The organism is Corynebacterium sp. NML 120412 (assembly GCF_002285155.1).
GTDB lineage: Bacteria > Actinomycetota > Actinomycetes > Mycobacteriales > Mycobacteriaceae > Corynebacterium > Corynebacterium gottingense.
Genome location: NZ_NSGL01000001.1, coordinates 898,132 through 954,415, shown reverse-complemented (window position 1 = coordinate 954,415; position 56,284 = coordinate 898,132). Strand labels below are relative to the sequence as shown.

Sequence of the window (56,284 nt, the reverse complement as noted above, 5' to 3'; positions counted from 1 at the left end):
TCTGTACTATCGCCATCCACTCCGGAGAGGCCGCGGGCGTTCGTCCACTTCATCTGGAACGCGATTCGACAGAGCGCATTCAATACGATGGTCTTTTTCTCCCTGCGAAGGATGGGGGCAGTTTAGGGTGCCAGGGTGTTGACCAGATCGAGGAATTCCTCAGCGTAGGCAATTTGCTTGCGTAGCTTTTCGTAGCGGGTGCGCGTCTCCTCACGAATGTCGGCAAGGGTGGCCTTGGCATTACTCCGTGCCTGCTGTGCGGTATCACTGTCCTGCCCGCCATCTGAACTATGAAGAATCTCCGCAGCTTCCAGGAATTCCCGCATCTGATCCAGAGTAAACCCCAGCGGTTTCATCCGTCGCACCAGCAAAACACGACGTACATCAGCCTCACTATAAAGCCTGAACCCACCAGGGCTACGCCCCGATGGGGTAATCAGGCCGACGTTGTCATAATAACGCAAGGTGGGAATCGACAACCCCGTCTGGTCAACGACCTCGCCGATCTTGAAATTACTGTTTTGCATTGCCTGTTCTCCTTCACGGTGATGTTGCCCACGGGTTCCTGTGCCTGGGTTGGCGGTTGAGTAAAACTCCCGCTACCATGACCACCATCACCAAACCTAAAGTTACTAGAGGGTTGGATTCCTTTCGGGCGTTCGCCCAGTTACCTATCCCCTCAAAGATTGGACATCTATGACTGAAACTAGCACGGCGGCCCCCCGCCCCCTCCTGAGTCCAGACGGCGCTGATGCCCCTACCGGGATCATCGCATCCTTCCGTTACGCATTTTCTTCCCCCGCCCGTATCCGTATAGAGATTCTGGCCGGACTGGCGGTATCCCTGGCGCTGATCCCTGAGGCCATTGCCTTTTCCATCCTTGCCGGTGTTGACCCAGCCATGGGTCTGTTTTCCTCGGTAGTCATGGCCATTGCGATCGCCTTTACCGGTGGCCGCCCGGCAATGACCACCGGCGCCACCGGGGCTATTGCCCTAGTCATTGCTCCTGTGGCGCGTGGTTACGGGATGGATTATTTCATCGCCACCGTCCTGTTGGGCGGTGTCCTACAAATCGTGCTCGGCGCCCTCGGTGTGGCGAAACTTCAGCGTTTTATCCCCCGATCGGTGATGCTGGGTTTCGTCAATGCACTGGGCATTATGATTTTCACCGCCCAACTCGAACACCTCATTGATGTGCCTTGGATAGTCTACCCACTCGTCGGCTTGGGTGTGGTGATCATGATTTTCTTCCCCAAGCTCACCAGTGTGATCCCCGCCCCGCTGGTCACGATTATCGTGCTCACCGGTTTGGTCATTGCCGCCGGTTTGACTGTCCCGACGGTCTCGGACATGGGCAAGATGCCGGAGACCTTACCGTCCCTGTTTATTCCGAACGTGCCGTGGACGTTGGAGACCCTGCAGATCATCGCGCCTTATGCCCTGGCCATGGCCGTGGTCGGTCTCATGGAATCGTTGATGACCGCCAAGCTCGTCGATGACATCACCGACACTCATTCCGATAAAACTCGTGAATCCTGGGGACAGGGGGTGGCTAATATTGCCTCCGGTTTCTTCGGCGGCATGGGTGGCTGCGCGATGATCGGTCAAACCATGATCAACGTCCGCGAATCCGGGGCACGTACCCGCCTATCCACCCTGTTAGCCGGTGTGTTCCTGCTGGTCCTGGTCCTGGCACTGGGCGACATCGTTGGCATGATCCCGATGGCTGCGCTGGTGGCAATCATGATCATGGTCTCGGTCGGCACCATCGACTGGCACTCGGTGCATCCACGCACCCTTAAACTCATGCCGGTCTCTGAGACCATTGTTATGGCCGTGACGATTATTGCCACCCTAGCCACCAGCAACCTGGCCATTGGTGTGGTGTTGGGTGTGGTCACCGCGATGATCATGTTCGCCCGTCGGATGGCACATATCGCTTCCATTGAAAAGGTCTCCGAGATCGACGGCGACGGCGATGGAGAGATTGATACTCGTACCTACCGGGTGCATGGCCAGTTGTTTTGGGCATCAAGCAATGACCTGGTTTATCGCTTTGATTACACCGATTCTGCCCGTCATATCACTATTGATCTCACTGAGGCGGAGATCTGGGATGCCTCCACGGTCGCGACCTTTGACGCGATTACGCAGAAGTTCCAGGACAGAGGCAAAACCGTGTCCATTATCGGGCTCGACGGTCCCAGTCAGGACCGGCTGAACCGCCTGTCTGGCCGGCTTGGCACCGGCCACTAACATCCCCCGACTCGAGCACATCGACTTGGCGCCCCAACTTATAACCGGGGCGCCAGTTTATTGGTGCTGTTGCAAAGTTGGGGCATAGGAAGAGCATAAAAGAAGCGTAGCGGTTAACCGCTACGCTGGGCGGAATCAAGCGGTGGATGCGCCACGCTTGAATAGTTCGTTAAGTATTTCACGTGGGGTTGCGCCGCCGAGGATTTGTCGGGGTGTTTCGTTGAGCTCATTTTGCACCCACGCGACATGTTCGGGTGTGACGGTGGCAAAGTCGGTGCCCTTTTTGTAGAACCTGCGCCTGATCTCGCCGTTGGTGTTCTCGTTGGTTGGTCTCTGCCACGGTGAGTGCGGTTCACAGAAAAACACCTGGCAGCCGTCTTTAATCTGGACTTGTGCTGTGACAGCCATTTCTGCGCCTTGGTCCCATGTGATGGTCTTTAGCTGCTCGGTGTTGAGGTCTTTGACCATGTCCTGCAGGGTTGCGACCACGGTGTGTGAACTGTGCTCATCGGGAAGGTGTCCAAGCAGGGTGTAACGGCTGGTGCGCTCTACTAGGGTAATCAGCGCGCTTTTGCCACCTTTACCAATAACAAGGTCGCCCTCCCAGTGCCCGGGAATAGCCCTGTCATCAGCTTCCGGGCTGCGGTGGGTGATCTCAGCACCTTTGATCCAAGGGCGACCGGTTAACACGCCAGCGTTTCGGGCACGACGCTTGCGTGTTGAGCCGCCGCGGATAAGTACGTCTTTAGTCTTCATGACTTCTTCAAGCTCGGCTCGCAGGCTGCCTTTGCCTTGAATGTATAAGGCACTGTAGAGAGTGTCCGATTGTTTGTGTGCGGGGGCTTGGTTTACAAGTAGTCCGCGAATCGGTCGGGGTAAGCCACGGCTAGTTGGTTGATGGCTTGTTTCCACCCGGTGGCTTTCGCTCCTTCAATATAGCCGTTGCGCTCAATGTCGCGCTTCGCTTTCTTCGCCCGCTGAGCAGCACGTTTGTCCTCGATGTTGCAGATCATCAGCCAAAGCGTCTTCAGCGCCGCGGTATCGTTCGGGAACTGACCCCGGTTTCGAGTAGCTTTACGCAGTTCAGCATTCAGCGACTCGATCGAATTGGTGGTGTAGAGCACCCGCCTGGCCGCAGGCGGGAACTGCAGAAACGGCACGAACCGCTCCCAGGCGTCGCGCCAGACTTTGACCGACTGGGGGTATCTCCGGCCCAGTTCACTGGCCTCGAACGCATCCAGGTTGGCGCGTGCGGTCTCCTCGTTGTTGGCGGTGTAGACCTCACGTAGCGCGCGGGAGACAAGTTTGCGGTCCTGATAAGACACCCACCGGTTCGCAGCCCGAATCAGGTGCACAATGCAGGTCTGCACCATGGAATTCGGCCAGGTCGCCTCCACAGCTTCCGGCAGGCCTTTGAGCCCGTCGCAGCACACGATGAACACGTCCTGGACCCCGCGGTTGGCCAGATCTGCGCACACCGATGCCCAGAATGCGGCGCCTTCATTCTCAGCGATCCACAATCCCAGGATGTGCTTGATGCCGTCCATGTCGACACCAACTGCCATGTAGCAAGCCTTGTTGACCACGCGGTGGCCGTCACGAATCTTCACGCGTAGCGCGTCGAGGAAGATCACCGGGTAAAACTCGTCGAGCTGCCGGTTTTGCCAGATCATGACCTCTTCCAAGACCGCATCGGTAATGGTACTGATCGTATCCGGGCTCATATCCACCCCAAGCGTGGTCGCAAGATGGTGCTGAATATCGCGCACTGTCATCCCACCGGCGTAGAGCGAGACGATCATGTCGTCAAGCTCGGTCAACCGGCGTGCGCCTTTGGGCACCATGCGGGGAGTAAACGTGCCGGCACGATCCCTGGGCACGGTTACTTCCACCGCGCCGTAGCCAGAATTGACGGTCTTGGTGTACGACCCGTTGCGGTGGTTATTCTCCTGCGCGGTTTCGACCTGGGCTTTGGTCTTGCGGTCGGAATGGCCGTAGCCCAAGTGCGCATCCATCTCCGCCTGTAGACCAGCGTTGATCGATGCCTGGAGCAGGCCTTTGACCAACTCGCTTGCATCCTCAGTGGAGGTCGACAGCTCGCTGATCAAGCTGGAGAGTTCAGGGTTTTCCATCAGCTTCTCGCTGATCTCGTTGACCCTCGCCGGGTCATGGTTGTTCTTCGGTGACACCGTAGTCATTATCGGTGAAACTCCTTCTAGATGAGAGCCTCACACACAAACTTTCTGACACCCTCGCACTGTAGATCGCTTCGTGGGAAATACGCATGCTTTCATCATCGCTGAAAGCATGCTCAAGCCATGCACTAATGCGCCCAGGTGACCACCTGCGGGCAAGGCAATCGACTACTACACCCCGAAGCGTTGGGCTTTCATCGAGCTTGCGTAGTTTTGGCCGCACCATCCGACCAGCAGTAGAAACAGCAGCGTTGTGGGCGTTATACCGCAGCTGCTCTGTGCCGTCCTCATCGACGATCTTCCAACCATTACGGGTGATTTCACGAGCGACGACACTGTGGTGCCTATTTATTTTCTGCGCGATGGCTCGTGCCGAATCACCGACACGACATCCCGCTTCAATAGCAACACGGTCTTCAACAGTAAGCCTGCGACCACGCCCTACTAAGGCGTGTTTGTCGAATACGCCGCTAGGAAATCCATCAACGGCTTGAGTTTTCATCGGTGCTGGCATAACAGAATCTTTACCCAGCTTCTTGCCTGTATCTGGCAAAGACACCACCGCCTCATCAGGCGTTCGACGATGTCGCTGCCGGCGTAACTTCGCATACCGCTGCTTCCTTATCCACCCATACACGGTAGAAGGATGCACACCGATAGCATCAGCCACTGTCTGACAGCTCTCACCAGCAAGCACTCGCTCCACGGCCTGGGCACGTTCATCAGGTGACAAGTGGGCGCGTCTAGGCCGCACTTCGATTACACCAGCTTTCTTTAACCTGCTGTGAAGCAAGCCAGTCGATATTCCAACAGTCTGTGCTGCTTGACTGATCGACATACCTGCACGCACCAACCCAACAGCCTCACGGACAAACGGATCACGCAAACGACTCGCACGCCTGCCTGGAGGTTCGACACCTCTTACCCTCAACCAACCGTAAACCGATTCGGGGCCTACACCCACATCACGCGCGACCAGGCTAACTGCCTCGCCTGCCACCACGCGCTCAACAGCAGCATCCTTAACATCCTTCGGAGTCCAACGCGTCACAACTACCTCCCGGTCGAAGTGGCGCATTCACCCCTTGACAGCACGCCCGTTGCCACAACATCCAGGAGTCCAATTGTTTCATGCCGATTTAGAGCACTACTTAGCCATTGTTGAGCGGGTTTATGTTGCGGTGCAGCGGAGTGGAAGGCATAAGCGAGAATGTTGACATCAGGAATGATCATCGAGTACCGCCCACACAGCTTCTTTGTTGCTGAGATCAACTAGAGCCGGTCCGCCGCAATCGAAGGAGGGCAGGTTAACGGGGGTGTCTTCGGTACTGATGCGGGCTTCCTTCTTGAGGGCAGCGCGGACCGCCTCTTCGACGTATGAGCTCAAAGTGACATTGTTGGCTTTGGCTTGGACCTTCGTTTCTTCAAGGAGTTTCGGCGGGAGGTTTATCGTCGTGCGCATACCTTTAGGGTAGAAAGCATCAAGTCATCATTCAAGAGGTGCAATGATGTATCTGCCTTCAGGAAGCCGTGAAAGGTTGACTGGTGTCTTAATTCAGTGCGAGCGTCAGGATCAGTACTCCGATGGAGAATGCGAGCATGCCTAAGCAGTTGATCCAGAATGCGCTACCGAGGAAGTGGGCGCGGACATGGGCTGCTGCGGCCGCGCAGAAATAGGCGATGACTCCAATCATGGCTGTGATTCCTACGCCGGGGAACCAGAGGCCGGCAATGAGTCCTACGGCGGCGAGGCACTTGATGACAATGAGCGCCCACCACCAGTCCTTGGGGAGTTTGACGCCGCTGAGGCAGGCTTCGATGAAGGGGACTGGTTTGAGGGAGAGGGCGGCGTCGCCAAGCAGAATGGCTGCTAGTAGAAGGGAGGGCCAGGCTGGGGAAGATTCTAGGATCATTGGGTTACTCCGAATGCGGTGTTGAGGCGTTCGATCGATGAGGCGGCTTGGGATGTGAGGTGCTCGGTGTCGTAGATTCCGGCGGCCCAGCCGATGAGTAAGCCGAGGTAGACGTTGTACAGCAGGTCGGCGTACTCGGCCGCATCGGCGCTGCTGAGCCTGGTGCCGAGTCGCAGGGTGATTTCATCGGTCAGGAGCGTTTTGAGTGCGGTGAGCGCTTCGCCTTGATTGCCTTGTTGGATGAGTGCTGCGCCAAAGGCGCGGGAGAGCTCTTCGTGGCCGGTAAACATCTGGAGGAAAGGTCTCAGGACATCGAGAAGGCTATCGGATTGTCCCCGGATGTCATCGTGGAGTTCTGAAATGTGTTGGCCAATGGTGCGGATGAGCAGCGTTTGTTTGTCGCCGACTCCCATGACGGTTCCCACGCTAACGCCAGCTTCGGATGCGATAGTCCGGATGCTGGTGGTGGCGTAGCCCTGAGTGAGGAAGAGTTCGTAGGCGGTGGCTAGGACCTTGCTGACGGTGCCAGCTTTGGCGGCCGAGCGCGATGAGTGAACGTGTTCAGTGAACATGTTCAAAAGGGTAGCTCTTGATGGTTTCGAGGTCAATGACGCCGAAGTGTTGACAGTTGGCGCTAGGCCAGCGTGGGGAAGACGCGGTCGCGCAGCAGGTGTGCAAGCTCGCGGTCGGGGGCTGCTGGGTTGACCCAGGCGGTGTCGCCGATTTCGGCGGCGGCATGGGGTTCGTCGGCGGTGACGGTGCGGGTGTAGGTGAAGATGGTGCCGACGACGACCTCGCCCGGTTCGTTGGCGGCGGGAGCGTCGAAGGTGCCGAGTTTGTTGAGGCTCTCGGCGTCGAGGGTGAGGCCTACTTCTTCGGCAACTTCGCGCAGGGCGGCGTCGACAAGCGCCTCGCCCGCCTCGGGCTTGCCGCCGGGCAGTTGGTACTTGGTGGAGGACTTCTTGCGCACGGTAAGCACGTGGCCTTGTGGGTTGCGGATGACGACGGCTGCTACTTCAATCATGGCTGCTGATTGTAGGCGGCCTAGAGCAGCGGCAGGAGCACGAGGGCGAGATTGAGTGCGATGACCAGCGCGGCAAGCGTCCAGCCCACGGCCATAGACCAGGGTTTCGCGGCGAACTCACCCATGACGTCCCGGGAGCCGGCATAGCGGAAAAGCGGGATGATGGCGAAGGGGATGCCCAGGGAAAGAAGTGCCTGGCTGACCACCAGTGCCATAGTGGGGTCGACCCCGCAGCCGATGATGACCAGCGCCGGGATGAGCGTGACCAGGCGGCGGACTAGTAGGGGGACCTTGATGTGAAGCAGGCCGTCCATGATTTCGGAGCCGGCGTAGGCGCCCACTGACGTCGAGGCGAGGCCGCTGGCCAGCAGGCCGATGGCGAAGAGAACGCCGGCCAGCGGGCCGAGGTGGCTGGCAATCGCCGTGTGGGCCCCGGAGATGGTCTCTGTGCCGTCCACGCCGTAGAGGGCCGAGCCCGCCAGGACCAGCAGGCCCACGTTGACGAGCCCGGCGATGGACAGCGCCACGGCGATGTCCGCGCGGGTGCCGGCCAGCACGTGGGGGATTTCCAGGTCGGGGTAGCGCTGCTTGGTCAGGGAGGAGTGTAGGTAAATGGCGTGCGGCATGACGGTGGCGCCCAACATGGAGGCGGCCAGCAGGATGCTGTCCTTGCCCTCTAGGCGGGGGATGAGGCCGCCGGCCACGTCGGCGGGGTCGGGCGGGGCGATGGCGAGGCCGGCAAGGAAGCCGATGCAGATGACCAGGAGCAGGCCGATGACAAGCCCCTCGAACCACTGGTTCTTCTTCTGGAAGATGAGGAGAATGATGGAGACCGCGCCGATGATGAGCGCGCCCGCGAACAGGGGGAGGTTGAAGAGGAGTTGCAGGGCAATGGCGCCGCCGATGACTTCGGCGAGGTCGGTGGCCGCGGCGATGAGCTCGGCCTGGGCCCACATGCCTAGGCGCGCGCGGCGGGAGAGACGCTCGCCCATGATTTCCGGCAGGGAGCGGTGGGTGACTAGGCCCAGTTTGGCGGAGTGGTACTGGATGAACATGGCCATGAGGTTGGCCACGACGAGTACCCACACCAGGAGGTAGCCGTAGTGGGAGCCGGCGCTGATGTTGGCGGCTACGTTGCCGGGGTCGACGTAAGCCACTGCAGCAACGAAGGCGGGGCCGGTGAGGCTGATTAAGGTCTTACGCATAGGCATCTCCATACCAAAAGTTCAACTACTTGAAGTCTAGTTTTCATCTGTCATGTCTAGGGACTTTTTGGACAAGGAGTCCAGCGACTTTTTGGACAGGATGTCTAATGGCTTTTTGGACGTCTGCGGCGGTGGAATAGCCGGATGGCTATTCGTCCAGGTAGTCACGAGCGAACACGCGGGCAATCGGATGTCGAAATCCGATCTCAAGGCGCGACCAATTTATGCCCGAACCGAGGGCTCGATTAATGCGCACCTCAATATCGTCATGGCAACACTCGCAGTAAGTCGAATGATGGAATCAGCAACCGGACGAAGCATTAAACGACTCGTGCGAACTTTCAAAAAGTATCGCAGTTTTGAACTCAGAGTCGAAGACACAACAATCCACGCGGCCACGCCACTACCAGCCGAAGTGCAAAACCTCGTCCACGCCATCACCGAACCCTGACTTCCGCACTAAAATGATCCAACTCAGGAGAAGCGCACGCGGATTAACCTACGCCGGCCAGCAGAATTTCTACGAACTCCTTGCGCTTTTCTACATGGAAGTTGTGGCCCGAGTCAGCCTCGACTTTAACGGCACCGGCGGGAAGAGAATCCATGGCCCTGGCGGCGTCCTCATCACTGGCCGCAGCTTGAAGGACTTCCCCGTCGTATCGCGCTTGACAATGAATATAGGTAACTGGCGCTTGAATCGCCGCAAGTGTTGCTTCTTGATCAAACCCTTCGTTCCAGAGACCCGTAAAGAAGGCATCACCAAACGCTGGGTCATAATCCATGATGTACACCTGTGCCTCATTCATCTCGGGAGGCATGGTCCACAGAGCTATCGGGGCGCCCGGATGCCGAGAGTGATATGCGAGTCCATCACCGATGAACCCCTGAGCAGAGTCCCCAAAGTATTGCCACATTTTTTGGCTGCGCCACTGATAAGCCTGCCAGTCGGTCTCTCCTGAAGACAAGAACTCATGAGTGCTGACAGCTAGGTCCTGATAATTCCACGTATTGCGCGCCTCAGGCAGCTCTGTGGCAAATAGCGGCGGATCTTCTAACACCAGGAAGCTAACCAGTTCTGGATGACGCGCAGCAATCAACGCGGCCAATTGACCCCCAGACGAATGCCCACTTAATACGACGGGTTGGCCAATTGTCTCTATATAACGAGATAGGACGTCTGCGACCTCCACCGCTCGATAAGATTCAAGGCGATCAGACTTGCCATGCCCTGGAACGTCGATGGCATAGACTTGGCGGTCCTTGCTGAGGTCACGTAAAGCGTAACCGTACTGGCGCCATCCGCTCGCTTGACCATGGATAAGGACAATAGGGGAACCGTCCCTTGGCTCGCTTACCCCTACATTGAGCTTCACATGATCCACGCTCATCCGGTGCTCTTGATAGCCAGCCTTTTCCAGGGATCTCACAAGACGCGAGTGATACGTGGTTGTATACCATGCCCAACCGCCAGCACCGGCTGCCGCAAGTGCAACGATTGCCGTCACGATAAGTCCCGCCACCTTCAGGACCCTTTTCCCGACCAGGGCCATGAGCTATCACCTTACCAATACATTTGTATTACAACACCAATACATGGGGTATGCCACGGCTAGTTGGTTGATGGCTTGTTTCCACCCTCTTGGCTTTCGCCCCTTCAATATAGCCGTTGCACTCAGTTGCCTGTTTCGCCTTCTTCGCACGCTGGGCGGCGCGCTTGTCCTCGATGTTGCAGATCATCAACCATAGGGCCGGCCCCCGCTACCACTTTTTAGCCCTTCACCAGCAGTGATGCCGGTGAGGGGGCTTTGTGCTGCGCGGTGAGACATATCCAACACCCCGTGCGCTGGGGAAAGCCTCACAACCGGTCTACGCTGGGGAGTAGGGAAAGACCAGTGCTTTTCCGCCGCACGAGCTACTTCGAGTCGAAAAGAGCACGACCATGAGCATCGAGACCTTCGCAGACATCGCAATGATTGTCATCTTCATCATCGCCACGGTCGTGTACCTCAAGTATGGCGGTAATGAGTACAGCTACGACGCGAACGGCAAGCTGGTCCGCGAACCCGCCCCGGAACCCGCTCCGCAGCCAAAAGCGGCCTAGCCCGCCGCTGCGTGGAATAAAAGTCGTTGAAACGGCCCACGGTTGGGAGTCGTGGGGCTAACCTGCTGCTATGGAAGGCACACCACTTATAGAATCCCGCGGGATCGACATCGTCCCTGAATCTGAACGCACCGCGAAACCCTCCGACCTCTTCTGGCCGTGGTTCGCAGCCAACATCTCCGTCTTCGGTATCTCGTACGGCTCGTTCATCCTTTGGTTCGGCATCTCGTTCTGGCAGGCGGCTCTCGTCACCGCAGTCGGGGTGACGTTCTCGTTTTTCCTCTGCGGTCTTATCGCAGTTGCGGGCAAGCGAGGCTCCGCGCCAACTATGGTCCTCTCGCGTGCCGCGTTCGGCGTGCACGGGCAGAAAGTGCCCGGCATTATCTCCTGGCTCACCTCCATCGGGTGGGAGACGTTCCTTTCAATCATGGCGGTGCTTGCTACGAACACCGTGCTGCGGCAGCTCGGTGCGGACCCGGGCACGGCTGTCACCGTCATCGCCACCGTCATCGTCGCGGCGCTCATCGTGGCGGCGTCTGTCCTCGGTTACCACACCATCATTCGGATGCAGTCCGTGCTCACTTGGCTCACCGGCGCGGTCACCATCATCTACGCGGTGCTCGCCATCCCGCACATCGACCTGGACGCCGTCCGCGCTATTCCGTCCGGGCCCGCAAGCGCCGTGGTCGGTGCGCTCGTGATGGCGATGACCGGCTTTGGCCTGGGCTGGATCAACATCGCCGCAGACTGGTCGCGCTACCAGCGCCGCGACACCTCCGATGGCGCGATCATCTTCTGGAACACGTTCGGCGGCTCGGTTGCCACGGTGGTGCTCATCGTCTTCGGCCTCCTGCTCGCGGGCTCGGATGCATCGCTTGCCGACGCCATCGCGCAGGACCCCATCGGCGCACTCGCCGTCATCCTCCCGACCTGGGTGCTGGTCCCGTTCCTGATCACGGCGGTGCTGGCTCTCGTATCCGGCGCGGTGCTCGGCATCTACTCGTCGGGCCTGACGCTGCTCACGCTGGGCATCAGCATTCCGCGCCCGGCGGCCGCGGCGGTCGACGGCGTGATCCTGACCGTCGGCACGATCTGGGTCGTCTTCTTCGCCCAGGACTTCCTCGGCCCGTTCCAGTCGTTCCTCATTACCCTGGGCGTGCCGCTGGCGAGCTGGGCGGGCATCCTCATCTCGGACATTTATAGCCGGAAGCAGGACTACGACGAGGCCGCGCTCTACGATCCAGCGGGGCGCTACGGCGGGGTGGATGTGGCGTCGATAAGCATTCTGGCGATCGCATCGATCCTGGGGTGGGGGGCTGGTGGCCAACGCATTCGCGGAGGAGGCGGCGTGGAATAACTGGCAGGGATACCTGCTGCCCCTGGTGGGGGAGCAGTGGGCCGATGCGAACCTAGGCGTGCTTGTGTCGTTGGTGTTCTCGCTGGTCGCGGCGTGGGTGGTGCGCCGCGGGCGAGTGCGCGCGCAGGAGCGCTAGTCCGCGCGCAGGTAGACCTGGGAGCCTTCCTCGCGGAACTTCTCCGCCATCTGCTCCTCGCCGACCGCGAGCGTCGGGATGCCGAGGTTCTGGATGGTCTGCTGTGTGTCAGCGTCCAAGACGGCGTCGATCTTGTCGCCGAATTCGTCGCGGATGTCCTGAGAGATGCGCATGGAGCAGAACTTCGGGCCGCACATGGAGCAGAAGTGCGCGGTCTTCGCAGGCTCGGCAGGCAGGGTCTCGTCGTGGTAGGCCTGCGCGGTGTCCGGGTCCAGGGAGAGCGCGAACTGGTCCTCCCAGCGGAACTCGAAGCGGGCCTTGCTCATCGCGTCGTCCCAGTCGCTCGCGCCCGGGTGGCCCTTTGCCACGTCAGCGGCGTGCGCGGCGACCTTGTAGGTGATCACGCCGGTCTTCACGTCGTCCTTGTTGGGCAGGCCGAGGTGCTCCTTCGGGGTGACGTAGCAGAGCATCGCGGTGCCGCCGGCGGCGATGTTTGCCGCGCCGATGGCGGAGGTGATGTGGTCGTAACCGGGCGCGATGTCGGTGACCAGGGGGCCAAGCGTGTAGAAGGGGGCGCCGCCGCACCACTCTTCTTCCTTCTCGTTGTTGAGCTGGATCTTGTTCAGGGGCACGTGGCCCGGGCCCTCGATCATGACCTGGACATCAAAGTCCCAGGCGCGCTTGCACAGCTCGCCGATGGTCTTGAGCTCGGCGAACTGGGCGGCGTCGTTGGCGTCGGCGATGGAACCGGGGCGCAGGCCGTCGCCAAGCGAGAAGGCGACGTCGTACTGGGCGAAGATCTCGCAGAGCTCGTCGAAGTTCTCGTAGAGGAAGCTCTCCTTGTGGTGCGCCAGGCACCAGCCGGCCATGATCGAGCCGCCGCGCGAGACGATGCCGGTCACACGCTTCGAAGTCAGCGGCACGAAGGGGAGACGCACGCCGGCGTGGATGGTCATGTAATCCACGCCCTGCTCGCACTGCTCGATGACCGTGTCGCGGAAGATCTCCCAGGTCAGGTCCTCAGCCACGCCATTGACCTTCTCCAGTGCCTGGTAGATCGGGACGGTGCCGATCGGGACGGGGGAGTTGCGCAGGATCCACTCGCGGGTGGTGTGGATGTCGTTGCCCGTGGACAGGTCCATCACGGTGTCGGCACCCCAGCGGGTGGCCCAGCGCAGCTTGTCCACCTCCTCGCGGATGGACGAGGTGACCGCGGAGTTGCCAATGTTGGCGTTGATCTTGGTCAAAAACGCGTTGCCGATGATCATCGGCTCGCTCTCCGGGTGGTTCACGTTGTTCGGGATGATCGCCTTGCCCGCGGCGACCTGCTCGCGCACCTTCTCCACGTCGCAGTGCTCGCGCAGCGCCACGAACTCCATCTCCGGGGTGATCTCCCCGCGGCGGGCGTACGCCATCTGGGTCACGCGCTTGCCTTCCGTGGCGCGCAGCGGCGCGCGGCGGGCTCCGCGCCACTCCTCGGAGGCGGCGCCGCGCTTGGCGGCACGGGTGCCGTCGTCAAGCAAATTGCGCTGGCGTCCCTCGTACTCCGCAACGTCGCCGCGGGCGGCGATCCACTCGCTGCGCAGCGCGGGCAGGCCCTCTTCCGGCTCCGCCCATGGGCCGCGGGTGCGGTAGAGCTTCACGGGCTCGTTCGGGCCGGTGGGGGAGTCATCCAACTGGACCGCGGTCTCGGGGACCTCGAGTCCGTTCTTACGCAGCGGTGCGTAGCTGTGCTTGCGGTGGATTTCTTGAGCGTAGGCGTCAGTCATGACACTCCTTCAACTTCCTTCGCCGGTGCTAACCGGACAGGTTCGGACGGTGCCCGCGCGGCATGTAGCGCGATCTCAGCCCCTACCTTGGGGCGCCCGTGTGGGATTGCGTCATCGAGTGTAGCGGCTTACAGGACTGCTCCGCCATTGAGGTAGTTCACGTACCGAACCGCGTCATCCTTCGAGTAGAGGTAGCGGAAATCCGGATCGCTTGGGTCCTCATCAGCGTTGCGGGGTGCGAGGCCTACGTTTTCGGGTGGAAGCGGTGCATCGCACCACCCGCCACTGGGGTTGTAGAAGCCAACAACGTATCCACGGCAGTGCGTGCCGTGCGGGTAGGAATCCATGGTTTGTGTGACCCACATGATTGACCTTCCTTCCACTGTGTTCACACCTCAGAATACCCGTCTTACCTGCTGTTTGTCAGCGAATCTCCAAAAATGGGACCCGTTCGGGTGGTGTAGCCAAACGGCTCGACGTGCACGATCGTCTCCGCGGCGCTGAGCGTATTTGCAATACCGGACTCAATCTCGTCGGCGTGGGCGTGCGCGTACGACACCGTCCACTCGCCCGGCACCTGCATGACCAAGCTGATCAAGCGCTCGCGACCAAACGCAGCGGTGCGCACTGAGGTAAACGCAACCCCGTTTTGCTCGGCAAATGCATCCAGAAATGCGTTGAGTTTTGCAAGCTCCTCCGCGGGCAAGGCCTCAGACAGCAGGCTCAGGATGGCGCTGCGCAGGAGCTTGTAGCCGGTGAAGAGGATGTTTGCGCCAACCAGCAGCGCGACGATCGGGTCCAGGACCTGCCAGCCGGTCAGCGCAACGAGTGCCATGCCGACAATCACGCCCACGGTGGTCCACACGTCCGTGAGCAGGTGTTTCCCGTCCGCCTCCAGGGTTGCTGAGCGGTACCGCTTCCCGCCGCGCACGAGCGCGTACCCGGCGGCGGCGTTGAGCACGGCGGCGATGACGGAGAACAGTAATCCCACGCCGAGCTGCTCCACCGGCTGCGGAGTGATCAGCCGTTCCACGCCGGTGTAGATGATGGCCACGGCCGCGACGAGGATGAGCGAGCCCTCCACCTGGGCGGAAAAATATTCAGCCTTGGAGTGTCCGAAGTTGTGGTTCGCGTCCGCCGGCTTCGCGGACAGCTTGAGCGCCCAGAGGCCGACGACGGCGGCCACGAAGTTGATCACGGTCTCGATCGCGTCCGACATGAAGCCGACGGAGCCGGTGACCCAGGCAGCGACCATCTTGAGCACGATGGTGAGCAGAGATACCGCGATGGAAAGCCACATGAAGCGTTCCAGGATCTTTTGCTCTTTTTGGAGTGAAGGGGGCAATTCAGGCATGCGAGTGTCCTCCCACAATTGGGGCGCTTCGGCGCCGTGCGTGCAACGGTCCGAAGGTCTCGCTCACTCCAAACCGGAGCCGGTTGCCCGGGCGCGTGCGCCAGTATGTCGAACAACCGATTGCGGGCTACTCCCCTTCAACGGAGAGAGAGTGTAGCAGGGCGTCGATAAGCAAGTGCCCTACAATGGTCACCGATTTGAGTTCCCAACGATTGGAAAACACCATGGCACGCAAGCGCGGCCTTCAAACTGATCCGGTGATCTTCGGGGCATCGCTCGGCTTCGTCGTCGTCTTCGTGGCCGCCACGATCGCCTTCGGTGATCGCGCGCGACAGCTCTACGCAGACGTCTCCGGGTTCCTCATGGATAACTTTTCCTGGATGTACATCGGCGGTATTTCCGCGGTGTTCATCTTCCTCATCGTGATCTTCGTCTCCCGCTTCGGCAACATGCGGCTTGGCGACGATGAGGACGAGCCCGAATACAGCTACCCAGTCTGGTTCGCCATGCTCTTCGCCGCCGGCATGGGCGCAACGCTCATGTTCTGGGGCGCCGCGGAGCCGCTGAACCACGCGTACAACCCGCCGCGCGGCGATATGGAACCAATGAGCCGCGAGGCGATCGTGCAGGCCTTCGAGTTCACGTACTACCACTTTGGCATCCACATGTGGGTGATCTTCACCCTGCCCGGCCTGGCCATCGGGTACTTCGTGTACAAGCGCAAGATGCCGGCGCGCATGTCGTCGATGTTCGCTCCGCTGCTCGGCGGTCGGGTGTACGAGACGCCGGGCAAGCTTCTCGACGCCCTGGGGATCATCGGTACCATCTTCGGCCTCGGCGTCTCTGTGGGCCTTGGTGTCCTGCAGATCTCCGCGGGCCTGAACATTCTGTGGGGCGTGCCGCTCATTACGCCGGTGCAGCTGGGCATCATCCTGTTCATCACCATCGCGGCGTGCCTGTCCGTGGCCACCGGCCTGGACAAGGGCGTGAAGATCCTGTCCAACGTGAACATCGGCGCGACGATCTTCCTCATGCTCTTCGTGCTCGTCTCCGGCCCGACGCTGGCGCTGATGGGGCAGATCACGGAGTCTTTTGGCATCTACGGCAACTCGCTGCCCGAGCTGATGTTCTGGGTGGACTCCTACAACGACAACCCGGGCTGGCACGCTACCTGGACGGCGTTCTACTGGGCCTGGACGATCTGCTGGTCCCCGTTCGTAGGTATGTTCTTCGCCCGCATCTCGCGCGGCCGCACCGTCCGCGAGTTCATCGGCGGCACCATCCTGCTGCCCACCGTCTTTGACCTGATCTGGTTCTCCATCTTCGGCCGCGCCGCGATGGAGATGGAGGCCGAGAACCCGGGCGTGCTGACCAAGCCCGTGGTGGAGGACGGCGACACCCCGCGCGCCCTGTTCTCGCTGCTGGCGGAGTACCCGCTGTACGCGGTGACCGGCGCGGTCGCCCTGTTTGTCATCGTGATGTACTTTGTCACCTCCATGGACTCCGCCGCGCTGGTGGTGGACATGTTTGCCACCGGTGAGGAGAACAAGTCCCCGGTGTTCTACCGGGTCGGCTGGGTTATCGCCGTCGGCCTGGTGACCGGCGCGCTGCTGTTTATCAATGACTCCGGCATCCAAGCCCTCCAGGAGGTGGTGATCATCATCGCCTTCCCGTTCTTCATTACGTACTTCATCATGATGTGGTCGCTGGTCAAGGCGATGACGGACGACTCCGCAGCCGCCCGCCGCTACCGCTCCCGCCAGTGGGAGAAGACCGACACCGCGGAGAAGCTGGAGGAGGGCGAGAACAAGCCCGCGCCGGGCTACGACTCCGAGGGCAACCCCGTCGACCGGCCCGAGTTCGAGTACGACGCGGAGGAGGGGACCTGGCGCCTCGAAGAGTCGCTCATCCTCGGCGAGGACGTGCAGGTCTCCGGCGACGGCGAGCCGAAGACCGGGTCCAAGGTGAACTGGGTCGAGCAGGAAGACCCGAAGTAGGCGCGATCGGCGCCGAAGGCTGAGAAAACTGCGCAATGCGTAGTTTTCTCAGCCTTTTTCGTGTCGTGAGTGGAGAACTGGAGTTTGGGTTCCGCAGCGCATTCGAACATATGCTGAGGAAACTGCGCATTGCGTAGTTTCTGTGAGTCTGCCGAGCTGAGGGCAGCTTCTCGACGCCCATGACCCCTGTTGTTATAGCACCATAACAGCAGGTAAACGGCGTGTTCGGGTGGGGTGCTACCGTGTTGCATACAACCAAAACCTCGACCATCCCACCTCCCGAAAGGGGCCTGTGCCATGACGATCACGACCACCGATGCCACACCAAAGCCACCTACCGCAGACGAAAGTGTGGACGATACTGCGCAAGATTTCGAACATTCTCCGGGCGGCGACAAAGCGATCGCGGAGCTCGCTTCCCGCATCGAGGACACGTTTGGCAGGATCACCACCTGTAAAGCGCAACTGCTGCACCAGATTGGCATTTTTGATTCGCTGCGGCTGGCCCGTAGGTGCGGGGCGAGGACGACCGCGGGGTGGCTGGTGCGGCGGCTGGGGATCTCGCAGACCACAGCGCACGAGTACGTGCGCGTCGCTCGTGAGCTGACCACGTACCACCTGCTCGCGGAGGCATTCCAGGAAGGTGCAGTGAACTATTCCAAGGTGCGCCTGCTCCTCCCGTACCTGAAGAAGAACGACGAGTCGACGCTCGTGGAGATGGCACGGAAGTACGGCTACCGCGAGCTGGAGGCGGAGCTTGCGCTGCTGGACAGGGACGAAGGCGAAGATGCCCCGACACGGTCCTCGTACGTGCGGATTGCGGAGCGCAAGAACGGACGCTTCGGGCTGTGGGCCGACCTCAGCCCGATGGAAGGCGCGCAGGTAGCGGCCGCGCTGAAGATCGGGGAACTGGCCTACCACGACGTTGACCTGCAGGATGCGGTCAACCGGGACGCGGTTGAGGAGGAGCTGGAGGACCTGCCCACCTCGTCCGGGATCGGGATGCCCACGGGCAAGGTGATGCTCGCTGCGTTCATGGGGATGGTGAATATCGTGCGCTCGCGCCCGAAGAACCCGCTACGTGCCCCGGGTGCGCACGTCAACATCGTGACCACGGTTGACGGCGGGGCCTATTTGCCGGTTGGGGGCGCGGCGGCGTCGGCAAGCGTGGCGCACGCGGTGGCGAACGCCATGGTGCGCGTGAACACGGTGGACAAGGACGGCCTGATTCTCAACACGTCGAGGGCGTCGCGGCTGGCCACGGACGGGCAGCTCAACGCGCTGATGACTATGTGGGGCGGGCGCTGCGCGATGCCCGGATGCGACCATACGCGGTTCATTCAGGTCCACCACGTACACGACTGGGCGGACGGAGGCGCCACGGACCTGCACAATCTGCTGCCGTTGTGCTCGTCGTGCCACGCGATGGTCTCGGAGCGGTGGATTCGCATCCTGGAGGACGGCCCCGACTTGCACTTCGTGTTTCGGGACGGGAGCAGGTTCGTGGCGGAAAGCTATCAGGCACCGCTGCGCAGCGACGCGTCCTTGACGCTGCGCGAGTTCAACGAGGGGAGCGCTTAGCGTGCTAGGCGCATCCTGCGGTGGGGGATGCCGGTGTCGAGGAACTCGTCGCCCTCCGCGACGAGTCCGTAGCGGGAATAGTAGCCAACCAGGCCGGCTTGGGCCTCGATGATCAGGTCGCCCGGCCAGCGGGTGGTGTACTCAATCCCGGTGCGCACGATCTCGGGGCCGAGGCCGGTGCCGCGGTGCGCCGGGGCGACGACGAACCTGCCGAAGCGCGAGCCGGTCTCGGTGGGGAACACCCGGGCGCAGCCGGCGAGCTCGCCGGCTGCAGTCAGCGCGAGGAGGTGCGTGGTCGACGGGTCCGCGTCCTGCGCGTCGATCTCGTTGTACGGGCAATTCTGCTCGGCGACGAACACGTCGACGCGGAGCTTGTACAGCGCGTGGACCTCGCGCGGGGTCATCTCATCCAGCGATTTCAGCACGATCACGGTGCGGTGCAATCCTTCCTGCCTTGCCGTAGGAAACGTGGCGGTGTGCCCACTCGAACGGACCTTGTTTACCGGCTGCCTCGAGCACCGTGGCGAGCACGACGGTGGCCAGCCACACGCAAGCACTCAGGCCGAGCTTACCGCTGATAGTCCAATCCTGGCCGATGCCCAGGCTAAACGGGTACACTAACACGATAAAGAAGATGGTCTGTGCCAGGTAGCCGGACATCGAGCGCTTGCCCAACGCGACGAGCGGGTAAGTCCAGGTGGGTGCCGCGTTGTTCAGGCGCGACGTGAGCAGCGTCAGCGCGGCGAGGATGCCAGGTCCGGTGAGGCAGCCAATTGCGCTGTTGAGCAGGTGCAGGCTCGATTCCATCTCCGGGTTGAGCACGCCGATGGCGGTAAGCCCCCAGGGCAGTCCGACGCCGAGGGTGATCACGCCGGCCAGGATCGTCCACGTCCACAGCGTGCGTGCGTGCTGCTTGGTGTTGACCAGCACGCCTTCCTTCGCCCACACATAGCCGATGGTGGCCAAGGGGACAAGCTCAAGCAGGATAAACGGGGTGGACAGCAGCATTTCTGCCGCGTTGGCGAGGTTGTTGGTGAAGTAGGTGCCAAAACTCCCAAATTCTTCATTGAGCACATTGTTCCCACCCATCTCCTTAGCCACCTCAGGGATTAACGCCGCTGATACGCCAACGAATGAAGTGAAAAGGATGTAGAGACCGAGGCAGGAGTACGAGATGATGCGCAGCACCTTCGTCGAGAGCGTGAACATCACCGAAAGCAGCAGCCCGACGAAGCCGTACATGGTCATGATGTCGCCAAAGAACAGCAGGCACAAGTGGGCCAGGCCAAAAAGCGCGAGCGCGCCGTAACGTCGGGCCAGGACCTTTCGCGCCTCACCGACCGGGTACTGCTTCCGGTACAGGCTGGAGACGACAAGCCCGAAGCCGAAGCCAAGCAGCGTGGCAAACATGGGCAGGCCGCGGGAGTGGACGAAGAGGGCGGCGAAGAGGGCCAACGCGGCGTCGATAAGCGAGCCCTCTTGCACCCCGCCGACACTCCACCCGGGGCCTGACTCCGGCTGCGAGTGCTGATTGATCATCCAAAATAGCGAGCCGTTGGCGAGCGCGATGCCAAGCAGTGCTGTGCCGCGGGCAAGGTCGGGGACGAGTAGTCGTTGCATGGGCCTCACTTTTACCAGCTGCTTACCGCATCAGCCAGGGCGAGACCGAGACGAGGATGGCGCGGGTGGCCTGGTCGAGCGTGGGCTGCAGGTCGGGCGCAAAGTAGGGGGAGTGGTTGGACGGGGCGGAGTTGATGTCCGAGCTGCTGCCCACAAACCAGTAGAAGTACGGCGCGCCAAAGGCATTGGCAATGGTGGGGAAGTCCTCGGAACCGCACAGCCGGCCGAAGTCGCCGACCACATCGCCGAACTGCTCGCGGAACGCGGCCATCACCTGCTCGGCGATGGCCTCGTCGTTGGAGAACTCCGGCGCCCCGCCGACAATCTCAAACGTCGGTTCCGTGGTCGCGCCCGCCGCCGCGCACTCGGCGCGGACGATGCGCCGGATGGCGCTGTTCAGGCGGTCGCTGACCTCGGTGGTGAACGCGCGGGTGCTCACGGATAGCTCGGCGGTGGCGGGGATCGTGTTCGGGGATTCGCCGGCGTGGATCGCGCCCACCGTCACCACGCCCATTTCCTGCGGGGCGATCTCGCGCGACACAATGGTCTGCAGGCGGGTGATCACGTGCGCCGCGATGACCACGGGGTCCACCCCCTTCTCCGGCATCGAGCCGTGCGCGCCGGTGCCGTGGATGGTGATTTTGGTCTGCACGCACGTGGAACACACCGGCCCGGCGAGCGCGCCCATCCCGTAGCCGGGAATCATCGGGCCGACGTGCTGGCCCAGCACCACGTCCGGGGTCGGCACCTTCTCCGCCAGGCCGTGCTCCACCATGTCCCGCGCGCCGGCGCCGGTTTCCTCGCCGGGCTGGAACAGTGCGAGGAGCGTGCCCGACCAGGCGTCAGTGTGCTGCGCAAGCATTGTCGACGCCGCGAGCAAGGCCGCCGTGTGCATATCGTGCCCGCAGGCGTGGGCGGCGCCGAGCGCGGGGTCGGCCGAGTATTCCAGGCCGGTCTCCTCCGAGAGCGGCAGGGCGTCGAAGTCGGCGCGGAAGCACACGGTCGGCCCTTCGCCGTTGGTGAGGATGCCGACCTTGCCGGTGGCGCCCACTGGCACGACGGTGAAGCCGGCGGCTTCCAGCTCTTCGCCGATGCGGGCGCTCGTCTGGTGCTCTTCCAGGGCGAGTTCGGGATGCTGGTGGAACCACTTGTACAACGCTTCGCGCTCGCCGCGGGTGGCGTCCAGATCGGACTCGAATGGTGCAAACGGTCCAGTGAGTGCAAAAGAATTCGTCATGGGGACATGCTAGCCCGGGGTCACCCCACCTTTGATGTGGTAAATGAGGAAATTGGGGCAAAAACATGGCAATGTATACGGGAGTTGCTGTTGTGGTCTATGTAGGAAGAATGCCCATGATTCGTCGTCGTATCGCCGCCCTGATCACCGCGTTTGCCGTCGCCGCGCTGCCCGCTGCGCCCGCGAACGCCGGTGAAGCGCCTGCACCGCAGCCGGCGCCGATCGACCCGAACTACACCTGGCACGATGACCCGATTTCAAAGGTGCTGGCCGGCAAGCCGTTCGCGGACTATGTCCTGCACCGCGTGCCCGGCTCCTTCCACGACGCACCGCGCATCCCGCGCGAGTCAAACGAGGCCCTGCAGCGCGGCAACTCCCTGTACGGCCCCGGCACCCCCATCTACGTGGGCGAGGGCGACAACGAGGTCATGTGCACCGTCGCGGTCGCCGGCTACGGCGAGCACGGCAACAAGTACGCCCTGACCGCGGGGCACTGCGGCAAGGTCGGAGACCCAGTCTCCTCGGCGGACTCCTGGCAGGTGGGGCACTCCGGCAACATCGTCAAGGTCAACGAGCGCCTGGACTACGCGCTCATCGAGCTCGGCTCCAACGCCGAAGTCACCCGCTCCTACGACGGCGTGACCATCAACCACCTCGGCTCCGCGCCGGTGAAGCCGGGCAAAAACGTGTGCAAGAAGGGCGTGGCCTCCGGTGAGACCTGTGGGATCACCTGGTCGGACTGGAACGTGCAGAACGTGAACCAGGTCTGCGCCATGCAGGGCGACTCCGGCGCGCCCCTGTACACGGACGACCGCCTCGTCGGCATGATCAACGGTGGCCTGTTCCCCGCGCCGTTCGACGTGCAGTGCACCACCCCGCTGCAGGGGCCGATCTACGCGCCCACCAGCGCCGCCCGCATGGACGCCATCCTGGCGGACCTGAACAACGGGTTCCGCCTGCCGTAACTTAGCGCAGCGCCGAGAGCGCTGCGTCGTGGAGCGCGCCGTTGCTGGCCAGCGCGTCGCCGCCGTGCGGTCCATCCTCGCCGGACAGGGCGGAAAAGCGCCCGCCGGCCTCCGTGACCAGCACCGACAGGGCGGCGAGGTCCCACAGCGACACCTCCGGTTCGGCGGCGATGTCCACCGCGCCCTCCGCGACGAAGCAGTAGTTGAGGAAGTCGCCGTAGCCGCGCAGACGCCAGGTCTGCTCCGTCAGGCCGATGAACTTCTCCAGCAGGCCGCGATCACGCCAACCGGCGAGGGAGGACATGGCGAGGGAGGCGTCGGCAAGCGAGCGCACCCCGGAGACCTCGAGTCGCATGAGCTCGCCGCCGTTGAACGTGCGCCAGGCGCCGCCGCCGGTCGACGCGTACCAGCGGCGGGTCAGGGCGGGGGCGGAGACGACGCCGACGACCGGTTCGCCGTCCACAAGCAGCGAAATGAGGGTTGCCCACACGGGCACGCCGCGGACGAAGTTCTTCGTCCCGTCGATCGGGTCGATGACCCACTGGCGGCCCTCGAACGCCACCTCACCGCCGAACTCCTCGCCAAGCACCGCGTCCGCCGGCCGCGACTCCGCAAGCTCCGCTCGGAGCGCCTCCTCCACGGCGAGGTCCGCGTCGGAGACGGGCGTCATGTCCGGTTTGGACTCCACCCGCAGGTCAGAGGCTTCGAAGCGCGCGAGCGTGAGCGCGTCGGCCGCGTCGGCCAGTTCGAGGGCGAGGGCGAGGTCGTCGGCGAAATTACTCATGCCCGACAAGTCTAGTAGTGATGTCCTGCACAATCTGGGCGTTTCCCGCCACACACCATGTCACTCCGCCCGCATCCACCTTGCGGGCCACGCCGCCCGCCGCCTCCACCAGCGCCTTGCCTGGCAGCCAATCCCAATCCGCCACGGAGTGCTGCAGCCACCCGCCGATCTGCCCCGCAGCCACGGTGGCCAGGTCAATCGAGCCGGCGCCCCACATCCGGATCGTCGCCGCGTCGCGCACCGCGCGCAACCACACGTCGCGCACGGCGTCCTCGCGCATGTACGTGGGGTGCAGGTACGTGGCCAGGGCTTTCTCGCTTATCGACGCCCCCGCCAACCCCTCCGCACGCTCCCCGTTCACCGTCAGCACGCCCTGGTTGGCCAGCCACGTCGTGTCCGTGGCGGGGCGGTGCACGGCGCCGAGGCGCACCCGTTCCGTGTCCGCTGCATCCGTGAGCGCGATGGCGGAGCAGAAGTAGTCCGAGCCCTGCGAGAAGTTGTAGGTGCCGTCGACCGGGTCGATGACCCAGGTGCGGCCGGTTGCGGAGTCGCGGGCCGCGCCTTCTTCTCCAACCACGCCGTCGTCGGCACGCAGCGCGGCAAGCGCGTCGGCAACGAACGCCTCCGCGGCGCGGTCGGCCTCAGTGACCACGTCGGACACGGACGTCTTGTAGTCGGTGGTCAGCCCTTCCTCGCGCATGCGCAGCGCGAGCTGGCCTGCGTGCTTGACCAGGGCGGCGGCGAGCGCGGCGTCGTCGGAATTGCGGTGGGCCTCAATGAACTGTGCGGTGGATGTCATGCGGCCCATTATCCACGGCATCGCGGTTTGGCGCGGGGGACCGGGGCTGCCGCTTTGCTCCTCGACTAGACTGCGCTCTTATGCAACCGGAGACTCAGACGCGCATCGCCGACCTCGACTCGAAGCTCACCACCATTGAAAAGGTGATGGACCTCGAGGAGATGGGCGTGCGCATCCGCGAGCTTGAGCAGCAGGCCGCCGACCCCTCACTTTGGGACGACCCCTCGCACGCGCAGCAGGTCACCTCGGAGCTCTCCAACGTGCAGGCGCGGCTGCGCAAGGTGACGTCGCTGCGCACGCGTATTGACGACCTCCCGGTCATGGTCGAACTCGCGGAAGAAGAGGGGGACCCCTCCATGGCCGCGGAGGAGCTGGAGGACGTGGAGGCGCGAGTGGAATCGCTCGAGGTGCAGACCATGCTCTCGGGCGAGTACGACGCGCGCGAGGCCGTGGTGAACATCCGCTCGGGCGCGGGCGGCGTGGACGCTGCGGACTGGGCGGAGATGCTCATGCGCATGTACGTCCGCTGGGCTGAGAAGAACGACCACAAGGTGGACGTCTACGACATTTCTTACGCGGAGGAGGCGGGCATCAAGTCGGCCACCTTCGCCGTCCACGGCGATTACATGTACGGCCAGCTCTCCGTCGAGCAGGGTGCGCACCGTCTCGTGCGCATCAGCCCCTTTGACAATCAGGGGCGCCGCCAAACCTCGTTTGCGGAAGTCGAGGTCCTGCCGGTGGTGGAGCGGACCGACCACATTGACATCCCGGACTCGGACATCAGGGTCGACGTGTACCGTTCCTCCGGCCCCGGCGGGCAGAGCGTGAACACCACCGACTCGGCGGTGCGCATCACCCACATCCCCACCGGGATCGTGGTGACCTGCCAGAACGAGAAGTCCCAGATTCAGAACAAGGCCTCGGCGCTCAACGTCTTGCAGTCCAAGCTGCTGGAAAAGAAGCGGCAGGAAGAGAAGGCGGAGCTGGATGCGCTGGGCGCGGGCGGCAACGCGTCGTGGGGCAACCAGATGCGCTCCTACGTGTTGCACCCGTACCAGATGGTGAAAGACCTGCGCACCAACTACGAGGTCGGAGACCCGCAGAAGGTGCTGGATGGGGACCTCGATGGCTTCCTCGAGGCCGGCATCCGGTGGCGCAAGGCACAAGAGCAGGGCGAGGAGTAGCTCCTACGCGTGGCGGAGGTCGATGCCCTTCGTCTCCGGCAAGATGTACATGCTGATCAGCGTCAGGATGCACATCGCGATCACGTAGGTGCCGGACGCCCACGACAGGTCGTGGGCCACGAACCACTGGAAGATGTAGGGCGCGGTGCCGCCGAACACTGCCACCGAGATGGAGTAGGCGAGACCGATGCTGCGCGTGCGCTGGTCGGTGGGGAAGACCTCCGACATGACCGGGGCGAGCAGCGCGCCGCCGGCGGCAACGGCAATGATCGCGAGGGTGGACGCGACGAGGAGGGTCCACGGGCGGGCGTCGATAAGGCCCATGAGCGGCAGCTGCAGGAGGGCCACCAGGATGGCGAAGGTGTACATGACGGGTTTGCGGCCGATCTTGTCGGACAGTGCGCCCCACATCGGCAGGGCGATCAGGCCGATCGCCTGCGCCACCACGGTGACCCAGTAGGCACCCTGCGTGGACATGCCCTGCTGTGAGATGGCGTAGGTGGAGACGTACGAGGTCCAGGTGTAGTGGGCGGCGGTCACGCCGGAGACCATGCCGATGACCAGGAGGACGTTGACCACAACGGGGCGGTGGTTGACGCGCTGCTCCACGGCCTCGTGCGCGCGCCGGTCGTCGTCCTCGTTGGCCACTGCCTCATCGAGCTCGGTGAAGTGGTCGGACTCCTTCATGTGGCGGCGCATGTACAGAGCAAAGACGGCAGCCAGGGCGCTGATCCAGAAGGGGATGCGCCAGCCCCAGGCGCCGATCTGCTCGTCGCTGAGCACGAGTGAGATGCAGCCGCCGATGACGTAAGCAATCACGGAGCCGCCGAAGATGGAGACGTAGACCAGCGACCCCCACTTGCCGCGCTTGGACGGCGGGGCGATCTCGGGGATGTAGCTGTTGGCGGCCGCGGACTCGCCGCCGTGGGCGAAGCCCTGGGCGACGCGAATGAGGAGCAGGCCGACCGACGCCCAGATACCGATGGTGTCGTAGGACGGGAGGAAGCCGATGAGCACAGATGCGACCGCCATCATGATGATGGTGATCATGAGGACCGCCTTCCGGCCCTTCTGGTCCGCGATGTGCCCGAAGACGATGCCACCGAGCGGGCGGACGAGGAAGCCGACGGCAAAAACGCCGAAGGTGGCCAGCAGGGCGGAGGTCTGGTCCGCTTTGTGGAACATCGCCGCCGCGATGAACGGGGCGAAGACGGCGTAGGAGCTCCACTCGAACCACTCGAGGACTTGGCCGATGAGGCTGGCGCCGAGCGACTTTCGGTCTGCGGGGTACTCGTGGTCCGGATGGTGCTCCGGTGCCACGGGCTGGGTCTGGGTGGTTGACACGAGGCCTCCCTAGTCTGTGGGTTGGATGGGTGTGAGCAGAAACTATAATCCAGGTCACTCTTTAGGGGCGGGAAACCTGGGTCTCACCAAAAAGAATTTATGCCCTGAATCACAAGCGGTGCGTTTGTCCAGGTAAGAGGCGTGGGCGGGGTGCCGCCACTGGCGTGTTGATGTGCGCATAGCGAACCCACGTGCATGTTACGCACCACTTTCGGGGGAAGTGACTTAGGGCTTCACTACGGGAAATAGTGGGATATATGCGATATTCCGAAAAACTCGTCGCACATCACACTTTGAAGTGCTTACAATGAGCGCACCGGAAACACACGTCTTGAGCGGGCCAAAGTTCAAAGGCAGTCCCGATTCTGGTGTTTTTAAGGAGGAAAATATGGTTGCTCTCAAACCAGAGGAACTCAGCACAGAAAGTCTCGCCGAGATTCTCGCCGCGGGTGGTCGCCCTGCGAACAGCGAGCGCGAGATCAAGATCATCGACACCACGCTTCGCGACGCCCACCAGTCCATCTGGGCGACGCGCATGCGCACCGAGCACATGCTGGAGATGCTCGACGACATCACCAACGCGGGCTTCGAGCACGTGGACCTCGTCGCGCCGATCCAGTTCGACGTGCCCGTGCGCTACCTCAGGGAGGACCCCTGGGAGCGTGTTCGCCTGGTCCACGAGAACGCGGCGCCGGGTACCAAGTTCCGCGCCATGGTGCGTTCCCGCAACCTCGCGTCGTTCGACTTCTTGCCCGACGACGTCATCCACGCGTGGGTCGAGCGCCTGTACGCCAACGGTTTCCGCGTCATCGGCGCGTTCGATGGCCTCAATGACATCGACAACATCGCCGACACGCTGATCCTGGCTAAGGAGCTCGGCGCGGAGACTTACGGGTGTCTGTCCTACTGCCTCAGCCCCGTGCACACCGACCAGCTCTACATTGACAAGGCCCAGGAGTTGGTGGAGCGCACCGACGTCGACCGCATCATGCTCAAGGATGCCGGTGGCCTGCTCACCCCGGACCGGATGAAGACGCTGATCCCGGCGATCCGCGGCGCGATTGGGAACGACCTACCGCTGGAGGTCCACACCCACTCGCTTACCGGTCTGTCGCCACTGACCTACATCTACGCCGCTGAGCTCGGAGTGGACTCCATCCACACCTCGACCGCGCCGTTGGCCAACGGCCAGGGCCAGCCCGCGACCCAGGCGCTCGCCCGCGATCTGCGCGCGCTCGGCTACACAATCAACATTGACGACGAGCGCGTGGACAACGTGAGCAAGAAAATCCAGGAGATCGCTGACCGGGAGGGCAAGCCCGTCGGCAAGCCTCGTGCCTTCGACGGCGTCCACTACATGCACCAGCTGCCGGGCGGCATGCTCACCAATTTTGAGTCCCAGCTGGAGACCGCCGGGCTGTCCGACCGCTTCGAGGACCTGCTCTACGAGACCGCGCGCGTGCGCGAGGAGCTCGCGTTCCCGATCATGATTACTCCGTTTGCGCAGTTCGTGGGAACCCAGGCCGTGATGAACGTGATCTCCGGCGAGCGCTACTCCGTGGTGCCTAACGAGATCAAGAAGTACGCACTCGGCCACTACGGCGAGCCGCTCGCGCCGATCGACCCGGATGCGCTGGAGAAGATTAAGGCGAACGGCTCGGCCGAGATCAAGGAAGGCCGTCCAAAGCTGGAGCCGGCACTTCCCGCGCTCAAGGAGCAGTACCCGGACGATGACATCGACACGATCCTGCTGCGCGCGAACATCCCGGGCAACAACGTGGACGAGATGAAGCGCTTCGTCGCCGAGGGGCGCGCCGGCCAGGGCGAGGGCGTGCCTGGCGGCGAGCTGACCAAGCTGGTCCAAAAGATCTACGACACCACTAATTCAGGCGAGTTCCACCTCAAGACCGACGACCTCGAAATCAACCTCACCAAAAAAGGAGACAAGTAACCATGTCTGAGACCACCAACTTCAACGAGCTGAAGTCCCTCCTGGATTGGGTCAACCAGTCCGGCGACATCGAAGAGCTGAGCATCAAGTACGGAGACATCGAGCTCGCCCTTTCCAAGACCCCCGGCGGGCTGAGCCACCTCAAGGCTGCCCCTGCTCCGGCCCCGGCAGCGCCCGAGGCTGTACCGGCTGCACCCGCTCCGGCACCAGCTGCACCGGCCGTGGAGGAAACGCCCGCACCGAAGGCTCCGGAACCCGCTCCGGCACCGGCTGCGTCCGAGGCCCCGGCCGACGGCGTCGAGATCACCGCGCCGATGGTGGGCACCTACTACGCGGCTCCGAAGCCTGGCGCTGACCCGTTTGTGAAGGTTGGTGACGAGGTTGAGGTCGGCCAGGTGCTGTGCATCGTCGAGGTGATGAAACTGATGAACAACATTGAGGCGAAGGTCGCCGGCACCGTCAAGCAGATCCTTGTGGAGAACGAGGAGGCTGTCGAGCACGGCCAGACCATCATGATCATCGAGCCCAAGTAAGCACACCCACAACCCCTAGAAAGGTGAGGAGTCCCAATGTCTGAGTTGTTGGGGAGCGTACTCATTGCCAACCGCGGTGAGATCGCACTTCGCATCATCCGTGCCTGCAAGGAGCTCGGTATCAAGAGTGTCTTGGCGTATTCCGAAGGCGACCGCGATTCGCTTCCGGTGAAGGAAGCCGACAAAGCCGTGTGCATCGGCCCGGCGAACGCCGCCAAGAGCTACAACAGCCCGGAGCTCGTCGTCTCCGCCGCGATGGCGTACAAAGTCGACGCGATCCACCCCGGCTACGGCTTCCTCTCCGAGAAGGCCGACTTTGTCAAGATGGTCGAGGACGAGGAGATCGGCTTTGTCGGCCCGTCGTCCGAGCACATCCGCCGGATGGGCGACAAGATTGAGGCGAAGCGTATCGCGCAGAGCGCGGGCGTGCCGACGGTGCCCGGCTCCGACGGCGTCGTGACCGAGTTCGACGAAGCGCTCGAGGTGGCCAAGCAGACCGGCTTCCCGCTGCTGATCAAGGCGGCGGCCGGCGGCGGTGGCCGAGGTATGCGCGTGGTGGAGTCTGAGGACACGCTGGAGAAGGACCTCAACGAGATCATGAACGAGGCCCAGTCCGCGTTCAACGACTCGTCGGTCTACATCGAGCGCTTCCTCACAGACATCCGCCACATCGAGATCCAGGTGCTCGCGGACGGCGAGAACGCGATTGCGCTCGGTGAGCGCGACTGCACCTCGCAGCGCCGCAACCAGAAGCTCATCGAGGAAGCCCCGTCGCCCGCGATCGACGACGAGCTCCGCGCCGGCCTCCAGGAAGCCGCGATCAACCTCTGCAAGGAGGTCGGCTACAAGAACGCCGGCACGGTGGAGTTCGTGTTCGACAACATCGAGCGCAAGTACTACTTCATCGAGATGAACACCCGCATCCAGGTGGAGCACCCGGTCACCGAGATGATCACCGGCGTCGACCTCATCCAGGAGCAGCTGCGCATCGCCTCCGGGCAGAAGCTGCGCCTGACCCAGGACGATGTGCAGATCCGCGGCCACGCCATCGAGTGCCGCATCAACGCGGAGGACCCGAATGAGAACTTCGCGCCGCGCCCGGGCAAGATCGAAAACTACCGCGCGCCGGGCGGGTTCGGGGTGCGCATGGACACGCACATCGAGTCCGGGTACACCATCCCGCCGTTCTACGACTCGATGGTGGGCAAGCTCATCTGCTGGGCGGAGGACCGTGACGCCGCGATCGAGCGCACTCTGCGCGCCCTCGACGAGCTGACCGTCGACGGCGTTGTCACCACCGGCCCGTTCCAGGCCTACCTGCTCAACAGCGAGCAGTTCCGCAGCGGTGACATCAACACCGGCTACGTGGCGAAGGTCCTCGAGTCGGTCAACGAGATCCCCACTGAGGAGTAACACCCCGCAGCGCCTGTAAGGAGGGCACAGAATGTTGGTCGTCGTGGCCATGATGGTCGGGGCGATCGTCCCCGTGCAAACCGCGATTAATACCCGGCTTCGGCAAAGCGTGGGATCGCCGATCGGCGCAACATTCCTTTCGTTCATCCTTGCAGTTGCCGCGTCCTGCGTCATCGCGCTTTTTGCCACACGCACCCTGGTCCCGGACCTGGCACTCGCCGCGTCTGAGCCGTGGTGGGTGTGGCTCGGTGGCTTTATGGGCGTGATGTTCATCGCCGGCAACATCGTGCTCTTTCCGGAGCTCGGCGCCGTCCAAACCACCATCCTTCCCATCCTGGGGCAAGTGCTCATGGGGCTGCTTATCGACGCCACCGGGCTCTTCCGCTACCCCCAAACCCCCGTCGGACCACTCAGGCTCCTGGGCGCGCTGCTCGTGCTTTTCGGCATCGCGATGGTCCTGGAGATCGGGCGCGGAGTCCCGCTGCGCGGCACCGCCCGGGGGCTCCGCGCCTGGTTGCTGCGCGGCTTCGGCGTCCTCATGGGCATGGGCTCTGCGACCCAAACCGCGGTCAACGGCTACCTGGGCAAGGCGCTGCACAGCCCGATCCAGGCCGGGCAGATCTCGCTCGCCGTCGGCCTCATCCTGCTTTTCGCCATGGTCCTCCTGATTCCCGCGCCTCGTCGCGCCGTAGCTTCAGGCGTCGCCCCGGGGCCGTGGTGGATGTGGCTCGGGGGAGTGCTGGGCGCCCTCTTTGTCTTTGGCGGCGCGAGCTTGTCGCCTCTCTTGGGCGCCGGCACTACCGTCATCGGCTCGCTGGTTGGCATGATCATCTGTGGTCAGGTGCTCGAGTCGCTCGGCATCGGGGGAGGCTCGAAGGGGATGCCCACGCCCTTTAGACTTGCCGGCCTGGCCATCGTGCTCGTCGGCGTAGCAATGGTTCGACTGCTCTAAAGATTCCCCCGAACGCACCGGCGACATCCCGTCCGTCAAGCTCACATGCAGTGCTTGCAAGGGTAGGAAGGACTACAAATCGGAGCTCATGGACGGGTCGAAGCAGGCTGGCATCATTATTGGTGTGATTGTCGCCGTGCTCAGCGTCGTTGCTTCTGCTGCAGGCCCGGCCTTGCAGCAGTTCCTGTAGCTGAAGAATGGCTCGCCGCCTAGAACCTGAGAAAACTGCGCAATGCGCAGTTTTCTCAGGTTTGCTTATGAGGTCTGTCGCCAGCGCTCGAGCGTAAGCGTGGGGGAGAGAGAGCGTGACACGCAGGTGGTGAACGCGCCCTTCTCGTGGCGCTCTTCGGTGAACACGCTGTCGCGGTGGTCGGGGATGCCGTCGATCACTCGCATCACGCAGGTGCCGCACGTGCCTTCCGCGCACTGGGACAGGATGGGCACGTCCTCATCCTCGAAGACGTCAAGGACGGATTCGCCCTCGGGGATGTGGTACGTCTCGCCGTTGAAAATGACGTCAAAAGCGCCGTCGGCGTCATGGTTCCCGGCGAGAGTTTCCTTGGTGGGGCGGTAGGTCTCGAAGTGGATGTTGTCCCGGGGGAGTGTGGCCGACGCAGTTTCGATCACGCCGTCCATGAAGCCGTGGGGTCCACACACGTACAAGTGTGTGTCCTCCGCCGGGACTGCTGCATCTGCGAGCGCTTCTCTGATGTAGCCGGCCTGTTTGTCACGTTCGCCCGAAGCGAAGATACTCTTCGTCTGGCCGTGCAGATAGGTGTCGATGAGGTGGCGCATCAGCGCGCGTTCCTCGCTTGAAGCGAAATACAGCACCGAGTAGTCGGCGTGTTGGATCTGGAGTTCTCGTGCCAGCGAGAAGATTGGGGCGATGCCCACCCCGGCACCGACGAGCACAGACCGCTTCGCGTCTTTGGCCAGGGGGAAATTGTTGCGGGGTGGGCGGATGCGGAGGGTGTCGCCGACCTCGATGCGGTGGATTGCCGCAGAGCCGCCCTTGGAACCGGCTTCGCGCTTGACCTCAATGCCGTAGGCGCCCTCCTTGTCACCCAGGTAGTGGGTGGGGAAGAGGGAGAATTGGCGCACAAGTTCCTCGCCATCGGGGGTGCGGAGGAGGAAGTCGGCGTGGCAGCCCGGCTCGTAGCCGGGAAGTGGGGCGCCGTCCTGCGTTTCAAACGTGATGAGCGCGATGCCGTGTGCCCGCTCGACACCGGTGACGGTGAGTTCGATGATGTCTCCGCTACCGCGTCGTTCCGTCTTCGTGGCGCGCCGGGATTCCAGTGCGGCTTCTCGGTCGGCTGCGTTTGGGTCTGCTTTCTTCTTTTTTCCTCCAAAAAACGCTGTAAATCTGCCGATGCCAGTGTCGTTTCCCATGGTGGACTCCGTCGAAAAGCGAATAGAAAATGTGTAATCCAAAAAGGGCGCCAAATTGGTTGCCGGACCCGTTCTGTAATGGATAGTATAAAACCACGCAAAAAGTGACCGGCAATACACCACTGCATGACTATCGGATAGGTAACATGCGCGGGTGGAAGGCGGTTACTATCACTCTATTTGCGGCAAGCGAACCAACCCAGCCGCCCGCAAGGGGCGGCGCAAAAGTGCAGAGAAACGGGATGACGATGACTGCCAGCACAGATGTCCGCGAGGAGCATCAGTATCAAAATCCGGTGCGCCCGGAGATTCTCCCCATGTCGGACAATCCTTACGAGGACTTCCGCTACTTCTACCGCGACGGGATGCCGCTGCGGCCGGCACCGAAGCGTCGCGTGAAGCGCCCCGGCTGGTCGAAGCTGCGCCACAACCTCTTTGACCGGTGGCACACGGTGGCCGACACCTGGGAGGGCTACGACAGCTTCCAGACCAAACTGCTGGATGATCACATGTGGCAGACCGACGAGACTGGCTCGAAGCTGGCGGAGGCGTTTAAGCGCGATGGCGCCGAGAAGTCCCGCGCGGACTTCGAGCAGGCGCTCAACAGCGGAATCGACACTGTGGCCGACCCGTCGCCGGAGCTCGTGGAGTTCTTCGCCGAGGTAGACAACATCCCGGAGTGGATCGACCTCGAGGCCGCGGAGCGTGGCCGCATCGCCTACTACAACGTGACGCCGTCGGCAGAGCTGCTCTCCATCGGATTCGCCTACTGGGCCACCACGATGGAGGACCGCACTTCCGCGGCGACGGGCGAGACAGCGATGTTTGAGATCGAGTCCTTCACTCGCATCATCGAGACGGTGAAGTTCTTCGTTGACCTGGGCAAGAAGGGCGTGTTCGACCGCTACAGTGACGGCCTCAAAGCAGCGGTGCGCGTGCGCCTGCTGCACGCGCAGGCAAACCGAGGCCTGGAAAAGCTGTGGGGTCCTGAGCACTACAACGAATTCGGTCGCCCGATCGGCTCCTCCTTCCTCGTCTCCGGCGAAGGCTGGTTCGCCCTCATGCCGATCGGGGTTGACGAGTTCTTCGGGCGCCCACACACGGGCGAGGAGTGGGACGACGTCGCCATGTACTGGGCGTGGGTCCTGCACCTCATGGGCGCCGAGGAGCGTCTGATCCCGAAGACGGGCGACGAGATGCGCAAGATGACCGACTTCATCTACGCCAACGGCGGCTACTCCTCCGATTACCACGTGCGCGTCGCCACCGCGCTCATGGGCATTCTGGAAGACCTTGATCCGAAGATGCCGGGGCAGGTGCTCGGTGCGCTGTCGCTGATCATCGGCGACGAGGACACGAAGTTCATGGTCAAGGGGTCGCGCTTTGAAGGGACCCCGTACCTGCACTGGAAGATCGCATTCCTGCTCAAGGCGAAGTCCGAGGCGGTCATCTACCGCCTGCTGGACAAGCTCCCGGGCGCGCAGGCCAAGAAGGCCAAGAAGGCCGGAGACGGCAAGCCGCCGTGGTCTGACGTTTTCCAGCAGATCGAGGACTACGTGGCCGAGAAGGCCCCGGACGTCAAGGCCGAGTACAAGCTGCACGACACATCCAAGGAAGGCCTGCGCTAACCCCGCGCTGCCACACCCAACTACAAGGAGACCCATCATGACCCAGACCTTTACTGAAAACCCGCTCGCGCAGGACCACTACGACCGCTCCGAGTGGCCGTCGGCGCGCGGCGACCGTGACGATTTCGCTGCAAAGTTCGGCGAAGCCCGCGCGCAGTGCTTTGAGCAGGCGTTTTGGGCGACCGATCCCATTGCGGATGCGCTGTTTACCAGCGGCCACAAGAGCAAGGAGATCATGCCGAACCTGCGCGAGGCACTCGCACGCGGCGAGGCGACCGATGCCACGCTGCCCGAGGTCAAGGCGCTTATCGACGACATGAACGCGGCCCTCGACGGCGTCGACTGGGAGCGCCTCGAGCGCGGGCAGCAGGCGGCGCTGGCGATCCCGGTGCTTGCGCAGAACCTGTCGCTCGGGCCGGGTGCGCTGATCCACACCTACATCACCCCGTCGATTGCAAACGTCCTGGTGAACACTGGCGAGCTCACCGAGGGCGCCGTGCACCGTCTGGCGTACACCACCAACTGGATCTACTCCGTCTACCTGAAGGACGGGCTGAAGCCGGGCAACGTCAGCTACGTCCACACCGGCATGGTGCGCGCGATGCACGCCCACGTCCGCCGGGTGCAGGGCCAGCTGGGGCTGGACTACGCGGAGTGGGGCCGCCCGATCAGCGAGTTCGACATGCTCCGCACCTGGTTCGACTTCACCTACATCGCGTTCACGTACCTGCGGAACCTGGGTTACAGGCTGACGGTGGAGGAGGAGCAGGACCTGTTCTACCTGTGGAAAGTCGTGGGCATCATGCTCGGCATTCCGACCGACCTGCTGGACAATGAGACGGACATCGACGCCTCCCAGGCAACGATCGACGCGATTCACGCCGTCGACGGCGAGCCGAACGATGCGTCCCGCGCCCTCATCGACGCGCTCTTTAACGGCTTCCGCACCAACGTCAAGGCCATGCTGCCGTTCCCGGACGAGTCCATCGATGACTGGATGTACACCGCGACCCGTCTCATGCACGGCGACGAGATTGCGGACCAGTTCAACGTCCCGCAGCCCGTTTCCCGCCCGTTCGTCGAGCTCGACCTGCCGCTGGTGCAGCAACGATTCGACCTGCTGCGCGCGAACCCCGAAGCGCTGGAGAAGGAAGTCGCGCAGAACCACCAGGCGCTTCTCGACGCCCTCACGCAGGACACCTCCTACATGTCCCAGGACGAAGGCGTAAAGATGAGCGACGGGGCTTACAGGCCCGGCGCGTAGTGGTAGAGTTCACAAACAGCACGAGAAAGTAATCTACGAGAGGAAAATAGGACACGATGTCTAACCCGTACCGCGTACAGAACCCGATGACCAACGAGGTCGTCGAGACGTTCGATCACCCCACGGACGAGCAGGTGCAGGAGATCCTGGCCAAGTCCGACGAGGCGTTCCAGTCCTGGCGTCACACGTCGTACGAGGAGCGTGCGGCGATCGTCGGCAAGGCTGCGCAGCTGCTCAAGGAACGGAAGAACGAGCTGGCCAAGATCATGGCTGAGGAGATGGGCAAGTCGGTCCCGGAAGGCGAGTGGGAGGCCGACTTCTCCGGCGACATCCTGCAGTTCTACGCCGACCACGCGGCCGAGCACTGCGCTGACCAAAAAGTCGACGTCCCGGGCGGCAAGGCAGTAGTCCGCCGCCTCCCGCTGGGCACCCTGCTCGGCATCATGCCGTGGAACTTCCCGATCTACCAGGTGGCTCGCTTCGCCGGCCCGAACCTGATGAACGGTAACTGCATCCTGCTCAAGCACGCAGAGATCACCCCGAAGTCCGCCGCGGCGTTTGAGGCGATCCTCAAGGAGGCGGGCCTGCCGGACGGCGTGTTTACCAACGTGTACGCCTCCCACGACCAGATCGAGACCATCATCGCGGACCCGCGCGTCCAGGGTGTTTCCCTGACTGGTTCCGAGCGTGCCGGCGCGAAGGTCGCGGAGACCGCGGGCAAGAACCTGAAGAAGGTCGTCCTGGAGCTTGGCGGTACCGACCCGTACGTCATCCTGGACTCCGCCGACATCAAGACTGCCGCGCAGGATGCGTGGGCGAAGCGCGTGCAGAACGCGGGCCAGGTGTGTACCTCCAACAAGCGCATCATCGTCATGGAGGACATCTACGACGAGTTCGTCGACGAGATGGTGAAGATTGCGGAGTCCTACAAGAAGGGTGACCCGTCCAACCCGGGCGAGAACGAGTACTACCCGATGTCTTCCCGCAACGCCGCGGAGCTGCTGGACGACCAGGTCAAGCGCGCCGTCAAGGCGGGTGCGACGCTGCGCACCGGCGGCGAGCTGGACGACACCACCGCGTACTACTCCCCGGCAGTGCTCACCGACCTCCCGGTCGGCTCTGACGAGTACTACGAGGAGTTCTTCGGCCCGGTCGCTGAGATCTACAAGGTCTCGTCCGAGGAGGAAGCGGTGGCGCTGGCCAACAACTCCCGCCAGGGCCTGGGTGGCGCAGTGTTCTCCGAGGACACCGACCGTGCGATCAAGGTCGCGGACCAGATCGACACCGGCATGATCCACGTCAACCTCGGCCAGTACTTCTCCGCCGTGCTGCCGTTCGGTGGCGTGAAGCGCTCCGGCTTCGGCCGCGAGCTGTCCGTGTTCGCGCTCGATGAGTTCGTGAACAAGCAGTACCTCTACGTGAACGACTAACAAGTTCACAGACTCGCGCGTTGTCGCTCGCAGGCGGCGCGCGGGGCGAGGGTGAAGCCCCAGATTGCGCAGCGCAAGCGCGGTCTGGGGCTTCACCTGTCACACCGGTAACAGGTAAAGTCGGTCCGGTGATCAAATTCTCCAACGTCACCAAGGTTTACCCCACGTCGACCCGGCCTGCGCTGGACGACGTGTCGTTCACGATCGGAGACGGGGACTTCGTCTTCCTCATCGGCCCGTCCGGCTCCGGTAAATCCACCTTCCTGCAGCTGATGATCCGGGAGGAGAACGTCTCTTCCGGAGACATCTATTTCAACGACTTCCACGTCAACGAGCTGCGCGGCAAAGAGGTGAACAAGCTGCGCCAGTCCATCGGCTACGTCTTCCAGGACTTCCGGCTGCTGCCCAAGCTCAGCGTGTACGACAACGTCGCGTTCGCGCTGGAGGTGATTGGCAAATCGAAGGAGCGCATCAAAAAGCTGGTGCCGGAGGCGCTCGAGCTAGTCGGTTTGGATGCCAAGGCGAACCGCATGCCGCACGAGCTGTCTGGCGGTGAGCAGCAGCGTGTGGCGATTGCGCGCGCTTTCGTCGATAAGCCTGCGCTCATGCTTGCCGACGAGCCCACGGGCAACCTCGACCCTGCGACCGCCGATGGGATCCTGGCGCTGCTCTCGCGCATCAACCGGATGGGGACCACCGTGGTGATGTCCACGCACAACGCCCGCGCGGTGAACGACATGCGCAAGCGCGTGATGGAACTCGATTTGGGCCGACTCGTGCGCGACGACGAGCACGGCGTGTACGGAAACGTGAGGGGATAGCTGTGAACTGGAATTTCATTTTCCGCGAAGGATTCCGCGGGCTGGGGCGCAACGTCACCATGACCATTGCTCTGATCATCACGACCGCCTTGTCGCTGGTGCTCGTCGGAGCGGGCATCTTGATTTCGCAGGCGACGAGCGAGACGAAGGACCTGTACCTGGACCGCGTCGAGGTCATGGTGGAGCTGGACGAGGACATCTCCGCAAACGACAAGGACTGCTCATCCGACGCCTGCAAGGAGGTGCGCGACGCGCTGCAGGGGGATAGCGGGGTAGAGCAGGTAACGTTCCGCTCTCGCGAGCAGTCGTACGAGCGGTTCAAGGAGCTGTTCGAGGAGTCCGAGCCGGACCTGGTGCGCGAGACGACCCCGGACGCGCTGCCGGCGGCGCTGCACGTGCGCCTGGCGGATCCGGCGGATACCTCACCGATTGAGAAGATCTCGTCGATGCCGCAGGTGACCGTCGTGACGGACCAGGCGGACACGGTGCGCGAGGCGGCCGGCACGATGGATACGTTCCGTAACGTGACCTTCACCGTTGCCGCGGCGCAGGCGCTGGCGGCGATCTTCCTCATTGTGAATATGGTGCAGCTCGCCGCGTTCAATCGCCGCGACCAGATCGGCATCATGCGCATGGTCGGCGCGTCCCGCTGGTTCACGCAGGCGCCGTTCGTGCTGGAGGCGCTGATTTCCGTGTTCGTGGGCGCGGTGCTGGCAACGATTCTCACGTGGGTGGCAAAGCGCTCCATCGTCGATCCGATGCTGGGCGACCTGTACTCGTCGTCGCTGATCGCGCGCGTGCCGGACTCCGCGGTGTGGACCGTCATGCCGCTCGTGGGGCTCGGCGCCATGGTCGTCGGCGCGGTGGCGGCGCAGGTGGCACTTCGTTCTTACGTGCGTAAGTAGTACACTTGTTGCTCCTATGGCCAAGAAGAGTAAAAAGAAGAAGCTGAGCAACACCGGTGTCCTCGCGACCAACCGGAAAGCTCGGCATGACTACACCATCTTGGACACCTGGGAGACTGGCATCGTGCTCTACGGCACGGAAATCAAGGCCTTGCGCGAGGGCAAGGTCTCGCTGGTCGAGGCCTTCGCCACCATTGATAACGGCGAGGTCTGGCTGCGCAATATGCACATTCCCGAGTACTCGCGCGGCCACTGGACCAACCACCCGCCGCGCCGCACCCGCAAGCTCTTGCTGCACCGCCGCGAGATCGACTCGCTGGAGGGCAAGATTCGCGACGGCAACCGCACCCTCATTCCGCTGTCCCTGTACCTCAAGGACGGCCGCGCGAAGCTGGAGCTCGGCCTGGGGCAGGGCAAGCAGGACTACGATAAGCGGCGTTCCATCAAGCGTCGCACCGAGGACCGCGAGATCGCCCGCGACCTGGGCCGCAAGTTCAAGGGGATCAAGGCTTAGCCTCTTCACGCTACGGTGGTGCCCATGAAGACTGTACTGATTACCGGCGCGTCCCGCGGCATCGGCCGTGCGATCGCCGAGGAGCTTGGCAAGGACCACCACATCATCGCGGGTGCGTCGCGCGATGCCTCCGAGGTTGTCCGCGCGCTGCCAAGCGCGGAGCCCTTCGAGGTGGACCTTACCGATACCGAGGCGCTCATTCGCGCCGCCCGCGCCATCGAGCAAGTCGACGTGCTCGTCCACGCGGCCGGAGTGCTGCACAAGGCCCCCTTCACCGAGCTCACCGAGGCGCAGTGGCGGGAGTCGATGGAGGTCAATGTCCACGCGCCCATCACCCTCACCAGGGAATTGCTGCCCGCTTTACGACGCTCACGTGGACTCCTCCTCACCATCAACTCAGGCGCCGGCTTCTTCGGTGTTCCCGAAAACTCCGCGTACTGCGCGTCAAAGTTCGCGCTCCGCGGCTTCACCGACGCGCTGCGCCTGGAAGAAGCCGGCGCCATCCGCGTCACCTCCTTGCACCCCGGGCGAACGAACACGGACATGATCGCAGCTCCGCAGCACGGTGATGCCCCGAAGATGGCGGCGACCTCGGTGGCCAAGGCCGCGCGCCTCGCCATCGACGCCGGCCCCGATGCGGTGGTGGACTTCCTCCGGATCACGCCGACCGGCCTGGAATAGGCGCCGGGTGCTTGCAGTTGAAGAGGGGGAGAGGTAAAGTTACTTCTCCTACGGTTCCCGTAGTTGACAAGGGGTCGATTCAGGTTTCGACTTCATCGACTTAGCCAGGGGAAGCGTGCCGGTGCAGGCTGGAGACCACCGTAAGCGTCGCAGCAACCAATAAACGCAGAGAAGAACTCTCAGCGTGACTTCGCCCTCGCTGCCTAAGAGCTAGCGACCGCGAGTCTGTCAGGCCGGGGACGTCCCCGACCCGGTACCTGGCATCGACTTAGGGGACTCGCCTCCCGGGCTTGTGAGTGGGCCTTTGGGAGGGACGCTTCACACTTACTGGGCTCATCATCCGGACATGTCCGCCTGATCCGGAGGGCCGAGCAGAGGTAGCGCGCGGACTGCGCACGGAGAAGCCCTGGCGCGGTGATGAAGGACCCGGGTTCAATTCCCGGCGGCTCCACCGAATGGGAAATCCCGGCGAGTAGTTTTTGAACTGCTCCCCATTAGTTGGACTGAGAAATCAGTTACCGACTAGTGGGGAGTAGTTTTCTTTGAGAGCACGAAGTTCGCTAAGTGAGCGGCAGCGCGAGCAGTTGGTTGAGCTTTTCGAGCAAGGCATGGGCTCTATAGCCGCTGCCAATGCTCTGGGTGTCTCCAAATACGCCGTCCGTACGTTGTACCGTCGGTTTCAGCTGCATGGCAGGCTATGTCTTGTGGAGAAACCGACAAAGCAGCAGTACTCGTTCGAGATCAAAAAGGAAGTTGTCCAACGCCACCTTGCTGGCGAGACAAGAATGGATCTTGCCCATGAGTTTGGCCTGTCGTCAGACCAACTCGTCAAAGACTGGGTGTGGAAATGGCGCAAAGGTGGCGATGAGGCACTAAAACCGAAGCCGAAAGGCAGGCCCAGAGGCTCGGCCGTCCCGAAGCGGCTTAGCGAGGAAGAGCAGCTGCGCCGTCAGATCGCGCGGTTGGAAGCGGAAAACGCTTATCTAAAAAAATTGCGGGACTTGAGGAATCAGGGACGCGCCTGAAAGTCCAGGCGATCGTCATTCTCAAGTCGCACCACCGCTTGGAATACCTCCTAGAGGCAGCTGGTATCCCACGGTCGACATTCTTCTACCACCAGAAACGACTCAGCCAACCGGATAAGCACGCCGCGCTTAAAGATGCGATTCGGGAAAGCTTCGAACGTAACAAGCATCGCTACGGCTACCGGCGAGTACTACTCGATCTGCGTAACCAGGGCTGGGTGGTCAACCACAAGCTCGTCTACAAACTCATGCGCGAGATGGGGCTGCGAGCCAAGGTCCGCCAACGCAGGCCTTATGTTTCCTACGCTGGGACGATCAGCCACATCGCCGACAACACACTCGACCGCAAGTTCACCCCGGATAAGCCAAACACCGTCTTTGTCAGCGACGTCACCGAGTTCAGGGTCCAAGGCCGCAAGGTGTATTTGTCACCGGTGATGGACTTGTTCGACCGCTCCATCGTCGCTCACACCGTGGCCACATCGCCGTCGACAGCCTTTACCGCCGATTCTTTATCCAAGGCGATCGCGGCGTGTGCGCCTGAACCCGGGTGGATGATGCACACCGATCAAGGCTTCCAGTACCAGCATGCCTCCTGGCGTGACCTGATCGGCGACAACGGTGGTGTGCAGTCGATGTCGCGTAAAGCCAACTGCTACGACAACGCGGTCATGGAGAACTTCTTTGGACACTTGAAGACAGAGATGTACCACGGTGAAGTCTTCGACACCGTCGCAGAGTTCAACCAGGCGATCGATGAGTACATCGGGTGGTACAACACCGAACGCATCCAACAACGACTCAAGGGCCTGACCCCGATGCAATATCGGAATCAGACCCTTGAACCCCTAACCGCTTAGAATTAAACCAGTCCAACTTTCGGGGGCTAGTTCATTTTACTCGCCGGGATTTTCTTTTTACCCCCGGCGGGGAATTTGGAAACATGTGTGTAGTGTAATTATGTGCCGCTGCGGGGGTGAGGGTTGCCTAACTTTTCCCGCTGCCCTAGTTTTTGTCAGGTAACCCTATCCTTACTTATTTGAAAAAGGAGTACGTGTCCATGCACCGACACCCCCGCACCGCGCTCGCCGCGGTCGTTACCGCCGCAGCCCTGACGATTACGGGTTGTTCTGGAGCTGAAGAATCGACGGGCGGGGAGGGCGACGCGGCGTCGACAAGCGATACTGCCCAGGCGGAAAATGCCGTGACCGTGGAGGACAACTACGGCTCGAAGGAAGTGCCGAGCCCGCCGAAGCGTGTCGTTGCGCTGGATAACCGCTCTTTTGAGCTGCTGGACCAGTGGGGCGTCAAGCCCGTGGCCGCGGCGCGAGCACTGGTGCCGGTGAGCATTCCGGGGATTGCGGATGACAAGGAAATCATCGACATCGGCAATCATCGCGAGCCCAACCTGGAGGCGATTGTGGCGGCTGAGCCAGACGTCATTGTCTCTGGCCAGCGCTTCGAAAAGTACGACCAGGACATTGAGAAGCTTGCCCCTGACGCTGTGCTCGTCGACTTCGAGCCGCGCGAGGGCGAGAGCCTCGACGCCGAGCTGATCCGTCAGACCGAGGCGCTCGGCGCCATCTTTGGCAAGGAGGCTGAAGCAGAGCAGACCATTCAGGACTTCAAGGACGCGCTCGAGCGTGCGAAGAAGGCCTACAACCCGGAGCAGAAGGTCATGGCCGTCAACGTCTCCGGCGGCGAGATTGGCTACGTTGCGCCAAGACTTGGGCGTGTGTGGGGCCCGCTGTTTGACCTGCTTGGCATGACCCCGGCGCTCGAGGTGGACAACGCATCCGACGACCACCAGGGCGATGACATCTCCGTCGAGGCTATTGCCGATGCAAACCCGGATTGGATCCTTGCGCTCGACCGCGACGCCGCGATCAAGACGGAAGACTCGCCGGCTGCACTCAGCGTGCTTGCCGATTCCGCCGCGCTGCAGAACGTGAAGGCCATTCAGGAGGATCACGTATATGTCGCACCGAATGACACGTACACTAACGAGTCGATCATCACGTACACCGAGATCCTTAACGAGCTCGCCGAGAATTTTGAAGCCGCGTAGTTAATGACAGCACCGCACCAGACCGACACCCCCACCCGCCCCGCGCTTTTGAATTGGAAGCTCGGGGTGGGTGCGGGTGTCGTGGTATGCCTGCTACTTGCGTCGCTGGCAGTCGGCCAGTACGACATTTTGGGCACTGACGACGGGTGGAAGATGTTTCAAACCACCCGCGTGCCCCGCACCATCGCGCTCCTGCTCGCTGGTGCAGCTATGGCGATGAGCGGGCTGATCATGCAAATGCTCACCCAAAACCGATTCGTCGAGCCAACCACCACGGGTACCACCGAGTGGGCAGGGTTGGGGCTGTTGGCTTCCTACGTGTTCGTACCGGATGCCTCGATTATTGTCCGGATGCTTATCTCCGTGGTCTTTGCCTTCGTGGGAACCATGGTGGTTTTCGCATTCCTGCGTCGTGTCACGCTGCGCTCGAGCCTGATCGTGCCGATCGTGGGCATCATGCTCGGCGCCGTGGTCAGCTCCATCTCGACGTTTTGGGCACTGCAGACGGACCTACTGCAGTCACTCGGCGTGTGGTTCGCAGGGTCGCTCACCAGCGTAATCGCTGGCCAATACGAGGTGTTGTGGGTAGTGCTGCTGGTGGTTGTCGCCGTGTTCTTCTACGCGGACCGGCTCACCGCTGCCGGCCTCGGCGAGGACATTGCCACCAACATCGGGTTGAACTACAACCGCATCGTCCTTGTTGGCACGGGCCTCGTTGCAATCGCTGCGGGCTTGGTCACCGTTGTTGTGGGGAATCTTCCTTTTTTGGGACTGATCGTGCCCAACATCGTGAGCATGGTGCGTGGCGACGACCTCCGGTCCAATCTGCCATGGGTCTGTCTGCTTGGCGTCGGCATTGTGACCGCGTGTGACCTGTTGGGACGCACGATTATTGCGCCATTTGAGATGCCGGTGTCCGTGATTCTCGGCGTGGTTGGGGCAATCGTGTTCGTCGCGCTGATTGTGAGGCAAACGCGACGTGGATAGATCGAACCAGGTGAACGATGCAGGGGCAAGTAGGGGGATCGGCGCGTTTCAGACGTCGACAAGCAAAAAGCGCTATTGGCTGGTGCTTGGCGGGCTGCTGCTCGCCGCACTGCTGTTTACCTTCGGCCTTATTGGCTACGACAACCCAATGGATTTCGGCTCGCGCGGCTATTGGCTCATCGCCGAGCGCCGTTCAAACGCTGTGGTGGCCATGCTCATCGTCGCCGTGTGCCAGGCTGCGGCGACCGTTGCCTTCCAAACGGTGACGAATAACCGTATTCTTACCCCCTCGATCATGGGGTTCGAGTCGCTCTACATCGCGATTCATACCGCCACCATTTACTTCTTTGGCGCTGCGGGGCTGGCGAACGCGCACACGCTGCAGATGTTTGTGGTGCAGCTCGTGCTCATGGTTGGGCTGTCGTTGGTGCTGTACTCGTGGCTGCTCACCGGCGACGGTAGGAACATGCACGCCATGCTGCTGGTTGGCATTGTCATTGGCGGGGGATTGGGCAGCGTCTCTACGTTTATGCAGCGCATGCTGACACCGAGCGAATTCGACGTGCTCACCGCGCGACTCTTCGGCTCCGTCAACAATGCGGACCCCGCCTACTATCCGCTGGCAGTGCCGCTGGTCGTCGTGGCAGTGGCGTTGCTGGCGCTGAACTCGCAGCGACTCAACGTTCTGGGACTGGCGCGTGACGTGGCGCTGAACCTCGGCGTGAACCACAAGGCGCACGCTGTGTTTACCCTGGTGCTGGTTTCCGTACTGATGGCGGTATCGACCGCGCTGGTCGGCCCGATGACGTTCTTGGGATTTTTGGTAGCCACGCTGGCGTACCAGTTCACCGACACCTACGACCACCGCTACATTTTCCCGATGGCCATGGTGCTGGGCTACTGCATCTTGGCCGGCGCGTACTTTGTTATGAACCACGTCTTCTACGCACAAGGCGTGGTGTCCATCATCATTGAGCTCGTCGGGGGCATCACCTTCTTGGTGGTCATCCTAAGGAAGGGGCGCTTGTGATTACGCTCAGCAACGTCAGCAAGGCGTACAACGAGGACGTGGCCATTGGGCCAGTTAACATCCAGATCCCGGCCGGTGGCATCACGGCACTGGTCGGACCGAATGGCGCGGGGAAGTCCACCCTGCTGACCATGATTGGGCGGCTGCTGTCGATTGATTCTGGCACTGTCGAGATCGGGAGCATGGAAGTGACCAGCGCAAAGTCGAAGGACCTGGCAAAGATTATCTCCATCCTGCGCCAGGAGAACCACTTCGTCACACGTCTGACCGTGCGCCAGCTCGTTGGCTTTGGTCGTTTTCCGTACACGCATGGCCGCCTGAACGACGAGGACGAGGAGATCATCTCCAAGTACATCGATTTTTTGGGACTCCGCGACCTCGAAGAGCGCTACCTTGACCAGCTTTCCGGTGGCCAGCGCCAGCGCGCCTACGTCGCGATGGTCCTGTGCCAAGAGACGGACTATGTGCTTCTCGACGAGCCACTGAACAACCTCGACATCGCCCACTCCGTGGAGATGATGAAGCACCTGTACTCGGCGGCCAAGGAATTCGGACGCACCATCATCATCGTGCTGCACGACATCAACTTCGCCGCGCGCTACGCCGACTACATCTGCGTGGCGAAGGACGGACAGATTGCCGCCTTTGGCACGCCGGACGAGATCATGCGCGACGAGTTGTTAACCCAAATTTTCAATACGCCGGTGAAAGTGATCGAAGGGCCCCATGGGCCATTGGCGACGTACCACTAATCGGCGTATGCGCTATAACTCTTCACTTAGGGCTTGGAAAAATACTCGTTGTGCTGGGGGTTTGCGTGTTTGTGTTGTTCGTGGTTAAGTATTTCCTCGTTGCCGAGAGCGAGTGAGTCGCTCGGAGGGAACGAGATAATTTCACAGAGTTGCGGGCTTGGTTGCTTGAGTTTGGTTGAGATTTTCCTCGATTTTGACTTTTGTTTACCTTGTGTGTAACGTTGTTTTCCGCTGCCGAGCACTGATTGGTTGTGTTTGACTGGTTGGTCTGGTGTGCGTGTGTTGTTTGAGAACTCGATAGTGTGCCAATGTACTTTTGTTTGTGGATTGGTTGCGTGCCTGTGTTGTGCTGGCTGCACGTTTTGTGTGGTTGGTGTGTGCCGGTGGCGCTGCTTGTGAACCTCTAGTTGCAGGTGGTGTTTGCTGGTTATGGTGCGTGATTTGATTCGCGTTTTGTAACTATATTTTTTGTTGTGTCGGCCTGTTTTTGCCCCGTCGGGTTGGGTCGGCATGAGAAGGTAATTTGAGGATTTGCCAGTCCTGCACTGCATTTGGTTGTGGTGTGGGTTGGTTTGTTTTTGGTTAGGTTTGGGCTTTTCACGGCCTTTGTTTCTTGCTGAAACTTTTTGTGGAGAGTTTGATCCTGGCTCAGGATGAACGCTGGCGGCGTGCTTAACACATGCAAGTCGAACGGAAAGGCCCTGCTTGCAGGGTACTCGAGTGGCGAACGGGTGAGTAACACGTGGGTGATCTGCCCTGTACTTTGGGATAAGCCTGGGAAACTGGGTCTAATACCGAATATGACCACTTCTTGGATGGGGTGGTGGAAAGCTTTTGCGGTATGGGATGAGCTCGCGGCCTATCAGCTTGTTGGTGGGGTAATGGCCTACCAAGGCGTCGACGGGTAGCCGGCCTGAGAGGGTGTACGGCCACATTGGGACTGAGATACGGCCCAGACTCCTACGGGAGGCAGCAGTGGGGAATATTGCACAATGGGCGCAAGCCTGATGCAGCGACGCCGCGTGGGGGATGACGGCCTTCGGGTTGTAAACTCCTTTCGCAACCGACGAAGCTTTTGTGACGGTAGGTTGAGAAGAAGCACCGGCTAACTACGTGCCAGCAGCCGCGGTAATACGTAGGGTGCGAGCGTTGTCCGGAATTACTGGGCGTAAAGAGCTCGTAGGTGGTTTGTCGCGTCGTTTGTGGAATACCGCAGCTTAACTGCGGGGTTGCAGGCGATACGGGCATAACTTGAGTGCTGTAGGGGAGACTGGAATTCCTGGTGTAGCGGTGGAATGCGCAGATATCAGGAGGAACACCGATGGCGAAGGCAGGTCTCTGGGCAGTAACTGACGCTGAGGAGCGAAAGCATGGGGAGCGAACAGGATTAGATACCCTGGTAGTCCATGCCGTAAACGGTGGGCGCTAGGTGTGAGTCCCTTCCACGGGGTTCGTGCCGTAGCTAACGCATTAAGCGCCCCGCCTGGGGAGTACGGCCGCAAGGCTAAAACTCAAAGGAATTGACGGGGGCCCGCACAAGCGGCGGAGCATGTGGATTAATTCGATGCAACGCGAAGAACCTTACCTGGGCTTGACATACACTGGATCGGGCTAGAGATAGTCTTTCCCTTTGTGGCTGGTGTACAGGTGGTGCATGGTTGTCGTCAGCTCGTGTCGTGAGATGTTGGGTTAAGTCCCGCAACGAGCGCAACCCTTGTCTTATGTTGCCAGCATTTGGTTGGGGACTCATGAGAGACTGCCGGGGTGAACTCGGAGGAAGGTGGGGATGACGTCAAATCATCATGCCCCTTATGTCCAGGGCTTCACACATGCTACAATGGTCGGTACAACGCGTGTGCGATCCTGTGAGGGTGTGCTAATCGCTGAAAGCCGGTCGTAGTTCGGATTGGGGTCTGCAACTCGACCCCATGAAGTCGGAGTCGCTAGTAATCGCAGATCAGCAACGCTGCGGTGAATACGTTCCCGGGCCTTGTACACACCGCCCGTCACGTCATGAAAGTTGGTAACACCCGAAGCCCATGGCCCAAACTTGTTAGGGAGTGGTCGAAGGTGGGATCGGCGATTGGGACGAAGTCGTAACAAGGTAGCCGTACCGGAAGGTGCGGCTGGATCACCTCCTTTCTAAGGAGCTTTTTATTGTTGTGCCCACGGTTGTGGGTTGGTGGTTGATGTCGCCTAAGGTGTGACTGCCACGTATTTGTTTTGTATAAATTCCGGGTGGATGCGCACCGGCAGGGTTGGATGCTTCTGCTTTGTGTGGCGCGGGTGTGTGACCAAGTGTTCCGCAAACATGGTTTTGGGTATGTTGGCATGCTGTTGGGTGTCTGGGGCAGCACATGGCCTGCGCACGACGTTTATGTTGTGTGTGGTTGTGGTTGTCTTGTTGGCCTGCACGTGAATGATCACTGCGCTGTTTGTGGTGTGTGGTTGTTGTGGTGTGGGTGTGTTGTGTGAGAACTGTATAGTGGACGCGAGCATCTTTCTTCTTTGCCGCATCCTTGTGCGCATGTTTGTGTGTGCTTGGGGTGTGGTGTTGTGAAGGATTTTTTGTTTTGTAAGTTTGCAAGACTGTTTTTGTGTTTTGTGTATCTGAGCATGCGCCGCCCGTTGTGTGGTGGTGTGTGTTTGTGTGTGTTGGATAATTGTTTGGTTATTCAGGGCGTACGGTGGATGCCTTGGCATGCTGAGCCGATGAAGGACGTGTGAGGCTGCGTTATGCCTCGGGGAGTTGTCAACAAAGCGTTGATCCGAGGATGTCCGAATGGGGGAACCCAGCACCGGTTGTGTGGTGTTACCTGCAGATGAATGCATAGTCTGTGTGGAGGTTGACGCGGGGAAGTGAAACATCTCAGTACCCGTAGGAGAAGAAAACAATTGTGATTCTGCTAGTAGCGGCGAGCGAACGTGGATGAGGCTAAACCATGTGCGTGTGATACCTGGCAGGGGTTGCGTGTGTGGTGTTGTGGGGTGCAGTGTTTCTGGGCTGCTGACCAGGAGCGTGCGCGTGCGTGTTAGCGGAAGCATCTGGGATGGTGCGCCGGAGTGGGTGAGAGTCCTGTACGTGAAGGCGTGTGCGTGTGTGTTGTTGTTGCCCCGAGTAGCAGCGGGCTCGTGGAATCTGCTGTGAATCTGCCGGGACCACCCGGTAAGCCTAAATACTCAGTGTGACCGATAGTGGATAGTACCGTGAGGGAATGGTGAAAAGTACCCCGGGAGGGGAGTGAAAGAGTTCCTGAAACCGTGCGCTTACAATCCGTCAGAGCACTTCTTGTGTGTGATGGCGTGCCTTTTGAAGAATGAGCCTGCGAGTCAGCGGCATGTCGCGAGGTTAACCCGTTAGGGGTAGTCGTAGCGAAAGCGAATCCTCATTGGGTGTTGTTAGTGGCATGTCCTGGACCCGAAGCGGGGTGATCTACCCATGGCCAGTGTGAAGCAGCTGTAAGAGGTTGTGGAGGCGCGAACCCACGTAGGTTGAAAACTGCGGGGATGAGTTGTGGGTAGGGGTGAAAGGCCAATCAAACTCCGTGATAGCTGGTTCTCCCCGAAATGCATTTAGGTGCAGCGTTGTATGAGCTTGCCGGAGGTAGAGCTACTGGTTGGTTGAGCGGGACTATCATCTTAGCAACATCAGCCAAACTCCGAATGCCGGTGTAAGTGTTGTACAGCAGTGAGACTGTGGGGGATAAGCTTCATAGTCGAGAGGGAAACAGCCCAGATCGCCGGTTAAGGCCCCTAAGGGTGTACTAAGTGGAAAAGGATGTGGGATCGCGAAGACAGCCAGGAGGTTGGCTTAGAAGCAGCCATCCTTGAAAGAGTGCGTAATAGCTCACTGGTCGAGTGGTTCCGCGCCGACAATGTAGTGGGGCTCAAGTACACCGCCGAAGCCGCGGCAACAATGTTTTGTTGGGTAGGGGAGCGTCGTGCATGGTGTGAAGCAGTACCGTGAGGGGTTGTGGACTGTGTGCGAGTGAGAATGCAGGCATGAGTAACGAGTGTAAGGTGAGAATCCTTACCGCTGGATGACTAAGGGTTCCTGGGTCAAGTTCGTCTTCCCAGGGTGAGTCGGGTCCTAAGGCGAGGCCGACAGGCGTAGTCGATGGTCAACGGGTTGATATTCCCGTACCCGTGTGTGTGCGTCAAGTGATGAAGCGGTGATACTAACCACCCTGATCGCTGGCCATGGGGTAACTTTGTTGCCCTGGGTTGGTGTGATGCGTGGGGCCTGAGTCGTTGTAGTCAAGTGATGGGGTGACGCAGTGTGGTAGCCAAGCCACTTATTGGATTGTGGTGTAAGCGTGTGGCACGACGGTGTGTGAAATGCCATCGTTTTTGTGTGTGAGGCGTGATGCGTAGCCCTTTTTTGGGTGATGTTGGTGATCCTGTGCTGTCGAGAAAAGCCTCTAGCGAGTGTGCATACGGCCCGTACCCGAAACCGACACAGGTGGTCAGGTAGAGAATACTAAAGCGGTCGGGTGAACTGTGGTTAAGGAATTCGGCAAAATTCCCCCGTAACTTCGGGAGAAGGGGGACCTGTGCTGGTAGCTGCATTGTCGTGTGGTGTGCTGGTGTGGGTCGCAGAGAAGAGAGGGGAGCGACTGTTTATCAAAAACACAGGTCCGTGCGAAGACGGTTAAGTTGATGTATACGGACTGACGCCTGCCCGGTGCTGGAAGGTTACGAGGACCTGTTAGATCTTTTTTGGGTCGAAGCGGAGAATTTAAGCCCCAGTAAACGGCGGTGGTAACTATAACCATCCTAAGGTAGCGAAATTCCTTGTCGGGTAAGTTCCGACCTGCACGAATGGCGTAACGACTCCCCTGCTGTCTCAACCACAGGCCCGGTGAAATTGCAGTACGAGTAAAGATGCTCGTTTCGCGCGGCAGGACGAAAAGACCCCGGGACCTTCACTATAGCTTGGTATTGGCATTCGGTGCGGTTTGTGTAGGATAGGTGGGAGACTGTGAAGCATTGACGCTAGTTGGTGTGGAGTCGTTGTTGAAATACCACTCTGACCGTAGTGGATATCTAACCTTGGCCCATGATCTGGGTTGGGGACAGTGCCTGGTGGGTAGTTTAACTGGGGCGGTTGCCTCCCAAAATGTAACGGAGGCGCCCAAAGGTTCCCTCAGCCTGGTTGGCAATCAGGTGTTTAGAGTGTAAGTGCACAAGGGAGCTTGACTGTGAGACTTACAAGTCGAGCAGGGACGAAAGTCGGGACTAGTGATCCGGCACCTACTTGTGGATGTGGTGTCGCTCAACGGATAAAAGGTACCCCGGGGATAACAGGCTGATCTTCCCCAAGAGTCCATATCGACGGGATGGTTTGGCACCTCGATGTCGGCTCGTCGCATCCTGGGGCTGGAGTAGGTCCCAAGGGTTGGGCTGTTCGCCCATTAAAGCGGCACGCGAGCTGGGTTCAGAACGTCGTGAGACAGTTCGGTCTCTATCCGCCGCGCGCGTTGAAACTTGAAGAAGGCTGTCCCTAGTACGAGAGGACCGGGACGGACGTACCTCTGGTGTGCCAGTTGTTCCGCCAGGAGCATTGCTGGTTGGCTACGTACGGGAGGGATAACCGCTGAAAGCATCTAAGCGGGAAGCCTGTTTTGAGATGAGGTTTCTTAGGCGCCCAGGAGATGACTGGGTTGATAGGCCAGATCTGGAAGCATCGTAAGGTGTGGAGGTGACTGGTACTAATCCGCCGTTGATCAAACACTTTTGCACACACGTGGATACACTTGTGGTGTTGTAGGTTTGCGAAACGATTTGTTTGCGTCCACTATGCAGTGCTGGCACAGCACACTGTTGGCTAACTGTTCATATTGTTGAATATTTTGACTGTCGCATCACCAACCGTTGGTGGTTGGTGGCTGGCATGCCCCGTGGGTGTGTCGGTGGTTGATGGCGGCGGGGAAACGCCCGGTCCCATTCCGAACCCGGAAGCTAAGCCCGCCCGCGCTGATGGTACTGCACTCGGGAGGGTGTGGGAGAGTAGGTTACCGCCGACCCAATAACTATAAATAATTGAATACTGTTTGTGCGCCCCGTCGGGTGGGACCTGTTGTTGGTCCATACCCGGCGGGGCGCTTTTTCTATTCCCGCGCGGGGTGGGGTGCAGTGCGGGGGCCGGTGGTGCTTGTGCGTGTGCGGGGCCTGGGATCTTCGCTGGGTGTCTGGGGTTGCCGTGGATCACTCTGCCACCGCAGAGCGGACAGGGGGTTGGGAAATCCGTGGCGCGTACCGTGCCGTCTTAGGACGGGGCGTCCCGTGTTCTACTCTGTGGCCGCAGAGTGACTTGGAAGAGTGGCACACCGAGACGCCTATTCTGCCACCGCAGAGTGCATCCTCGTTGAGTGTTTGGGGTTCCCGTGTGTTGACTCTGCCATTGCAAAACGAAAGGGAGGGGGCGGTTCGCTAGTGAGCCCGCCGAGACGTTTTCTCTGCGACCGCAGAGTAGGAGGGTGTCAGAAAGTTTGTGTGTGAGGCTCTCATCTAGAAGGAGTTTCACCGATAATGACTACGGTGTCACCGAAGAACAACCATGACCCGGCGAGGGTCAACGAGATCAGCGAGAAGCTGATGGAAAACCCTGAACTCTCCAGCTTGATCAGCGAGCTGTCGACCTCCACTGAGGATGCAAGCGAGTTGGTCAAAGGCCTGCTCCAGGCATCGATCAACGCTGGTCTACAGGCGGAGATGGATGCGCACTTGGGCTACGGCCATTCCGACCGCAAGACCAAAGCCCAGGTCGAAACCGCGCAGGAGAATAACCACCGCAACGGGTCGTACACCAAGACCGTCAATTCTGGCTACGGCGCGGTGGAAGTAACCGTGCCCAGGGATCGTGCCGGCACGTTTACTCCCCGTATGGTGCCCAAAGGCGCACGCCGGTTGACCGAGCTTGACGACATGATCGTCTCGCTCTACGCCGGTGGGATGACAGTGCGCGATATTCAGCACCATCTTGCGACCACGCTTGGGGTGGATATGAGCCCGGATACGATCAGTACCATTACCGATGCGGTCTTGGAAGAGGTCATGATCTGGCAAAACCGGCAGCTCGACGAGTTTTACCCGGTGATCTTCCTCGACGCGCTACGCGTGAAGATTCGTGACGGCCACCGCGTGGTCAACAAGGCTTGCTACATGGCAGTTGGTGTCGACATGGACGGCATCAAGCACATCCTGGGATTGTGGATCGCTGAGAATGAAGGCGCCGCATTCTGGGCATCGGTGTGCGCAGATCTGGCCAACCGCGGGGTCCAGGACGTGTTCATCGTGTGCTGCGACGGGCTCAAAGGCCTGCCGGAAGCTGTGGAGGCGACCTGGCCGAATTCCATGGTGCAGACCTGCATTGTGCACCTGATTCGGGCTGCGAACCGGTGGGTGTCTTATCAGGACCGCAAACTTGTCTCCCGCGCGCTACGTGAGGTCTACACCGCCAACAACGAGGAGACCGCACGCGCCAACCTGGATGCGTTCGAGGCCAGTGAACTGGGCCGGAGATACCCCCAGTCGGTCAAAGTCTGGCGCGACGCCTGGGAGCGGTTCGTGCCGTTTCTGCAGTTCCCGCCTGCGGCCAGGCGGGTGCTCTACACCACCAATTCGATCGAGTCGCTGAATGCTGAACTGCGTAAAGCTACTCGAAACCGGGGTCAGTTCCCGAACGATACCGCGGCGCTGAAGACGCTTTGGCTGATGATCTGCAACATCGAGGACAAACGTGCTGCTCAGCGGGCGAAGAAAGCGAAGCGCGACATTGAGCGCAACGGCTATATTGAAGGAGCGAAAGCCACCGGGTGGAAACAAGCCATCAACCAACTAGCCGTGGCTTACCCCGACCGATTCGCGGACTACTTGTAAACCAAGCCCCCGCACACAAACAATCGGACACTCTCTTGCCGGGATCGCGCAGTCAACGTTTTATCACCACCAGGGCAAACACCAACGCAGTGTGGCAAAACGCAAGGCACGCCGCGACAAGTACAAAGTACTCATCCGCCAGGCAGTCGATGAGTGCGGGCAAAGCTACGGCTACCGGCGCATCCACGCGTGGCTTGTTCGCGGTGGGCATCGCATATCGGAAAAAATTGTGCGTGAGCTGATGGACACACTCGGCTGCCACCCACCAGCAAAAGCATCCACGAAGTACTCCTCATACACCGGCGAGACCGCGCACCGCCCGGCAAACCTGCTGCTCATTGGCGATAACGAGCGCCCTGCTAATGAGACACATACCCTTGCCCGCCCTGAGGTGGCGCACTCGCAGTATTTCACCCGGTATGCGCACAGTAAGGGGTTGACCCATGATTTTCACGCGGATCAACCTTGGCAGAAAATTGGTACCGATGTCAGCGAAATCCGCTGCAGTGACGGCAGGCTCTACTTGTCAGCAGCCATCGACTTCTTCGACGGGATGCCCATTGCTGTGACCATGTCACAAACGCCAAACCATGAGCTGGTTGCCGGGATGATTGAACGGATCGACGCGGTAAAACCTGCTGATGCGCAACCGATCCTGCACTCGGATCGTGGAGGGCTCTACCGCAGCACACGCTGGGTCAACCTGATTACCGACCACGCCCACAACATCACCGGGTGCAAGGCATGCGCCACAGGGGAATGGTGCCAGAGGCGGTGGCGATACATCCCGTCACTGTCACGGAAAGGCACAAGTGGTGATAACGCGCGCACCGAGGGGTTCTTCGGCACGATGAAACAAGAACTGCTCAAAGGCAGACCCGCCACCAAAAAGATGACGGTGGCACAAATGCGAGACTATATTGACAACTACATCGACTTCTACACCCACACCAGGCTGAAGTCGACGCTAGGCAACGGCTATGCCACCATCGCCGAACACCGCCAAGCACTTGGAGTCTAAACAACAACACACAAGCCCACGGGGCACTCCAACAAAACATCCGCAGGCCCAAACCGCAAGGATCTCGTCACGGGGATCTCGTCAAACAGGCTCTTTTGTTTGTACAGGTAGTGGCAATGGACCGCCATCTCTTTGAGCTCGGCAGAATACTCTCTGGGTATAGTGCCAATCCTTCCTTAGCAGAGGTAGGAACTAAACCCAGGACGCTTCAGGCGCCATCAATGAATGTCATGCGCAGGCTAAGAACGGTGGTCTGATCAAGATAAACTGATTGGTAAGGAATTTGTTGTGAAAGAAAGAACGATCATTCCGGAAGTGCTTTTTGGAATTGTCTTGGGCTTCGCAACCCTTTATGGCGGAGTGCTCCTGTCCACATGGCTTCCAATACCTTTCGTTTTCTATGGGCTACCTCTACCTTCATTGGTGGTGTTGGGCGTATTAGCCATGTCTGTCTACATGTTGAAAAAGGATCGGCTTAGCGACCGATCATGGCGTGCTTTTGCCTTCACATTCGCCGCGTTTTTCGTCGTATCAGCGTTCTTATGGGTGAGCACAATTTCTGGCTATGGAAACTTCGCATAGTCTATAGATATGGAACCGCTGTAAGGCCAATATAGTTAGCCTCTAGATTGAAGTCTAGAGGCTCAAACAAGTACGAACGCAAAAAGTGGCGCACCCCCAACATCCGGGGATGCGCCACTTTTCTTTGGCGGTAGCGGCGGGATTTGAACCCGCGGAGGTTTGACCCTCACTCGCTTTCGAGGCGAGCACCTTCGGCCGCTCGGACACGCTACCGTGAAACAGAATAACGGTAGGGTGCGCCGGAGACCAAATCCGCCCGCGGCTTACTTCTCGCCGTCGACGCGGTCCTGGACCTTGCCAGCGACCTCGTTGAACTTGTCCTTCACTGCGTCGCCAGCGTCCTCGAGCTTCTCGCGCACGCCGCCCTTGAGCTGGTCGGCCTTGCCCTCGTTCTCCAGGCTTTCGTTGTCCGTAACCTCGCCGGCTGCCTCCTTGGCCTTGCCCTTGAGCTGGTCTGCCTTGTCCTCAAAACCCATGACGGTCTCCTTTTCGGTCGAGTCTGTTGCTAACGCTGCCCAGCTTACCGAAGGTCCCGGAAGAACGTCCCCAGCAGCGCCGCGTTTTCCTCCGCCAGCACCCCCGCGCGCACCTCGACGGTGTGGAGGTGGTGGGGGTCGCGGAGGGCGTCGAAAAGCG

The 56,284-nt window shown here is 61.0% G+C and carries 50 protein-coding genes, 1 tRNA gene, 3 rRNA genes, 1 other RNA gene, 4 pseudogenes and 1 riboswitch (1 of these 60 cut by a window edge); of the genes and pseudogenes, 32 read left to right on the top strand and 27 right to left on the bottom strand.

From position 1 onward, the window contains the following. Window positions 1-122 precede the first annotated feature (122 nt). Window positions 123-527, bottom strand: a complete 405-nt coding sequence (locus CKJ84_RS04350; RefSeq protein ID WP_005293770.1) for a MerR family transcriptional regulator — start codon at window positions 525-527, stop codon at window positions 123-125. Window positions 528-696: 169 nt separating this feature from the next. Here CKJ84_RS04350 and CKJ84_RS04345 point away from each other — a divergent pair, with 169 nt between their 5' ends. Then, window positions 697-2,256, top strand: coding sequence for a SulP family inorganic anion transporter (locus CKJ84_RS04345; RefSeq protein ID WP_063938611.1), 1,560 nt, complete (start codon window positions 697-699; stop codon window positions 2,254-2,256). Window positions 2,257-2,391: 135 nt separating this feature from the next. Here CKJ84_RS04345 and CKJ84_RS04340 read toward each other — a convergent pair. The 9 genes and pseudogenes from CKJ84_RS04340 to CKJ84_RS04305 form a co-directional block, all read right to left on the bottom strand. Continuing rightward, window positions 2,392-3,078: pseudogene (locus CKJ84_RS04340) on the bottom strand (IS30-like element IS1513 family transposase); the annotation flags it as partial. 26 nt (window positions 3,079-3,104) lie between these two features. Further along, a complete protein-coding gene (locus CKJ84_RS04335) occupies window positions 3,105-4,454 on the bottom strand; it encodes an IS256 family transposase (RefSeq protein WP_095546024.1) in 1,350 nt (449 codons plus the stop codon). Between the two features lie 55 nt (window positions 4,455-4,509). Further along, window positions 4,510-5,060, bottom strand: a pseudogene (locus CKJ84_RS04330) (IS30-like element IS1513 family transposase); the annotation flags it as partial. Window positions 5,061-5,079: 19 nt separating this feature from the next. Beyond that, a pseudogene (locus CKJ84_RS12450) lies at window positions 5,080-5,289 on the bottom strand (helix-turn-helix domain-containing protein); the annotation flags it as partial. A gap of 381 nt (window positions 5,290-5,670) precedes the next feature. Next, window positions 5,671-5,913, bottom strand: coding sequence for a CopG family transcriptional regulator (locus CKJ84_RS04325; protein WP_005292604.1), 243 nt, complete (start codon window positions 5,911-5,913; stop codon window positions 5,671-5,673). A gap of 88 nt (window positions 5,914-6,001) precedes the next feature. After that, entirely contained in the window at window positions 6,002-6,364 is a 363-nt protein-coding gene (locus CKJ84_RS04320) for a DoxX family protein (RefSeq protein WP_005292602.1), read from the bottom strand. Beyond that, entirely contained in the window at window positions 6,361-6,936 is a 576-nt protein-coding gene (locus tag CKJ84_RS04315; protein ID WP_005292598.1) for a TetR/AcrR family transcriptional regulator, read from the bottom strand. The genes CKJ84_RS04320 and CKJ84_RS04315 overlap by 4 nt, the downstream gene beginning before the upstream one ends. 62 nt (window positions 6,937-6,998) lie before the next feature. After that, window positions 6,999-7,388 carry an NUDIX domain-containing protein gene (locus tag CKJ84_RS04310; protein WP_005292595.1) on the bottom strand — a complete coding sequence of 130 codons (390 nt, stop codon included), beginning with the start codon at window positions 7,386-7,388 and terminating at the stop codon, window positions 6,999-7,001. A 20-nt stretch (window positions 7,389-7,408) separates the two neighbouring features. Beyond that, a complete protein-coding gene (locus CKJ84_RS04305; protein ID WP_011272788.1) occupies window positions 7,409-8,593 on the bottom strand; it encodes an Nramp family divalent metal transporter in 1,185 nt (394 codons plus the stop codon). Between the two features lie 52 nt (window positions 8,594-8,645). Between CKJ84_RS04305 and CKJ84_RS04300 the strand changes: the two genes are divergently transcribed. After that, window positions 8,646-9,044: a hypothetical protein gene (locus tag CKJ84_RS04300; RefSeq protein ID WP_198949234.1), complete on the top strand. Its 399-nt coding sequence runs from the start codon at window positions 8,646-8,648 to the stop codon at window positions 9,042-9,044. A gap of 43 nt (window positions 9,045-9,087) precedes the next feature. Here the strand turns inward: CKJ84_RS04300 and CKJ84_RS04295 are convergent, their stop codons facing one another. Then, a complete protein-coding gene (locus CKJ84_RS04295; RefSeq protein ID WP_095546042.1) occupies window positions 9,088-10,143 on the bottom strand; it encodes an alpha/beta fold hydrolase in 1,056 nt (351 codons plus the stop codon). A 6-nt stretch (window positions 10,144-10,149) separates the two neighbouring features. Then, window positions 10,150-10,339, bottom strand: a pseudogene (locus tag CKJ84_RS12015) (hypothetical protein); the annotation flags it as partial. A gap of 193 nt (window positions 10,340-10,532) precedes the next feature. Here CKJ84_RS12015 and CKJ84_RS12195 point away from each other — a divergent pair. From CKJ84_RS12195 to CKJ84_RS12445, 3 genes are all read left to right on the top strand, one after another. Then, complete coding sequence (locus CKJ84_RS12195; protein ID WP_158221668.1) at window positions 10,533-10,694, top strand: hypothetical protein; 162 nt, start codon at window positions 10,533-10,535, stop codon at window positions 10,692-10,694. 70 nt (window positions 10,695-10,764) lie between these two features. After that, window positions 10,765-12,051, top strand: coding sequence for a cytosine permease (locus CKJ84_RS04290; protein WP_233125484.1), 1,287 nt, complete (start codon window positions 10,765-10,767; stop codon window positions 12,049-12,051). Further along, window positions 12,014-12,187: a hypothetical protein gene (locus CKJ84_RS12445; protein ID WP_233125483.1), complete on the top strand. Its 174-nt coding sequence runs from the start codon at window positions 12,014-12,016 to the stop codon at window positions 12,185-12,187. The genes CKJ84_RS04290 and CKJ84_RS12445 overlap by 38 nt, the downstream gene beginning before the upstream one ends. Here the strand turns inward: CKJ84_RS12445 and thiC are convergent. From thiC to CKJ84_RS04275, 3 genes are all read right to left on the bottom strand, one after another. Continuing rightward, entirely contained in the window at window positions 12,184-13,956 is a 1,773-nt protein-coding gene (gene thiC / locus CKJ84_RS04285) for a phosphomethylpyrimidine synthase ThiC (protein WP_095546041.1), read from the bottom strand. The genes CKJ84_RS12445 and thiC overlap by 4 nt on opposite strands. Next, window positions 13,954-14,066, bottom strand: a riboswitch (TPP riboswitch). (Overlaps the previous gene by 3 nt.) A gap of 18 nt (window positions 14,067-14,084) precedes the next feature. Next, a complete protein-coding gene (locus tag CKJ84_RS04280) occupies window positions 14,085-14,321 on the bottom strand; it encodes a hypothetical protein (protein ID WP_095536371.1) in 237 nt (78 codons plus the stop codon). A gap of 44 nt (window positions 14,322-14,365) precedes the next feature. Next, a complete protein-coding gene (locus CKJ84_RS04275) occupies window positions 14,366-15,310 on the bottom strand; it encodes a cation diffusion facilitator family transporter (RefSeq protein WP_095546040.1) in 945 nt (314 codons plus the stop codon). 224 nt (window positions 15,311-15,534) lie between these two features. Here CKJ84_RS04275 and CKJ84_RS04270 point away from each other — a divergent pair, with 224 nt between their 5' ends. Further along, entirely contained in the window at window positions 15,535-17,307 is a 1,773-nt protein-coding gene (locus tag CKJ84_RS04270) for a BCCT family transporter (protein WP_198949233.1), read from the top strand. 297 nt (window positions 17,308-17,604) lie between these two features. Continuing rightward, window positions 17,605-18,888 (top strand): HNH endonuclease signature motif containing protein, encoded by a 1,284-nt coding sequence (locus CKJ84_RS04265; protein WP_095546038.1) that lies wholly within the window; start codon window positions 17,605-17,607, stop codon window positions 18,886-18,888. On the opposite strand, the gene CKJ84_RS04260 is transcribed toward CKJ84_RS04265, so the two are convergent. The 3 genes from CKJ84_RS04260 to CKJ84_RS04250 are packed head-to-tail and all read right to left on the bottom strand — an operon-like array spanning window position 18,885 to window position 21,745. Next, window positions 18,885-19,319, bottom strand: coding sequence for a GNAT family N-acetyltransferase (locus tag CKJ84_RS04260; protein ID WP_095536367.1), 435 nt, complete (start codon window positions 19,317-19,319; stop codon window positions 18,885-18,887). The two genes, CKJ84_RS04265 and CKJ84_RS04260, sit on opposite strands and share 4 nt — an antisense overlap. Beyond that, a complete protein-coding gene (locus tag CKJ84_RS04255) occupies window positions 19,294-20,508 on the bottom strand; it encodes a DUF418 domain-containing protein (protein WP_095546037.1) in 1,215 nt (404 codons plus the stop codon). Before CKJ84_RS04255 ends, CKJ84_RS04260 begins: the two co-directional genes overlap by 26 nt. 22 nt (window positions 20,509-20,530) lie before the next feature. Further along, on the bottom strand, window positions 20,531-21,745 hold the full coding sequence (locus tag CKJ84_RS04250) for an amidohydrolase (protein WP_095546036.1): 1,215 nt from the start codon (window positions 21,743-21,745) through the stop codon (window positions 20,531-20,533). A 116-nt stretch (window positions 21,746-21,861) separates the two neighbouring features. Between CKJ84_RS04250 and CKJ84_RS04245 the strand changes: the two genes are divergently transcribed. After that, window positions 21,862-22,710 (top strand): S1 family peptidase, encoded by an 849-nt coding sequence (locus CKJ84_RS04245; protein WP_095278938.1) that lies wholly within the window; start codon window positions 21,862-21,864, stop codon window positions 22,708-22,710. Between the two features lies 1 nt (window position 22,711). On the opposite strand, the gene hisN is transcribed toward CKJ84_RS04245, so the two are convergent. Both hisN and CKJ84_RS04235 read right to left on the bottom strand, forming a co-directional pair. Continuing rightward, window positions 22,712-23,494 (bottom strand): histidinol-phosphatase, encoded by a 783-nt coding sequence (gene hisN, locus CKJ84_RS04240; RefSeq protein WP_095546035.1) that lies wholly within the window; start codon window positions 23,492-23,494, stop codon window positions 22,712-22,714. Beyond that, the gene (locus tag CKJ84_RS04235; protein ID WP_233125482.1) at window positions 23,487-24,293 is read right to left on the bottom strand and encodes an inositol monophosphatase family protein; all 807 of its coding nucleotides are present in this window, start codon (window positions 24,291-24,293) and stop codon (window positions 23,487-23,489) included. Before CKJ84_RS04235 ends, hisN begins: the two co-directional genes overlap by 8 nt. Before the next feature lie 80 nt (window positions 24,294-24,373). On the opposite strand from CKJ84_RS04235, the gene prfB reads away from it, so the two are divergent. Then, on the top strand, window positions 24,374-25,477 hold the full coding sequence (gene prfB, locus CKJ84_RS04230) for a peptide chain release factor 2 (RefSeq protein ID WP_095278941.1): 1,104 nt from the start codon (window positions 24,374-24,376) through the stop codon (window positions 25,475-25,477). 3 nt (window positions 25,478-25,480) lie between these two features. On the opposite strand, the gene CKJ84_RS04225 is transcribed toward prfB, so the two are convergent. After that, a complete protein-coding gene (locus CKJ84_RS04225) occupies window positions 25,481-26,797 on the bottom strand; it encodes an MFS transporter (protein WP_095546404.1) in 1,317 nt (438 codons plus the stop codon). Window positions 26,798-27,209: 412 nt separating this feature from the next. On the opposite strand from CKJ84_RS04225, the gene CKJ84_RS04220 reads away from it, so the two are divergent. The 4 genes from CKJ84_RS04220 to CKJ84_RS04205 are packed head-to-tail and all read left to right on the top strand — an operon-like array spanning window position 27,210 to window position 31,670. Next, window positions 27,210-28,772, top strand: a complete 1,563-nt coding sequence (locus tag CKJ84_RS04220) for a pyruvate carboxylase (protein ID WP_095536360.1) — start codon at window positions 27,210-27,212, stop codon at window positions 28,770-28,772. 2 nt (window positions 28,773-28,774) lie between these two features. After that, the gene (accB, locus tag CKJ84_RS04215) at window positions 28,775-29,305 is read left to right on the top strand and encodes an acetyl-CoA carboxylase biotin carboxyl carrier protein (protein WP_095278943.1); all 531 of its coding nucleotides are present in this window, start codon (window positions 28,775-28,777) and stop codon (window positions 29,303-29,305) included. A gap of 36 nt (window positions 29,306-29,341) precedes the next feature. Continuing rightward, window positions 29,342-30,718: an acetyl-CoA carboxylase biotin carboxylase subunit gene (accC, locus tag CKJ84_RS04210; protein ID WP_095278944.1), complete on the top strand. Its 1,377-nt coding sequence runs from the start codon at window positions 29,342-29,344 to the stop codon at window positions 30,716-30,718. Window positions 30,719-30,749: 31 nt separating this feature from the next. Continuing rightward, window positions 30,750-31,670 carry a DMT family transporter gene (locus CKJ84_RS04205; RefSeq protein WP_095546033.1) on the top strand — a complete coding sequence of 307 codons (921 nt, stop codon included), beginning with the start codon at window positions 30,750-30,752 and terminating at the stop codon, window positions 31,668-31,670. A gap of 255 nt (window positions 31,671-31,925) precedes the next feature. Here the strand turns inward: CKJ84_RS04205 and CKJ84_RS04200 are convergent, their stop codons facing one another. Then, window positions 31,926-33,059 carry a PDR/VanB family oxidoreductase gene (locus CKJ84_RS04200; RefSeq protein WP_095546032.1) on the bottom strand — a complete coding sequence of 378 codons (1,134 nt, stop codon included), beginning with the start codon at window positions 33,057-33,059 and terminating at the stop codon, window positions 31,926-31,928. A 248-nt stretch (window positions 33,060-33,307) separates the two neighbouring features. On the opposite strand from CKJ84_RS04200, the gene CKJ84_RS04195 reads away from it, so the two are divergent. The 8 genes from CKJ84_RS04195 to ssrA all read left to right on the top strand — a co-directional run bounded on the left by CKJ84_RS04195 (window position 33,308) and on the right by ssrA (window position 40,756). Further along, complete coding sequence (locus CKJ84_RS04195; RefSeq protein ID WP_233125480.1) at window positions 33,308-34,687, top strand: oxygenase MpaB family protein; 1,380 nt, start codon at window positions 33,308-33,310, stop codon at window positions 34,685-34,687. A gap of 37 nt (window positions 34,688-34,724) precedes the next feature. Then, entirely contained in the window at window positions 34,725-35,951 is a 1,227-nt protein-coding gene (locus CKJ84_RS04190) for an oxygenase MpaB family protein (protein ID WP_095546031.1), read from the top strand. Between the two features lie 56 nt (window positions 35,952-36,007). Then, window positions 36,008-37,381 (top strand): NAD-dependent succinate-semialdehyde dehydrogenase, encoded by a 1,374-nt coding sequence (locus CKJ84_RS04185; RefSeq protein WP_095546030.1) that lies wholly within the window; start codon window positions 36,008-36,010, stop codon window positions 37,379-37,381. Between the two features lie 128 nt (window positions 37,382-37,509). Further along, entirely contained in the window at window positions 37,510-38,202 is a 693-nt protein-coding gene (gene ftsE, locus CKJ84_RS04180; RefSeq protein WP_095278949.1) for a cell division ATP-binding protein FtsE, read from the top strand. A gap of 2 nt (window positions 38,203-38,204) precedes the next feature. Then, a complete protein-coding gene (ftsX, locus tag CKJ84_RS04175) occupies window positions 38,205-39,107 on the top strand; it encodes a permease-like cell division protein FtsX (protein ID WP_095278950.1) in 903 nt (300 codons plus the stop codon). Window positions 39,108-39,123: 16 nt separating this feature from the next. Continuing rightward, window positions 39,124-39,621 carry an SsrA-binding protein SmpB gene (gene smpB / locus CKJ84_RS04170; protein ID WP_095278951.1) on the top strand — a complete coding sequence of 166 codons (498 nt, stop codon included), beginning with the start codon at window positions 39,124-39,126 and terminating at the stop codon, window positions 39,619-39,621. 24 nt (window positions 39,622-39,645) lie between these two features. After that, entirely contained in the window at window positions 39,646-40,302 is a 657-nt protein-coding gene (locus CKJ84_RS04165) for an SDR family oxidoreductase (RefSeq protein WP_095546029.1), read from the top strand. A gap of 70 nt (window positions 40,303-40,372) precedes the next feature. After that, window positions 40,373-40,756, top strand: a transfer-messenger RNA (tmRNA) gene (gene ssrA, locus CKJ84_RS04160). A 106-nt stretch (window positions 40,757-40,862) separates the two neighbouring features. On the opposite strand, the gene CKJ84_RS12590 is transcribed toward ssrA, so the two are convergent. Beyond that, the gene (locus tag CKJ84_RS12590; protein WP_255407227.1) at window positions 40,863-40,991 is read right to left on the bottom strand and encodes a hypothetical protein; all 129 of its coding nucleotides are present in this window, start codon (window positions 40,989-40,991) and stop codon (window positions 40,863-40,865) included. Here CKJ84_RS12590 and CKJ84_RS04155 point away from each other — a divergent pair. From CKJ84_RS04155 to CKJ84_RS04135, 5 genes are all read left to right on the top strand, one after another. Then, window positions 40,938-42,187 (top strand): IS3 family transposase gene (locus tag CKJ84_RS04155; RefSeq protein WP_369801163.1). Its coding sequence is split into 2 segments (ribosomal slippage): window positions 40,938-41,286 and window positions 41,286-42,187, totalling 1,251 coding nucleotides; the frame shifts between segments, so codons are not numbered across the junction. The genes CKJ84_RS12590 and CKJ84_RS04155 overlap by 54 nt on opposite strands. A 200-nt stretch (window positions 42,188-42,387) precedes the next feature. Further along, on the top strand, window positions 42,388-43,395 hold the full coding sequence (locus CKJ84_RS04150) for a siderophore ABC transporter substrate-binding protein (protein ID WP_095546028.1): 1,008 nt from the start codon (window positions 42,388-42,390) through the stop codon (window positions 43,393-43,395). A 3-nt stretch (window positions 43,396-43,398) separates the two neighbouring features. Further along, the gene (locus CKJ84_RS04145; protein ID WP_095546027.1) at window positions 43,399-44,382 is read left to right on the top strand and encodes an ABC transporter permease; all 984 of its coding nucleotides are present in this window, start codon (window positions 43,399-43,401) and stop codon (window positions 44,380-44,382) included. Then, entirely contained in the window at window positions 44,375-45,412 is a 1,038-nt protein-coding gene (locus CKJ84_RS04140; RefSeq protein WP_233125479.1) for an iron chelate uptake ABC transporter family permease subunit, read from the top strand. The genes CKJ84_RS04145 and CKJ84_RS04140 overlap by 8 nt, the downstream gene beginning before the upstream one ends. Continuing rightward, window positions 45,409-46,164, top strand: a complete 756-nt coding sequence (locus CKJ84_RS04135; RefSeq protein WP_095546025.1) for an ABC transporter ATP-binding protein — start codon at window positions 45,409-45,411, stop codon at window positions 46,162-46,164. The genes CKJ84_RS04140 and CKJ84_RS04135 overlap by 4 nt, the downstream gene beginning before the upstream one ends. A 26-nt stretch (window positions 46,165-46,190) precedes the next feature. On the opposite strand, the gene CKJ84_RS12010 is transcribed toward CKJ84_RS04135, so the two are convergent. Beyond that, window positions 46,191-46,676: a hypothetical protein gene (locus tag CKJ84_RS12010; protein ID WP_143340307.1), complete on the bottom strand. Its 486-nt coding sequence runs from the start codon at window positions 46,674-46,676 to the stop codon at window positions 46,191-46,193. A gap of 113 nt (window positions 46,677-46,789) precedes the next feature. On the opposite strand from CKJ84_RS12010, the gene CKJ84_RS04130 reads away from it, so the two are divergent. From CKJ84_RS04130 to CKJ84_RS12005, 6 genes are all read left to right on the top strand, one after another. Further along, window positions 46,790-48,306, top strand: a 16S ribosomal RNA gene (locus tag CKJ84_RS04130). A 522-nt stretch (window positions 48,307-48,828) separates the two neighbouring features. Continuing rightward, window positions 48,829-51,899 (top strand): 23S ribosomal RNA (locus CKJ84_RS04125). A 173-nt stretch (window positions 51,900-52,072) separates the two neighbouring features. Continuing rightward, window positions 52,073-52,190, top strand: a 5S ribosomal RNA gene (gene rrf / locus CKJ84_RS04120). Together the 16S, 23S and 5S rRNA genes form the textbook arrangement of a ribosomal RNA operon. A gap of 505 nt (window positions 52,191-52,695) precedes the next feature. Further along, window positions 52,696-54,045 (top strand): IS256 family transposase, encoded by a 1,350-nt coding sequence (locus tag CKJ84_RS04115; protein ID WP_095546024.1) that lies wholly within the window; start codon window positions 52,696-52,698, stop codon window positions 54,043-54,045. Window positions 54,046-54,136: 91 nt separating this feature from the next. Next, window positions 54,137-55,066 carry a DDE-type integrase/transposase/recombinase gene (locus CKJ84_RS04110; protein WP_095545992.1) on the top strand — a complete coding sequence of 310 codons (930 nt, stop codon included), beginning with the start codon at window positions 54,137-54,139 and terminating at the stop codon, window positions 55,064-55,066. 288 nt (window positions 55,067-55,354) lie between these two features. After that, window positions 55,355-55,648: a hypothetical protein gene (locus CKJ84_RS12005; RefSeq protein WP_109561210.1), complete on the top strand. Its 294-nt coding sequence runs from the start codon at window positions 55,355-55,357 to the stop codon at window positions 55,646-55,648. A gap of 125 nt (window positions 55,649-55,773) precedes the next feature. Here the strand turns inward: CKJ84_RS12005 and CKJ84_RS04105 are convergent. The 3 genes from CKJ84_RS04105 to CKJ84_RS04095 all read right to left on the bottom strand — a co-directional run. Further along, window positions 55,774-55,861 (bottom strand) — tRNA-Ser (locus tag CKJ84_RS04105). A gap of 50 nt (window positions 55,862-55,911) precedes the next feature. Continuing rightward, complete coding sequence (locus CKJ84_RS04100; protein WP_095275245.1) at window positions 55,912-56,124, bottom strand: CsbD family protein; 213 nt, start codon at window positions 56,122-56,124, stop codon at window positions 55,912-55,914. A gap of 44 nt (window positions 56,125-56,168) precedes the next feature. Further along, window positions 56,169-56,284 carry the end of a nucleoside deaminase gene (locus CKJ84_RS04095; RefSeq protein WP_369801153.1) on the bottom strand. It continues 319 nt past the right edge of the window, so only the last 116 of its 435 coding nucleotides appear in the window; its start codon lies beyond the right edge, outside the window; the stop codon is at window positions 56,169-56,171.

Excerpts from the sequence above, each read along its gene's own strand:
- CKJ84_RS04275 (WP_095546040.1), bottom strand. The coding sequence starts at position 15,310 with ATGCCTGAATTGCCCCCTTCACTCCAAAAAGAGCAAAAGATCCTGGAA.
- CKJ84_RS04220 (WP_095536360.1), top strand. The coding sequence starts at position 27,210 with ATGGTTGCTCTCAAACCAGAGGAACTCAGCACAGAAAGTCTCGCCGAG.
- accB (WP_095278943.1), top strand. The coding sequence starts at position 28,775 with ATGTCTGAGACCACCAACTTCAACGAGCTGAAGTCCCTCCTGGATTGG.
- CKJ84_RS04115 (WP_095546024.1), top strand. The coding sequence starts at position 52,696 with ATGACTACGGTGTCACCGAAGAACAACCATGACCCGGCGAGGGTCAAC.
- prfB (WP_095278941.1), top strand. The coding sequence starts at position 24,374 with ATGCAACCGGAGACTCAGACGCGCATCGCCGACCTCGACTCGAAGCTC.
- CKJ84_RS04205 (WP_095546033.1), top strand. The coding sequence starts at position 30,750 with ATGTTGGTCGTCGTGGCCATGATGGTCGGGGCGATCGTCCCCGTGCAA.
- CKJ84_RS04195 (WP_233125480.1), top strand. The coding sequence starts at position 33,308 with ATGACTGCCAGCACAGATGTCCGCGAGGAGCATCAGTATCAAAATCCG.
- CKJ84_RS04200 (WP_095546032.1), bottom strand. The coding sequence starts at position 33,059 with ATGGGAAACGACACTGGCATCGGCAGATTTACAGCGTTTTTTGGAGGA.
- CKJ84_RS04325 (WP_005292604.1), bottom strand. The coding sequence starts at position 5,913 with ATGCGCACGACGATAAACCTCCCGCCGAAACTCCTTGAAGAAACGAAG.
- CKJ84_RS12010 (WP_143340307.1), bottom strand. The coding sequence starts at position 46,676 with ATGCCGACCCAACCCGACGGGGCAAAAACAGGCCGACACAACAAAAAA.
- CKJ84_RS04245 (WP_095278938.1), top strand. The coding sequence starts at position 21,862 with ATGATTCGTCGTCGTATCGCCGCCCTGATCACCGCGTTTGCCGTCGCC.
- CKJ84_RS04185 (WP_095546030.1), top strand. The coding sequence starts at position 36,008 with ATGTCTAACCCGTACCGCGTACAGAACCCGATGACCAACGAGGTCGTC.
- CKJ84_RS04310 (WP_005292595.1), bottom strand. The coding sequence starts at position 7,388 with ATGATTGAAGTAGCAGCCGTCGTCATCCGCAACCCACAAGGCCACGTG.
- CKJ84_RS04150 (WP_095546028.1), top strand. The coding sequence starts at position 42,388 with ATGCACCGACACCCCCGCACCGCGCTCGCCGCGGTCGTTACCGCCGCA.
- CKJ84_RS04255 (WP_095546037.1), bottom strand. The coding sequence starts at position 20,508 with ATGCAACGACTACTCGTCCCCGACCTTGCCCGCGGCACAGCACTGCTT.
- CKJ84_RS04100 (WP_095275245.1), bottom strand. The coding sequence starts at position 56,124 with ATGGGTTTTGAGGACAAGGCAGACCAGCTCAAGGGCAAGGCCAAGGAG.
- CKJ84_RS04250 (WP_095546036.1), bottom strand. The coding sequence starts at position 21,745 with ATGACGAATTCTTTTGCACTCACTGGACCGTTTGCACCATTCGAGTCC.
- CKJ84_RS04145 (WP_095546027.1), top strand. The coding sequence starts at position 43,399 with ATGACAGCACCGCACCAGACCGACACCCCCACCCGCCCCGCGCTTTTG.
- CKJ84_RS04290 (WP_233125484.1), top strand. The coding sequence starts at position 10,765 with ATGGAAGGCACACCACTTATAGAATCCCGCGGGATCGACATCGTCCCT.
- CKJ84_RS04270 (WP_198949233.1), top strand. The coding sequence starts at position 15,535 with ATGGCACGCAAGCGCGGCCTTCAAACTGATCCGGTGATCTTCGGGGCA.
- CKJ84_RS04345 (WP_063938611.1), top strand. The coding sequence starts at position 697 with ATGACTGAAACTAGCACGGCGGCCCCCCGCCCCCTCCTGAGTCCAGAC.
- CKJ84_RS04320 (WP_005292602.1), bottom strand. The coding sequence starts at position 6,364 with ATGATCCTAGAATCTTCCCCAGCCTGGCCCTCCCTTCTACTAGCAGCC.
- CKJ84_RS12195 (WP_158221668.1), top strand. The coding sequence starts at position 10,533 with ATGAGCATCGAGACCTTCGCAGACATCGCAATGATTGTCATCTTCATC.
- CKJ84_RS04165 (WP_095546029.1), top strand. The coding sequence starts at position 39,646 with ATGAAGACTGTACTGATTACCGGCGCGTCCCGCGGCATCGGCCGTGCG.
- CKJ84_RS04305 (WP_011272788.1), bottom strand. The coding sequence starts at position 8,593 with ATGCGTAAGACCTTAATCAGCCTCACCGGCCCCGCCTTCGTTGCTGCA.
- CKJ84_RS04280 (WP_095536371.1), bottom strand. The coding sequence starts at position 14,321 with ATGTGGGTCACACAAACCATGGATTCCTACCCGCACGGCACGCACTGC.
- accC (WP_095278944.1), top strand. The coding sequence starts at position 29,342 with ATGTCTGAGTTGTTGGGGAGCGTACTCATTGCCAACCGCGGTGAGATC.
- CKJ84_RS04235 (WP_233125482.1), bottom strand. The coding sequence starts at position 24,293 with ATGACATCCACCGCACAGTTCATTGAGGCCCACCGCAATTCCGACGAC.
- CKJ84_RS04335 (WP_095546024.1), bottom strand. The coding sequence starts at position 4,454 with ATGACTACGGTGTCACCGAAGAACAACCATGACCCGGCGAGGGTCAAC.
- CKJ84_RS04300 (WP_198949234.1), top strand. The coding sequence starts at position 8,646 with ATGTCTAGGGACTTTTTGGACAAGGAGTCCAGCGACTTTTTGGACAGG.
- thiC (WP_095546041.1), bottom strand. The coding sequence starts at position 13,956 with ATGACTGACGCCTACGCTCAAGAAATCCACCGCAAGCACAGCTACGCA.
- smpB (WP_095278951.1), top strand. The coding sequence starts at position 39,124 with ATGGCCAAGAAGAGTAAAAAGAAGAAGCTGAGCAACACCGGTGTCCTC.
- CKJ84_RS04295 (WP_095546042.1), bottom strand. The coding sequence starts at position 10,143 with ATGGCCCTGGTCGGGAAAAGGGTCCTGAAGGTGGCGGGACTTATCGTG.
- CKJ84_RS12590 (WP_255407227.1), bottom strand. The coding sequence starts at position 40,991 with ATGCAGCTGAAACCGACGGTACAACGTACGGACGGCGTATTTGGAGAC.
- hisN (WP_095546035.1), bottom strand. The coding sequence starts at position 23,494 with ATGAGTAATTTCGCCGACGACCTCGCCCTCGCCCTCGAACTGGCCGAC.
- CKJ84_RS04190 (WP_095546031.1), top strand. The coding sequence starts at position 34,725 with ATGACCCAGACCTTTACTGAAAACCCGCTCGCGCAGGACCACTACGAC.
- CKJ84_RS04265 (WP_095546038.1), top strand. The coding sequence starts at position 17,605 with ATGACGATCACGACCACCGATGCCACACCAAAGCCACCTACCGCAGAC.
- CKJ84_RS04315 (WP_005292598.1), bottom strand. The coding sequence starts at position 6,936 with ATGTTCACTGAACACGTTCACTCATCGCGCTCGGCCGCCAAAGCTGGC.
- CKJ84_RS04350 (WP_005293770.1), bottom strand. The coding sequence starts at position 527 with ATGCAAAACAGTAATTTCAAGATCGGCGAGGTCGTTGACCAGACGGGG.